Genomic DNA, 57,671 nt, shown 5'->3' on the forward strand with positions numbered 1-57,671 from the left:
CGCTGATGAACTGCATGACGAGGCGCTGGACTACGTGGCCGCCCACGGCTACCTCACCGCCCTGTCGATCTGTTCCGAAACCGTTCCTGACCGTGAGTGGATCGACGCACTGTTCGCCGAAGAGCCGCATTACAGTGGCGAAGCCCAGCGCGAAGAGATCGAAGCCACCCTGATCGGCCTCAAGGCCCACATCGCCCGCCAACTGGCTTCCGACGAGGAATTCGAGTTGCCGTGCGACCTGGACCTGGGCGACGACCCGGACGACTCCGAACTGCGCGGCTGGTGCATCGGTTTCATGGAAGGCGTGTTCCTGCGCGAAGAAGCCTGGTTCGAAACCGCCGAAGATGAAGTCAGCGAAATGCTGCTGCCGATCATGGTCGGTTCGGGCCTGTTCGACGAGCAACCGGAGTTCTCCGACATTGCCGCCGATGCCAACCTGATGGACGACATGATCGTGCAGATCCCGGAAGCCCTGACCGCGCTGTACCTGCTGTGCAACGCGCCAGACGAAAAACCGGCGATTCTCAAGCCACGTCACCACTAAGAACGGGCCTATGGACAACCCCATAGGCAACCGCCCCCTGATGTTGCGCTACGTGCTGCTGGCCATCGGCTGGCTGAGCGTAGCGCTGGGGGTGATCGGGATTTTCCTGCCGGTATTGCCCACCACCCCTTTCCTGCTGCTGGCGGCCGCCTGCTTCGCCCGCAGTTCGCCGCGCTTTTATCAATGGCTGGTGGAACATCCTCGGCTTGGCCCGTGGATTCGTGACTACCTGGATGGCAACGGTATCCCGCTCAAGGGCAAGGTCTACGCCATCGGCCTGATGTGGGCGAGCATCCTGTTCTCCTGCTATCTGGTGCCGCTGCCCTGGGCTCGGGGATTCATGCTGACCAGTGCGGTGCTGGTGACCCTGTACATCCTCAAGCAGAAAACCCTGCGCAAAAACTGAAATCTCCCGGGACCATTGTGGCGAGGGGGCTTGCCCCCGTTCGGCTGCGTAGCAGTCGTCAATCGAGTTAGCGCGATCAATCAGGAACACGCGCAATGCCGGACTTGGGGTTGCTTCGCAACCCAACGGGGGCAAGCCCCCTCGCCACAAAAAGCTCATTGAGCGCCCTTCGGCCGACGACCTGCCCTCCCCCGGTAAAAACTCCACCTAAACTCCACGAACCTACACTCGAGCAGCCAGACATGGCCCGCAGTCTGCGTAGTCCAGGATGGCCAGCGCTCCGACTTCGGCTCGGCGGATGGTTGCTGCTGGCTGGTTTGCTACTGGCCGTATTCAACGGGGTCCGGGCCGACTGGGACTTTTCGCAGATCCTGCAAACCGTTGAACAACGCTACGGCCCGCTGGGACCGGCACGAGGCCGAATCGAGGCGTGGAGTCAAATGCTCCAAGCTGCACGTGGCGCGCCCGAGCGTGAGCAGCTCAACACGGTGAACCGCTTCTTCAATCAGCAGTTGAATTTCCAGGACGACACGCGCATCTGGCAACAGACCGATTACTGGGCCACGCCCGTCGAAGCCCTGATCAAGGGCGCCGCCGATTGCGAGGACTACGCATTGGCGAAGTATTTCAGCCTGCGCCGGCTCGGCATTCCCAGCGAAAAACTGCGCATCACCTACGTCAAGGCCCTGAGCCAGAACCAGGCACACATGGTGCTGACGTTCTACAGCACCCCCACGGCTGACCCACTGGTACTGGACAACCTGATTGGCGAAATCCGCCCCGCGTCCCAACGCAAAGACTTGCTGCCGGTATACGCCTTCAACGCCGAAGGCTTGTACCTGCCAGGCAAGAACGGCGGCCAGCGCAGCAGCGACTCGAAAAAGCTCTCGCGCTGGCAGGACGTGTTGAAAAAGATGCAGGCCGAAGGGTTCGACATCGGCGACGGCTAACCGCCACGGCAAGGAGCGATGTATGACACTGCGTAAACAGTTGTTCCTGGCCATCTGCCTGTTCCTGCTGGTGGCGTTCAGCGGCAGTTTTTTTGCCAGCCTGGAGAGCTCCCGCGAGCAAACGCTCAGTCAGTTGCGCGCCCACGCCCAGGACGCGGCCACCGCGCTGGGGCTGTCGCTGACGGCACAGGTCGATGATGCGGCAATGATGGAGCTGATGGTCAGTTCGATTTTCGACAGCGGCTATTTCAGCAGTATCCGCGTCATCAGGCTCAAGGATCAGCAAACCCTGGTGGAGCGCAGTGCACCGACAAGAATCGACGGTGTACCGAACTGGTTCGTCAACCTGGTCAACCTGCGCCCGGAAGGTGGCGACGCCTTGATCATGCGCGGCTGGGAACAACTGGCACGAGTCGAAGTGCTGAGCAATCCGCAGTTCGCCCTGGCCAAGCTCTGGGACAGCACCCTCGGCAGCCTGATCTGGTTGCTGTTGTGCGGTCTGTTCAGTGCAGTCATTGGAGGATGGATGCTGCGCCGACAATTCCGCCCACTCGACAGCATGGTCCGACAGGCCGAGGCCATCAGTAAACGCGAGTTTCTCAGCCTGCCCAGCCTGCCACGAACACCGGAGCTGAAACGAGTGGTGCTGGCGATGAACCAGATGGTCGAAAAGCTCAAGGCGCTGTTCGTCGAAGAGGCTGAGCGCAGCGAAAAGCTGCGGGCCGAATCCTATCTGGACAGCCTTACCGGCTTGGCCAACCGGCGCCTGCTCGACGAGCAACTGGCCGACCACTTGAAAGTGTGCGAACAGAGCCGCGAAGGCCATTTGCTGATGTTGCGGATCAACGACCTGAATGGGCTCAACCAGCGACTGGGCGGCCAACGCACTGACGCACTGATCAGTGCCGTGGGCGAATTGCTTAAGCGCCTGACTCAATTGCCGGAGCGTCGCACCTGGTTGGCGGCGCGCAATCGTGGCGGCGAATTCAGCCTGCTGACACCGGGTCTGGACGCCGAAAGCGCCGCGCGCCTGGCCGCCGATGTCAGCATCAGCCTGGAGAACCTGCGCCTGACCGGCACCAGCGATTGCATGCCGGTCGCCCACCTGGGCGTTGTCGCCTACCGCCCCGGTGAGCCGGTCAGCCATGTACTTCTGCGCCTTGATCAGGCACTGACCGAATCACGGCCACATCTCGAGCGACCCTGGGTGTATTTGGGCCATCGTGACACGGCGCCCAATCATTCCCAGCACGACTGGCGCACCTGGATCGACGATGCCTTGACCGAAGGTAAAATGCAGTTGTACTTCCAGCCCGTCGTGCAATGCGCCGATACTCGCCAGGTGCTGCATCACAAAGTGCTCGCACGCCTGCTCGACCCACAGGGCGAAGCGATTGCCGCCGGGCATTTCCTGCCGTGGATCGAGCGTCTCGGCTGGTCGGCACGGTTCGACCTGGCCATGCTCGAAGCCACGCTGGACGACCTGGTAGTGAACCGCCGGCCCTTGGCACTGAGCCTGTCCGGCAGCACCCTGCGCGACCCGGTGCAATGGCAAACGGTCCTCGACCTGCTTGAGTCCCTTCCCGAACTTGCACCGCTGTTGACCCTGGAAATCGACGAACACCAGTTGCCATCCCCCGAAGTGCTGCAGAACCTGAGCAGCACATTGCTCAAAACCGGTTATCGCATCGGCCTGCAACACTTTGGCGGACGCTTCAGCCAGATCGGCAACCTCACCCAATTGGGCCTGGCGTACCTGAAAATCGATGGGGCCTATATCCGCAACATCGACGAACAACCTGACAAGCGACTGTTCATCGACGCGATCTTTCGCGCGACCCACAGCATTGATTTGCCGCTGATTGCCGAAATGGTCGAGACACCAGGGGAACTGGAAATCATCCGGGAGTTGGGCGTATTCGGGGCGATGGGGCGGTTGATCGGGGCGCCGAAGCCAACTTAGCCCGGCAGCCAACGCAACTTTTACCATTGACCGAAACCAACTTGTATCTGTTACTTATGACAGTAGGAAAGCTATCAGACGAGGTTTTAAATCACTCCGGCACCCTCACTTTTCAATGCACGGAGTCATCAACATGACCACTAAACCACCAAACACCTCAGCACTCACGCCAGACACACAGAGTGAAGTAATCGCTAGAGTAACCCTCGATGAAATCCTAGACAGCAGCGGTGCTCTCGTTGACAAAAACAGCGTTACTTTTGACCCAATCCTGGAATTAAGGGGTACCGCCGCCCCTGATAGGGAGCTCAATATTCGCGATCGCTCATCCTCTATCAGTAATGTGACCAGCGGTAGTACAGGAAACTGGAACAAAGAACTCGACTTTCAACAGGGATTCAAGCGTTACAGCCTTAGTGCTATTGAAACAAAGAGACCTTACGACTTCTCCACATCGTATACGTTCGTTCTGGCGACAGAGACACCGATCATCGACAAAGTCACTGGCAAGGATGGTCCGATTGAAAGTGGCGCGATCTACGACGGCGACTGGTTGGTGATCTCCGGCTACGCACCTCCCGATATGGAAGTTGTAGCTTTCAACAGCGACACATCCACGGGCAAGAAAGCCACTGTTGATCGTGACGGCCTGTTCAATCTCACCTTCGATGGGATTACCGCTGGCACCTACAGCATCAAGATCAAGGCAACCAATGGCAAAGCGTCCAGCGTGTTCGAATTCCGCGTCGTATCGGATGTAAAACTGATCCTTTGTCAGGTCTCCGATTCCCAGGGGGTGATCCCTGAAGGCGACACCACCTACGACGACAGGGTTATAGTCCGCGGTTATGGCCAGCCCGGCGAAGATGTGCAACTGCGCAATAACGGCAGCCTTATCGACGGAGCAACGGCGACCGCCCGGGATGACGACGGACTCTGGGAAATCGAGATTGATGTGACACCCGGCGCCTACAGCCTGACCGCCCAGGCGCTATATGGTGATGGCGAGATTTCCGAGCCGCCCCGCAACTTTACCGTGGAATCCATCCTCAAGCCGCACAATACCCGCGTGTACGATTCGGACGGCCTGATCGAGGACAACGGTAGTACGCCATACAACCATGTAATTGCCAGGGGTAATGCGGCCCCATTAGCGCAGATCTGGCTGAAGATAAACGGAGTCATCGACCCAAGGCCGGAACAAACCGACGATACGGGTAAATGGGCCAGGTTGGTCAATAACCTGAATGCCAAAACCACTTATACATTCTTCGCGGTGGCAAACTACGGTGACAATGCCGAGTCTGACTCATGGACGATTACTACCGGGTAACTTTGATCTGTAAATTGGTGTCTTGCGGTTAGTCGAAGTTGTTTACCTGATTGCTCCGCAGGCTTTTCATCAGCAGTTCCTGGCAATTATAAAAGGTTCTTCACGCATTCCCGGGAAACTGTAGGAGCCGGCTTGCCGGCGATGGACTCAAGTGCGCCGCGTTTATCCAGTTCACGCGCGTAATCGTTAACGACCATCGCTGGCAAGCCAGCTCCTACAGGGACCGTGTCCGAGTCGACAATGAGGGGGCCTCCAAACCAGTGAAAGTCCCAAAAAAGCCCTGCAAGCGTAAACCTGCAGGGCTTCTCGGTCAGGCTGACCATCCCACTAAACCCGCCATCCCTTACACAGGGATGACGGGTTTTTTCATTCAGGCTTTCAGATCACACGGTATCCACCTTCAACGAATGATCGTTAAGCATGCCGTTGATGATGGTCGCCGTATCATGCCCGCCAGCGATCACCCCACCCGCCCCTGGCGTTACACCGTAGTGGCTGGCGAGATCCACGCCGGCCAGGTCGATGGTCTGGTTCGGCGCAGCGCCGGCCATGGCGCTAACGTCGATGCTGGTCACCGTCGCTGGGCCGCTGCCGGTAACGGTGAAGTGCAGGTAGTCATCCAGCGAAGCCGTGGTGCCGCTCTCCCCTTGCAGCAGTTGCGACAGATCGAGCTTGTCGGTGCCGGGCGTGAAGTCGGTGATCACGTCGTGGCCACTGTTGCCCTTGAGCCACTGGAAGGTGTCGGCCCCTGCCCCGCCGCTGAGGGTGTTGTTGCCCAGGCCACCGATCAGCAAGTCATCGCCGCCTCCACCGTTGAGGATGTCGTTGCCCAAGCCGCCGTTGATCACGTTGTTATTGTTGTCACCGGTCAGGGTGTCGTTGAAGTTCGACCCGGTGAGGTTTTCGATGCCGGTCAGGGTGTCCGTGCCCGCGCCGAGAGTGTTTTGCCCACCGAGCAGGCTGAGGTTGACCGTCACCCCGGCGGTGGCGTGGGCGTAGCTGGCCGTGTCGATGCCCGTGCCGCCGTCGAGGAGGTCATTGCCCGGGCCGCTGTAGAGCAAATCATTGCCGGCGTCGCCGTGCAGCTCGTTGTTGCCCGAGCCTGCAGTGAGCACATCGTTGCCGCCGCCGGCATTGATGATGTTATTGCCCGTGCCCGCCACCAGGACATCATCCCCGCTGGTGCCGGTGAGGGTGTGGCCGTCCTGATAGCTGATGGTCAGGTTGGCCGAGTCGCTACCGCCGTGGTTGTCGTTGGCGGTGTAGGTGTCGTGGTAGTCCGGGGCAATGTCATGGGCCCCGGCGTAGTTGACGAGCATGGTCAGTTTGTAGGTTTCAGAACCGTTGCCGCCCCCGCCCGAGCCGTTGGGGATGTTGCTGATGTGAATCTGGTAGGTCCCACCTCCTGTCGCGGGGATGGTCCCGCCGTCCGGGATGGTCGTGTACACGCCGCCGTTGATCGAGTACTCCATGGCGATGCGCCCGCCCGCCAGGTCGTGGTTCAGGTTGAGGGTTTCGCCATCCTTGAGGTTGACGGTAATGAAGTCGTCAGCGGTACTGCCGCCGACCGAACCCAGCGCGCCGCTGACAATCAGCATGGCGGTCATGGCTACTGTGTCGGCGACGAAAGCACTGCGGGCAATATTCACGGCCGTCGCGTTGCCGGTGAAGTTGTAGTTCTGGGTGACCCCGACAAAGTCCGCGCCCCTCGCCACCCAGCCAGTATTGAAGGAAGTCGGTGTTGCCGAGAGTTGATCGCCATTGGGATCAGTGTCGTTGGCCAGCAACAGCTCGCCTGGCACCACGACGGTGCCCGAGAGCACGTTGGTGATGACGTTGTCATCGGCGGCCACGGGTGGCGCGTTCGGTATGACTTTGACCGTCAGGGTCGAACTGGACAGGTCGCCGTCGTTGTCGCTGACAGTGAAACCGATGTTTTCGGTGATCACCACCGAAGTGGATTTCTGCGAAATGTAGGTGTATTCGCCGCTATCCAGATTGACCAGCAAGGTACCGCTGTTGTTGGTAGCAATGCTCAACGTGTTGTTCACGGTGTTGAACGTGCCGTGGTTGAGCCCGCCGCTGAAGTTCAGCGAGCCCTGATTGGTGTTGCCGCTCGGATCGTAGGTGTACGTGGTGCCGTCCACCGTGATGGTCTTGATGAAGCCGCCGTCGGCACCGAAGGTTCCGCCCTCGCCCAGTAGCGAACCGGTCACCGGTGCGCCGATCACAGTGCCGGACAGCACCGAGTTGAGCTGGTTGAGGTCGGTCACCACCACCGCATTGGTGTCGGTGTGGCTGCTGCCGTCATAGGCCAGCGGATTGAGGTTGGCGTTGCTCACGCCACTGCCCAGGCCGATCGCGTAGTTCTTGATGTTGTTGGCATCGAGGAAGGCTTTCAGCGTGGTTTCGTCGGTGGTACCGATTTCCTGTCCGGAGGTGGGTTTGCCGTCGGAGAAGAAGTAGCCGACGTTTTGTGCACCGGTGAGCTTGCCCGAGGTGTTGAACGCCGTTTGCATGGTCGCCACGGCCGCGTCGTAGTTGGTGCCGCCGTTCGCGGTGAGGCCGGCCAGCAGTGTCTTGGCGGTCGCGACATCGACCCACACCGAGGTCCTGTCGGTGGCGCTGCTGCTGAAGGTGACAAGCTGCACTTTCACGTCGCCGAGGTCGTCGTATTTGTCCAGCAAGGCACTGATGGCCTGCTTGGCCAGGGCCAGCCGCGACAGGCTCGCGCCCGACGCGTCGTACACGCCGGAAGGATCGACCATACTGCCAGAGACGTCGAGCACGATCAGCAGGTTGGAATCGACCTCCACCGCCGCCACCGAGCGATCGGCGGCCACCGCCTTGGGCACGTCATCGACAATGTTGACCACGATGGTGCTGGTGCTGCTGTTGCCCGACGCATCGGTGGCCTTGTAGGTGAAGCTTTCACTCAGGCTGTTTGGCCCGTCGTTGGCATTCGGCGAAGTTTTCGGTGCCGAGGTCAGGGTGTAGGTGTAGCTGCCGTCGGCGTTGAGCAGCATCTGCCCGTAGGTGCCGGTGGCACTGCCGACCAGGGTGTACGTGAGCGCGCCGCTGGCACCCGAGACAGATCCGACCAGGGTCCCGGAGGCGGTTTCGCCGGTATTGCCCGGGTCGCTGCCGGTGACCGTACCGGCGGCCAGGTCCTGGCCGTCCTTGCTCAGGTCGAGGGCTTTTTCGTAGACCGTCACGTCGCTATCGGGGTTGGCCTTGATGTTGCTGTTGGCCACGTTGATGGTGACGGTGGTGGTGCTTTCATCACCATCGGAGTCGCGCACGGTGTAGGTGAATGTATCAGTGGCCCCGGCGGCGCCAACCGAATTCGGGTTGCTGTGATACACCGCGTTGCCGTTGGCATCGAGGGTCAGGTAGCCGTAGGCCCCAGTGATCTGGTTGCCCAGCCCGCCGACGGCCGACGTCGCGGTATTGCTGCCGGCGCGCACACCGACCACCGTCGCCGGACCATCGGCGCCGCTGATGTCATTGCCCAGCACACTGATATTGACCGTACCGCCCTCCGTCACCGACGACGAATCAGGTTTGGCGCTCGGCAGGTCATCGACGATGTTGACGTTGATCTGCCCGTTCGCGGTGTCGCCATCGGTGTCGGTAGCGACGACGTTGAAGTTCTCGGTGAGGCTGTTGGCGCCGTTGGCCGTTGCATGGGTTTCGTTATCGTTCAAGGTGTAGCTGTAGCTGATCACCCCGGTGGCGGCGTTGAATCCGGTGATGGTCAGGGTGCTGCCCAATGGCGTGACGGCGGTTTGCGGGAAGCCGGCGACCACACCACCCGTGACCACGGCAATGCCACCGACAGTCAGGGTCTGCAGGCCATCGAGGGCGGTCACCGTGAAGGTCCCGCTCTGGGTCAGGGCCGGTATGTTGGGGGTGGTGCCGTCGCCGAGATTTTTTTCGTAGACCGTCAGCTCGCCGCCATACACGTCGAGCCCGTTGAGGGTGACCAGGTCATCGTTGTTGTGGACGTTGAGCACCAGGTTGGCGGTGCTGATGTCGCCGTCCGCATCGGTGATGGTGTAGGTGAAGGTTTCGGTGCCGTTCCCGCCGCCGTGCAACGCCTTGAAGTCGGCATCGCTGGTGCTCAGCGTGTAGGTGTAGGTGCCGTTGGCATTGAGCACCAGGGTGCCATAGGTTCCAGTGAAAGTGCCGGGGGTCACCGGGCCGGCATTCAGGCCGATAGCAACTTTATCGGCGCCGATCACGTCGTTGTTGAACACATTGCCGCTGAGGCTCGTCACGGTCTCCGAGGCGGTGCTGAGATTGCTGTCGTTCATTGCCTTCGGCACGTCATCGACAATGTTCACCACGATGGTGCTGGTGACGATGTTGCCCAGCGAGTCGGTAGCCTGATAGGTGAAGGTCTCGTGCATCACGTTCGGGCCGTCGTTGGCGTGCGGCGTGGTGCTCGGCGGTGTCGTCAGGGTGTAGGTATAGGTGCCGTTGGCGTTGAGCTGAATCTGCCCGAACTCCCCGACATTGGTGCCGACCAGGGCGTAGGTGATCGCACCGACGGCGTGGGTGACCGAGCCCACCAGCGTGCCGGACGCGGTTTCGCCGGTGTTGGTCGGATCGCTGCCGATGACCGTACCGGCGACCAGGTCCTGGCCGTCCTTACCCAGGTCGATGGCTTTTTCGTAGACCGTTACATCGTTGTCGCTGACGGCTTTCAGGCAGCTGTTGTAGACGTCGATGGTGATGGTGGTGGTGCTTTCGTCACCATCGGAATCGCGCACGGTGTAGGTGAATACGTCCACAGCGCCAGGACCGCTCACCGCGTTAGGTGTGCTGTGATACACGGCGTTGCCGTTGGCATCGAGGGTCAGGTAACCGTAGGTGCCGTTGATGTGGGTGTTCAGCCCATCGAGGGCCGGGGTTGATGTGTCGCTACCCGCGCGCACGCCGACCACGGCGCCAGTGGCCGCCGGGCCATCGGCTCCAGCGATGTCGTTGTCCAGCACATTGCCGCTGACCGTGCCGCCCTCCTGCACCGAATCGGTATCGGGTTTGGCGGTTGGCAGATCGTCGATGATGTTGACGTCCAGTGAACCGGTCGCGGTGGTGCCGTTGTCGTCGACCGCGGTCACGGTGAACTGCTCAGGCAGGGTATTGGCACCGTTGGCGGTTGGGTGGCTTTCGTTGTCGTTGAGGGTGTAGCTGTAGCTGACCACGCCAGTGGCGGCGTTGAAGCCGGTGATGGTCAGGGTGCTGCCCAGCGGGGTGGTGATCGATTGCGGGAAGCCCGCCGCCACACCTCCGGTGACCACGGCGATGCCGCCGACGGTCAGGGTGGTTACACCGTCCAGCGCAGTGACGGTGAAGGTGCCGCTCTGGGTCAGGGCCGGTGTGTCGGGGTGGGTGCCGTCGCTGAGGTTTTTCTCGTAGACCGTCAGCTCGCCGCCATACACGTTGAGGCCTTGGAGGGTCACTGGGTCATCGTTGTTGTGGATCTGCAAGACCAGGTTCGCGGTGCTGCTGTCACCGTCCGAATCGGTGATGGTGTAGGTGAAGGTTTCGGTGCCGTTGCCGCCGCCGTGCAACGCCTTGAAGTCGGCATCGCTGGTGCTCAGCGTGTAGGTGTACGTGCCGTTGGCGTTGAGCACCAGAGTGCCGTAGGTACCGGTGAAGGTGCCGGGGGTGATCGGGCCGGCGCTTTCACCGATGGTTACCCGGTCGGCGCCTTGCACGTCGTTGGTCAGTACGTTGCCGTTGAGGGTCAGTTGGGTTTCCGAGGCAGTGCCATTGCTGTCGTTTACGCCTTTTGGCAGGTCGTCGACGATGTTGACGTCGAGGCTGCCCGTGGCAGTGGTGCCGTTGTCGTCGACCGCGGTCACGGTGAACTGCTCAGGCAGGGTGTTGGCACCGTTGGCGGTTGGGTGGCTTTCGTTATCGTTGAGGGTGTAGCTGTAGTTGACCACGCCAGTGGCGGCGTTGAAGCCGGTGATGGTCAGGGTGCTGCCCAGCGGGGTGGTGATCGATTGTGGGAACCCCGCCGCCACGCCTGCGGTGACCACGGCGATGCCGCCGACGGTCAGGGTGGTTACACCGTCCAGCGCAGTGACGGTGAAGGTGCCGCTCTGGGTCAGGGCCGATGTGTTGGGGTTGGAGCCGTCGCTGAGGTTTTTTTCGTAGACCGTCAGCTCGCCGCCATACACGTTGAGGCCTTGGAGGGTCACTGGATCATCGTTGTTATGGATCTGCAGGACCAGGTTCGCGGTGCTGCTGTCACCGTCCGAATCGGTGATGGTGTAGGTGAAGGTTTCGGTGCCGTTGCCGCCGCCGTGCAACGCCTTGAAGTCGGCATCGCTGGTGATCAGCGTGTAGGTGTACGTGCCGTTGGCGTTGAGTACCAGAGTGCCGTAGGTACCGGTGAAGGTGCCGGGGGTGATCGGGCCGGCGCTTTCACCGATGGTTACCCGGTCGGCGCCTTGCACGTCGTTGGTCAACACATTGCCGTTGAGCGTCAACAGGGTTTCCGAGGCAGTGCCATTGCTGTCGTTCACGCCTTTTGGCAGGTCGTCGACGATGTTGACGTCGAGGCTGCCCGTGGCAGTGGTGCCGTTATCGTCGACCGCGGTCACGGTGAACTGCTCAGGCAGGGTGTTGGCACCGTTAGCGGTTGGGTGGCTTTCGTTGTCGTTCAGCGTGTAGCTGTAGCTGACCACGCCAGTGGCGGCGTTGAAGCCGGTGATGCTCAGCGTACTGCCCAGCGGCGTAGTGATCGATTGCGGGAAGCCCGCCGCCACGCCTGCGGTGACCACGGCGATGCCGCCCACAGTCAGGCTCGTTACGCCATCCAGTGCGGTGACGGTAAACGTGCCGCTCTGGGTCAGCGCCGTGGCATCCGGTGCACTGCCGTCGCCAAGGTTTTTCTCGAACACGGTGAGTTCGCCACCGTTGACGTTCAAACCGCCAACCGTGATCGGGTCATCGTTGTTATGGATTTGCAGCACCAGGTTGGCCGTACTGCTGTCGCCGTCCGAATCGGTGATGGTGTAGGTGAAGGTTTCGGTGCCGTTGCCGCCGCCGTGCAACGCCTTGAAGTCGGCATCGCTGGTGCTCAGCGTGTAGGTGTACGTGCCGTTGGCGTTGAGTACCAAGGTGCCGTAGGTACCGGTGAAGGTGCCGGGGGTGATCGGGCCGGCGCTTTCACCGATGGTTACCCGGTCGGCGCCTTGCACGTCGTTGGTCAACACATTGCCGTTGAGCGTCAACAGGGTTTCCGAGGCAGTGCCATTGCTGTCGTTCACGCCTTTTGGCAGGTCGTCGACGATGTTGACGTCGAGGCTGCCCGTGGCAGTGGTGCCGTTATCGTCGACCGCGGTCACGGTGAACTGCTCAGGCAGGGTGTTGGCACCGTTAGCGGTTGGGTGGCTTTCGTTGTCGTTCAGCGTGTAGCTGTAGCTGACCACGCCAGTGGCGGCGTTGAAGCCGGTGATGCTCAGCGTACTGCCCAGCGGCGTAGTGATCGATTGCGGGAAGCCCGCCGCCACGCCTGCGGTGACCACGGCGATGCCGCCCACAGTCAGGCTCGTTACGCCATCCAGTGCGGTGACGGTAAACGTGCCGCTCTGGGTCAGCGCCGTGGCATCCGGTGCACTGCCGTCGCCAAGGTTTTTCTCGAACACGGTGAGTTCGCCACCGTTGACGTTCAAACCGCCAACCGTGATCGGGTCATCGTTGTTATGGATTTGCAGCACCAGGTTGGCCGTACTGCTGTCGCCGTCCGAATCGGTGATGGTGTAGGCAAAGGTTTCGGTGCCATTGCCGCCGCCGTGCAAGGCTTTGAAATCGGCATCACTGGTGTTCAGCGTGTAGGTGTAGGTGCCATTGGCATTCAACACCAGGGTGCCGTAGGTGCCGGTGAAGGTGCCGGGGGTTATAGGTCCAGTACCTTCACCAATCGTAATCCGGTCGGCGCCTTGCACGTCGTTGGTCAACACGTTGCCGTTGAGCGTCAACAGGGTTTCCGAAGCCGTCGAAGCGTTGCTGTCATTCACGCCTTTTGGCAGGTCGTCGACGATGTTGACGTCGAGGCTGCCCGTGGCAGTGGTGCCGTTGTCATCGACCACGGTCACGGCGAACTGCTCAGGCAAGGTGTTGGCGCCGTTAGCAGTCGGATGCGCTTCGTTGTCGTTCAGCGTGTAGCTGTAGCTCACCACGCCAGTCGCGGCATTGAAGCCGGTGATGGTCAGGGTGCTGCCCAATGGCGTGGTGATCGATTGCGGGAATCCGGCGGCTACGCCTGCGGTGACCACGGCGATGCCGCCGACGGTCAGAGTGGTGACGCCGTCCAGTGCAGTGACGGTGAAGGTGCCGCTCTGGGTCAGCGCGCTGGTATCCGGTGCGCTGCCGTCGCTGAGGTTTTTCTCGAAGACGGTGAGCTCGCCGCCCTCAACATTCAATCCGCCAATCGTCACCGGGTCATCGTTGTTGTGGATTTGCAGCACCAGGTTGGCGGTGCTGCTGTCACCGTCCGAATCGGTGATGGTGTAGGCAAAGGTTTCGGTACCGTTGCCACCGCCGTGCAGGGCTTTGAAATCAGCATCACTGGTGTTCAGGGTGTAGGTGTACGTGCCGTTGGCATTGAGCACCAGGGTGCCGTAGGTGCCGGTGAAGGTACCGGGGGTGATAGGTCCAGTACTTTCACCAATGGTTACCCGGTCGGCGCCTTGCACGTCGTTGGTCAACACATTGCCGTTGAGCGTCAACAGGGTTTCCGAAGCCGTCGAAGCGTTGCTGTCATTCACGCCTTGCGGCAGGTCGTCGACGATGTTCACGTCCAATGAACCGGTGGCAGTGGTGCCGTTGTCATCGACCACGGTCACGGCGAACTGCTCAGGCAGGGTGTTGGCGCCGTTGGCGGTTGGGTGCGCTTCGTTGTCGTTAAGGGTGTAGCTGTAGCTCACCACGCCAGTCGCGGCATTGAAGCCGGTGATGGTCAGGGTGCTGCCCAATGGCGTGGTGATCGATTGCGGGAATCCGGCGGCTACGCCTGCGGTGACCACGGCGATGCCGCCGACGGTCAGAGTGGTGACGCCGTCCAGTGCAGTGACGGTGAAGGTGCCGCTCTGGGTCAGCGCGCTGGTATCCGGTGCGCTGCCGTCGCTGAGGTTTTTCTCGAAGACGGTGAGCTCGCCGCCCTCAACATTCAATCCGCCAATCGTCACCGGGTCATCGTTGTTGTGGATTTGCAGCACCAGGTTGGCGGTGCTGCTGTCACCGTCCGAATCGGTGATGGTGTAGGCAAAGGTTTCGGTACCGTTGCCACCGCCGTGCAGGGCTTTGAAATCAGCATCACTGGTGTTCAGGGTGTAGGTGTACGTGCCGTTGGCATTGAGCACCAGGGTGCCGTAGGTGCCGGTGAAGGTGCCGGGGGTGATAGGTCCCGTGCCTTCACCAATCGTCACCCGGTCGGCGCCTTGCACGTCGTTGGTCAGTACATTGCCGTTCAGCGTCAACAGGGTTTCCGAAGCCGTCGAAGCATTGCTGTCGTTCACGCCTTGCGGCAGGTCGTCGACGATATTCACGTCCAGTGAACCAGTCGCGGTGGTGCCGTTGTCGTCGACCAAGGTGACAGCAAACTGCTCAGGCAAGGCGTTCGCGCCGTTGGCCGTCGCGTGCGCTTCGTTGTCGTTCAGCGTGTAGCTGTAGTTCACCACGCCGGTGGCTAGATTGAAGCTGGTAATGGTCAGGGTGTTGCCCAGTGGCGTGGTAATCGATTGCGGGAAACCCGCCGCCACGCCCCCAGTGACCACGGCAATGCCGCCCACAGTCAGGGTCGTTATGCCGTCCAGTGCAGTGAAGGTGAACGTGCCGTTCTGGGTCAGCGCAGTGGCATCCGGGGCGCTGCCGTCGCCGAGGTTTTTCTCGAAGACGGTCAACTCGGGTCCCCCAAGATTCAAACCGCCAATCGTGTCCGGGTCATCGTTGTTGTGGATCTGCAGCACCAGGTTCGCCGTGCTGCTGTCGCCATCGGCGTCCGTCAGCGTATAGGTGAAGGTTTCGGTGCCGTTGCCACCACCGTGCAACGCCTTGAAATCGGCATCGCTGGTGTTCAGGGTGTAGGTGTAAGTGCCGTTGGCATTGAGCACCAGGGTGCCGTAGGTGCCGATGAAGGTACCTGGAGTGATCGGCCCGCTGTTTTCACCGACCGGCACCCGATCGGCGCCTTGTACGTCGTTGGTCAGCACGTTGCCGTTGAGCGTCAGCAGAGTCTCCGAAGCAACACCATTGCTGTCGTCGACCGCTTGGGGCACGTCGTCGGTAATGTTGATATCCAGCGAACCGCTGGCGCTGTCGCCATTGCTGTCGCTGGCCACCACGGTGAAGTGTTCGCCGACAGAGTTGGCACCCTCACCGCTCGCATGGGTTTCGGCACCGTTGAGGGTGTAGCTGTAACTGACCACACCCGTGGCCGGGTTATAACCGGTGACGGTCAAGGTGCTACCCAGCGGGGTGGTGATCGACTGCGGAAAACCTGCGGCCACGCCGCCGCTGATCACGTTGATCCCGCCGATGCTGAGGCTGGTCAGCCCGTCGGGGGCATTGACCGTGAAGGTGCCGCTTTGGGTCAGCGCGCCCGGGTTCCTCGCCGAGCCGTCGGCCAGGTTGGCCTCATTGACGGTCAGCTCGCCACTGGCCACCGACAGGCCGTCGAGGCTGACCGGATTGTTCGGCACCTCCGGCGTCACTGGCGGCACCAAGGGGGTATCGGCCGCTACGGCGTTGTTGTCCGGAACAGCGTTCAGGCGTTCTTCGGGAAGTTCGGGAATGCCGTTGAAACCGGCTGTGGGGAAGCCAATGGTGGGGTCGACTCGCCCACCCACTTCTTCAAGCAGGACGAAACTATGACCACTGCCCTGGACGCCACCCGGTGCACCGGTCGTCGTGGCAGGCCCGGCCGCGGTGGCTTCAGCGGTCTGGGTCGGGTCGTCGCCCGCCGCAATGGCTTTTTGCAGCTTTTCGACATCCGTCAGTTGGGCCTCACTGGGAGTCACCGCCTCCGACGAGTCCACATGGGGAATGTGATTGGCCAGCAACTGCGGGGTCATCTGCATGCTGCTGCCGCGCCCGAGGGTCAGCTCCTGGCCATTTTGCAGATGCACCGCTACTGCGCCTTCGGCGCCGGTGCTCAGTTGGTCGCCGGCGAACAGCTTGTCCCCCTCGACCAAAGCACGCCGGGTGCCGTCGCTCGCAACCGCGAACACCTGACCAATGACCTTACTGACGATTCCGATGAGCGTAGCCATGTGCACTTCCTCCGCTGCCAACCGCTGTCGGCACCTTGTTTGTGCGAAGAACTGCTCATGGCTCAAGCGGGTTGTCTGGCGGATCGTGTTCCGGGTACCGGTTTACTCAAGTAAGCCGTGGCCCCGGCAACGATCTCGCCCAGCCAGTCGCTCACGGCGCGGTTAACGATTTCGGGAAAAACCCTCTGCAATCAATGGCATTGGATCCCTGTTCGCAACAGCGTTGCCTGTGAGCGATGCGTAACGATACTGAATCACTCAAGTGACAAAAAACCGTCACCTCCAGATCGTTCGCGTCCCTCCCCTCCAGCACTTCTCCGCTCTATGTCGATAAGTGGATTGGAACTTTTCCTCAAGCCCCGACGAGCGCCCTAGAGCTCATAAAACAAGGGCTTTCGCATTGAACAATGTGCTGGATTTCGCAGAGCGCATAAGTTTTTTTCGGCATAACCGTTATGAAAAAAATTTCTTAGCTACGCTCCAGAATGTTCTTAGCTCTTTTGTTAAAGACATGAAACAACTTTACCTATAAATGTCGTCAAATAATTGGCGACTGATAAGCACCATCAGGAATCAGGGAGATGTACATGCGCCTATTAACCCCCCTCTGCAGCGCGGTTCTTTTGGCCATGGCCTGCTCGTCCCAGGCTCAGGCCATGACGCTGACCGACGCGATCCAGAGCACCATCGCGACGCACCCGGAACTGGCATCTCGGGTGGACAGCCGCCTGTCGGCGGATGAAGACGTGAAGGTCGCCAAAGGGGGCTTTTATCCATCGGTCGATCTGAACGCTGCCTACGGGCGCGGCTACAGCGATAACACCAATACCCGGGCGCTCGGTAATCACCACACCGAAACCCTCAACTACACCCAGTCGGAATTGCGCCTGCGGCAAATGCTCTTTGACGGGTTCAACACCGCCAATGAAGTCGATCGCACCAAAGGCGTGGTCAACTCGCGTGCCTATTACGCTCAGGGTACGGCCCAGGATCTGGCCCTGCGCACCACTGAGGTTTACCTCGAAGTGCTCAAGCGCCGCGAACTGGTGACACTGGCCAAGAACAACCTGCAAGCGCACTTGCGGGTCAACGACCAGATCGGCCTGCGCACCCAGCGCGGCGTGGGCAGCAACGCCGATGCCGACCAGTCCACGGCTCGCCGGGCGCTGGCAGAAAACAACCTCGACACCGCCGAAGTCGATCTGGCTGATGCCGAGTCGAACTTCTACGCCGTTGTCGGGCGCCTGCCCGATGAACTCGAAGCCCCGCCGTCGATTCGCGGCGAAGTCCCGGCCTCCCTGCCCGAAGCCCAGCAGAGCATGGTGGAAAACAACCCTTACCTGAAATCCGCCCAGGCCGACGTGCAATCGGCCGAAAGCCAGTACGAAGTCGCCAAGTCGCCGTTCTACCCACGCCTCGACGCCGAGGCCGCCGTGGGTGCGAACAACAACGTGCAGGGTGACGAAGGCCACGACAACGAATGGCGCGTCGGTGTGGTGATGAACTACAACCTGTTCCGTGGCGGCAGCGACAAGGCCCGCCTGGCCTCCGACGCGCACAAGATCAACCAGGCCATGGACATCCGCAACAATGCCCTGCGTCAGTTGAACGAAAACATCCACCTGGCCTGGAACGCCATGGTCAATGCCAAGAAACAAACCCCGACCGCCCGTGAATACGCCGACACCAGCAAACGCGTACGCGTGGCCTATCAGGATCAGTTCGGCCTCGGCCAGCGGACCCTGCTGGACCTGCTCGACAGTGAAAACGAACTCTACAACGCCAACCGTCGCTACACCGAAGTGCGCTACACCGAAGAGTTTTCGATGTACCGTGTACTGGCGAACATGGGCCAGTTGCTGAGCAAGCAACGGGTCGTACTGCCCGCCGATGCCATCGCCCAGACAGAAGTGAAAAACGAAGCGCATCTGCCTGAATTGAAGTAGTGCACGGGAGCGTTCAATGACCAGCATGGAACCCGGCAACACCGGTGTCGATCCGCGCCTGAGCTTCGATGACCCGCTTCTGGACGGTCTGTTGATCCTCTGCAAACTCCACGGCGCGACGGTCAGTCGCGCCAGCCTGAGTGCCGGGCTGCCAATGGCACACCAACGCCTGAGCCTGGACCTGCTGCCCCGTGCAGCGGCCCGGGCGGGTTTGCAGGCGCGCTTGCTGCGTCGTGACCTCAAGGACATCTCCGCGCTCAACCTGCCCGTGCTGCTGCTGTTGAACAACGGCCGCACCGCCGTCCTGCGCCGTTATGGCGAAGACGGCAAGGTGCTGATCCTGCCCAGCGAAGCCGACGGCGGCGAGCAATGGCTCAGCCCCGAGGAACTGGCCGAACACTACAGTGGCCAGGCCTTGTTTGCCCGGCCACGCCACGAACTCGAAGACTTGCGCTCGCCGCTGGTGCCGCGGGTGCAGGCCTGGTTTCGCGATACGCTGAAGCTGTCGAAATGGCTCTACAGCGACGCGATCCTGGCGAGTTTCCTGATCAACCTGCTGGGCCTGATGGTGCCGCTGTTCGTGATGCAGACCTACGATCGCGTGGTGCCGAACCAGGCCACTTCGACCCTGTGGGTGCTGGCGATCGGTCTGCTGATCGGCACCGCCTTCGAACTGGTGCTGCGGGTCGTACGCGCGCACTTGCTCGATACCGCCGGCAAGAAAACCGACGTGATCCTGTCAGCCACCCTGTTCGAGCGCATCACCGGCATGTCGATGAAAGCGCGGCCGGCGACCATCGGCGGGTTTGCCCAGAGCATTCATGACTTCCAGGGCCTGCGGGAATTTCTCACCGCCGTGACCCTCACCAGCTTGATCGACCTGCCCTTCTGCCTGCTGATGCTGCTGGTGATCGGCCTGCTCGGCGGTTGGCTGGTGGTGATCCCGATCCTGGCGTTTCCGATCACCATCATCTTCGCCATGGTGATCCAGGTGCGCCTGCGCGACACCGTGCAAAAGAGCCTCAGCCTCGGCGCCGAACGCCAGGCACTGCTGATCGAAACCCTCAGCGGCCTGGAAACCCTCAAGGCCTGCAGCGCCGAAAGCGAACGCCAGCACAAATGGGAAAGCACCCACGGCGCCCTCACCCGCCTCGACAGCCATGCGCGCAACCTCTCGGCCCTGGCCACCAACGGCACGCTGTTCATCCAGCAACTGTCCGGCATGGCGACCATCGTCGCCGGGGTCTACAGCATCATCGCCGGCAACCTCAGCGTCGGTGCCCTGGTAGCCAGCTACATGCTCGGCAGTCGGGTGCTGGCGCCACTGGGGCAAATCGCCGGCCTGATCACCCGTTACCAGCAAGCGCAACTGACCATGAAAAGCACCGACGCGCTGATGGGCCTGCCCCAGGAGCGCGACGCCAAACAACGGCCATTGGAGCGCACCCAACTGCAAGGCGCGCTGGATGTTGTCGGCGTGACCTTCCACTACAACGGCCAGAGTGCTCCTGCCCTGGCCAATATCAGCTTCAGTGTGAAACCCGGCGAGCGCGTCGGCATCATCGGCCGCAGCGGCTCTGGCAAAAGCACCCTGGCGCGCCTGGTGATGGGCTTCTATGAACCGGATGAAGGCCAGTTGCTGCTCGACGGCCTGGACCTGCGGCAACTGGACGTCGCCGACCTGCGCCATCAAATCGGTTACGTCGCCCACGACCTGCCGCTGCTGGCCGGCAGCCTGCGCGACAACCTGACCCTCGGCGCACGCTACATCAGTGACTCACGCATGCTCGAAGTGGCGGAGCTCACCGGCGTCACCGAACTGGCCCGGCAACATCCGCAAGGCTTCGACCGGCCGGTGGGCGAACGCGGCCAACTGCTGTCCGGCGGCCAGCGCCAGGCGGTGTTGCTGGCCCGGGCGCTGTTGCTCGATCCGCCGATCATGCTGCTCGACGAACCCACCAGCGCCATGGACAACAGCAGCGAAGACGTCCTGCGGCAAAAACTTCATGGCTGGGTTCAGGGCAAAACCATCCTGCTGGTCACCCACCGCACCTCGATGCTGAGCCTGGTGGACCGGTTGGTGGTGCTGGACAACGGACGGATCGTCGCCGACGGTCCGAAAGAAGCGGTCATCGATGCACTGCGCAAGGGCCGTGTCGGCTCTGCCGCTGTCTAGGAGTCGTCCATGTCTGCCGATCAAGGATCCCGTGGCTACTTCGACAGTTTCAGCAAAAGCGCCGAAACCGAGTTCATGCCGGAAACCGCCGGTGCCTCGTTGCAGGACTCACCGCGCTGGTCGCGAATCACCGTGTGGCTGGCCGCCGCACTGCTGATCAGCGCACTGGTCTGGGCCAAATTCGCCGTATTGCAGGAAGTGACCATGGGCGAAGGCAAGGCGATTCCGTCGAGCAAAGTCCAGGTGATCCAGAACCTGGAGGGCGGCATCGTCACTGAAATTTTCGTCCGTGAAGGACAAATGGTGAACAAGGGTGACACCCTGCTGCGCCTGGATGACACGCGCTACCTGTCGAACAAGGGCGAAAGCGAAGCCGATCGTTATGCCTTGACCGCGCAGGTCGAACGGCTTTCGGCCGAAGCCGAGGGCCGGCCGTTCAAGCTGTCAGAAGAAGTGATCGCCAAGGCCCCGCAAGTGGCCGAAGACGAGCGTTCGCTGTACGAACAGCGGCAACGGCGACTGGCCAGCGAGCAGCGCACATTGTCGGAACAACTTCGGCAAAAAACCCAGGAACTTGCGGAGTTTCGCTCGAAACAAGGTCAATTCAGTTCGAGCCTGGCGCTATTGCAACAAGAGATGAACATGTCCACGCCGCTGGTGGGCACCGGTGCAGTGTCACCGGTGGAAATCCTGCGCCTCAAACGCAGCGCCGTGGAGATTCGCGGCTCGCTGAACGCCACCACCCTGGCGATTCCCCGGGCCGAGTCGGCGATCAACGAGATCAAGAGCAAGATCGACGAGTCGGAACAGACCTTCCGCTCGGAGGCCGCCAAGGAGCTGAACGAGAAACGCACCGACCTGTCGAAAATCACAGCCTCGAGCATTGCCATCGACGACCGCGTAACCCGTACCACCGTGGTCTCCCCGGTGCACGGCATCATCAAGGTGTTAAAGGTCAACACCATCGGTGGCGTGGTCCAGCCCGGCAGCGACATGGTGGAAATCGTGCCCTTGGAAGACAACCTGCTGATAGAAGCCAAGGTCCGCCCGCAAGACGTTGCATTCCTGCATCCGGGCCAGAAAGCCATGGTCAAGTTCAGTGCCTACGACTACACGATCTATGGCGGCCTGAGCGCCAAGCTTGAACTGATTGGTGCCGACACCATCACCGACGACAAGGGCAACAGCTTCTATCTGATTCAGGTGCGCACTGACAAAAACCACTTGGGCGGGGACGTCAAGCCGCTGCTGATCATCCCGGGGATGGTGGCGACGGTGGACATTATTACCGGGGAGAAAACGGTGCTGGATTACTTGCTTAAACCGGTGTTGAAAGCGCGGACCGAGGCGATGCGGGAAAGGTAGGCCTGACTCAATCTTTGTGGCGAGGGGGCTTGCCCCCGTTGGGTCGCGAAGCGGCCCCAAAACCATTCTCGCCGGCATATCAGTCAAACCGCATCAACCGCTTTTACGACGGCCGCCGAACGGGGGCAAGCCCCCTCGCCACAAATCATCATTGTTCGTGATTCTTGCGGTAAACCTCCTCCCCCATCGCCGTAATCTGCCCCTCGATCAACGCTTCAAACGGCTTCAGCAACGGCGCAAACGAAGTCGGTACCTCAAGGGTCTCAAGCCCCTGCACAATCGCCTCCACCGTCGACAACGCTCCCGGCCCCGGCGCCTTGCGCAGCCGATAACGAGACACACCGCCTTCGGCCAGCGTCACCCTCGGCAACGCCGCCAGCAGCGGATTGAGGTGCAGCATCTTGCGCGCCTTGCGCCAGGTGCCATCCGGGACGACCAGCAACAAGGGCTCGCCTGTCGCGGTATAGGCCTGCAGCGGCTGCGCATCGTCACCGGGGAACAACAAGCGCGCCTGATACCCCGGCCGGCTCAACAAGGTCGGCAAATCCTCGAACACTTCCCCCACGATCAACTCGGCATTGTTCAAACCCAACGCCGCCAACCGAGCCGTATTCAGCGCATGGTTCACTTCGCTCGGATGTTGCAGCAGCAAAACCCGGGTGCGGCTGTCGAGGCTCGGGATCAAGGGGCACAGGCAGTGGCTTTGCGGGCGCAGGCAGCGCGGACACTGGATTCTGGACATATTCTCAGGCCTGGTTCAGTTGGGCTTTAAGCAAGTCGCGGAACGTCTGGATCAGCGGCTCGCGGCTACGACCCCGACGCACGATCATCGAGAACGGCGCCTGATAACCAAAGGTCGCCGGCAGCAACACCCGCAAGTCGCCCTTGTCGGCCCAGGCCTGGGCGTAGTGCTCCGGCAGGTAGCCGATGTAGGCGCCGGACAGCACCAGAATCAACTGCGCCTCCATACTTTCCACCGTCGCGGCGCTGTGCTTGAAGCCGTGGCGCGCCAGTTCGGCCTGGCTCCAGTAACCACGACCGACCATGCGCTGCTGGGTGATGACCTGCTCGGGAATGCGCCGCTCGTTGAACAGCGGATGCCGCGTGCTGCAGTACAACCAGTGTTGCTCACGGTACAGCGGCATGTACACCAGACCGCTCATGCGCGTGGAAAACGCGCCGATGGCCAGGTCGAGACGGTTGTCCTGCACGCCGAGCTGCAATTCGTAAGGGCTCATCACCGACAGGTGCAAGTGCACGGCCGGGTGTTCCTGGCTGTAGGCGCCGATGGCTTCGGCGAACGGCAGGGCCTTGTCGCTGACCGTGGAGTCGATCACCCCCAGGTTCAAGGTACCGCGCAACTCGCCCTTGAGGGCAGCGGCATACTGCTCGAAGCCTTCGAGCTCGCCCAATAGGCGCAGGGTTTCCTGATGGAACAGCTCGCCCTTGCTGGTCAGGCTGAAACCGCCACGACCGCGATGGCACAGCACCAGGCCGAGAGCCGCTTCGAGCTGGCTCATGTAGGTGCTGATGGCCGACGTCGAGAGATTGAGCTCCTGCTGGGCGTTGGCGAAGCCCTGGTGACGCACCACGCTGACGAAGATGCGCAATAGTTTCAGGTCGGGTAAAGCGTTGGCCATGGGGGCTCTCTCCAAAGATCGACGCGTAACACTGTGGCGAGGGGGCTTGCCCCCGTTGGGTCGCGAAGCGGCCCCAAAAGCATTCGCCCTGGTTGCATCGGGTAGACCGTTTCGACAGGGTTTACGACTGCTTCGCAGCCGAACGGGGGCAAGCCCCCTCGCCACAGGGTCTTGCGCATGACATGAAGTCTATAGCTCCCTCCACCATTAGTTTAGAAAAATCTGAACTAAGTATTTGCCCGTAGCGATTCTTCCCGGCCACTACATTTCGCAGAATCGGCCCACAACGGTGCCCGTCCCTTCCGTGAACGGTGCAACCCAATAAATAAAACAACGACGATGAGGCCCTACCCGTGGACAAGATTCTTCACCAACCACTGGGCGGCAACGAAATGCCGCGCTTCGGCGGCATCGCCACCATGATGCGACTCCCCCACTTGAACACCGCTGCCGGCCTGGACGCTGCCTTCGTAGGCGTGCCGCTGGACATCGGCACTTCCCTGCGTCCCGGCACCCGTTTCGGGCCTCGCGAAATCCGTGCTGAATCGGTAATGATCCGCCCGTACAACATGGCGACCGGCGCTGCGCCGTTCGACTCGCTGTCGGTTGCCGACATCGGCGACATCGCGATCAACACCTTCAACCTGCTGGATGCCGTACGGATCATCGAAGAGTCCTACGACAACATCCTCGAACACGATGTGATCCCGCTGACCCTGGGCGGCGACCACACCATCACCCTGCCGATCCTGCGTGCCATCCATAAAAAGCACGGCAAGGTCGGCCTGGTGCACATCGACGCTCACGCCGATGTGAACGATCACATGTTCGGCGAGAAGATTGCCCACGGCACCACCTTCCGTCGCGCCGTTGAAGAAGGCCTGCTGGACCCGGACCGCGTGGTGCAGATTGGCCTGCGCGCCCAGGGCTACACCGCCGACGACTTCAACTGGAGCCGCAACCAGGGCTTTCGTGTGGTCCAGGCCGAAGAGTGCTGGCACAAATCGCTGGAGCCTTTGATGGCTGAAGTCCGCGAGAAAGTCGGCGGCGGTCCTGTCTACCTCAGCTTCGACATCGACGGCATCGATCCGGCCTGGGCACCAGGTACCGGCACCCCGGAAATCGGTGGTCTGACGACCATTCAGGCGATCGAGATCGTTCGTGGCTGCCAAGGTCTCGACCTGGTCGGTTGCGATCTGGTAGAAGTCTCGCCCGCTTACGACACCACCGGCAACACCTCGCTGCTGGCCGCCAACCTGCTGTACGAAATGCTCTGCGTACTGCCTGGCGTAGTCCACCGCTGAGGATTGGTCATGAATGAACGCGATCAGGTTCTGAAAGCCGCCGCCGACCTGGTGTCCGCTTTTGCCCGTAACGATCGCGAAGCCTACTTCGGCGCGTTCAGCTTTGAAGCCAGCTTCGTCTTCTACACCCTCGAACAGCCCCTGCTGTCGCGCGACGCCTATCAGGCGATGTGGGACAGCTGGCGCGCCGAGGATGGCTTCGAGGTGCTCTCGTGCACCTCGAGCAACGCTTTCGTCAGCCTGCAGGGTGACGTGGCGATTTTCATCCATGACGTGGCCACCGAGCTGCGCATGCAAGGGGAGCAGCACTTTAGCCAGGAGCGCGAGACGATTGTTTTCAAGAAACAAGCGTCTGGCCAAGAACAACAAGGCCTATGGCTGGCCTGCCACGAACATTTGTCCGCGATGCCGGAAGGGCTGCCAACCCCTTAGCCAACACAGGTGACGCTCACGCACGATGAGCGCGCCTTTATGATCGGAGCTGATCATGAATAACAACAACAACGACCAAAGCCTTACGCAAATTGAAACCCACGGGGTCGAACAGATCCCGGACAACGAACGCACCGCAGGCCCGACGGACTTGTTCCGGATGATCTTCGGTGGTTCCAACACCTTTGCAACCGCCGTCCTCGGCAGTTTCCCGGTACTGTTCGGCCTGTCTTTCCAGGCGGGCGTCTGGGCGATTGTGCTGGGCGTATTGCTGGGTTCGCTGATCCTCGCGCCAATGGGCCTGTTCGGCCCGATCAACGGCACCAACAACGCCGTGTCTTCCGGTGCGCACTTCGGCGTGCACGGGCGGATCGTCGGTTCGTTCCTGTCGCTGTTGACCGCCATCGCCTTCTTCTCGCTCTCGGTGTGGAGTTCAGGGGATGCGCTGATCGGTGGCGCCAAACGCCTGATCGGCCTGCCGGAAACCGACCTGACCCTGGGCCTGGCCTACGGTCTGTTCGCGATCCTGGTACTGACCGTGTGCATCTATGGCTTCCGCTTCCTGCTGTGGGTCAACAAGATCGCGGTGTGGAGCGCCAGCCTGTTGTTCCTGCTGGGCATCTTCGCCTTCGCCGGTCCTTTCGATGCGAACTACGCCGGTACCGTCAACATGGGCCAGCCCGGTTTCTGGGCAGCCTTCATCGGTGCTGCACTGGTGGCGATGAGCAACCCGATTTCTTTCGGTGCGTTCCTCGGCGACTGGTCGCGCTACATTCCGCGTGACACCTCCAAGCGCCGCATCATGGCGGCGGTGGTGACTTCGCAGATCGCAACGTTCATCCCGTTCCTGTTCGGCCTCGTCACCGCCACCATCGTAGCGGTCAAGGCGCCGGACTACATCGCGGCCAACAACTATGTCGGCGGCCTGCTGGCGGTATCGCCGAGCTGGTTCTTCCTGCCGGTGTGCCTGATCGCCGTGATCGGTGGCATGTCCACTGGCACTACCTCGCTCTACGGCACCGGCCTGGACATGTCCAGCGTGTTCCCTCGGGTGCTGTCGCGGGTCAAGGCGACGCTGCTGATCGGTGTGATGTCGATTGCCTTCATCTTCATCGGGCGCTTTGCGGCCAACCTGGTGCAGAGCGTGTCGACCTTCGCCGTGCTGATCATCACCTGCACCACCCCATGGATGGTGATCATGATCATCGGCCTGCTGGTGCGTCGCGGCTTCTACTGCCCGGATGACCTGCAAGTGTTCACCCGTGGCGAGAAAGGTGGCCGCTACTGGTTCACCCACGGCTGGAACTGGCGTGGCCTGGGCGCCTGGATCCCGAGTGCGGCCGTCGGCCTGTGCTTCGTCAACCTGCCGGGTCAGTTTGTCGGTCCACTGGGCGAAATGGCCGGTGGTATCGACATCAGCCTGCCGGTGACCCTGGGCCTGGCCTCGCTGGTGTACCTGGCGCTGCTGAGCCTGTTCCCGGAACCGCGCGAAGTGTTCGGCCCGAACGACCCTCGCAGCAAGAGCACGGATTCGCTCGCAAAACCGGCGATGCGTCAAGTTGCCTGATTAAACGCATTACCTGTGGTCAACACATTACCTGTGGGAGCGTGGCTTGCCCGCGATGAACGATAACGCGGTCTGCCTAGTGGACCGCGGCGCTCCCTTCGCGGGCAAGCCACGCTCCCACAGGAATTGATTTTCAGCCTCACATAAAAAAGACAATCGGAGACACGCCATAATGGCTTTGGATTTATTCGTCGTACTCATCTACGCCGCCGCGATGCTGATACTCGGCTACTACGGCATGCGCAAGGCCAAGACCAACGAAGACTTTTTGGTCGCCGGTCGTAACCTCGGCCCAAGCCTGTACATGGGCACCATGGCTGCCACCGTTCTGGGCGGCGCATCCACCGTGGGCACCGTGCGTCTGGGCTACGTGCATGGCATCTCCGGTTTCTGGCTGTGCGCGGCCCTCGGTTGCGGGATCGTCGCGCTGAACCTGTTCCTCGCCAAACCGCTGCTGAAACTGAAGATCTACACCGTTACCCAGGTGCTGGAAAAACGCTACAACCCGATGGCCCGCTCCGCGAGCGCGGTGATCATGCTGGCCTACGCGCTGATGATCGGCGTGACTTCGATCCTGGCGATCGGCACCGTTCTGCAAGTGCTGTTCGGCCTGCCGTTCTGGATCTCGGTGCTGCTCGGTGGCGGCGTCGTGGTGATTTACTCGGCCATCGGCGGCATGTGGTCGCTGACCCTGACCGACATCGTCCAGTTCGTCATCAAGACCGTTGGCCTGATGTTCATCCTGTTGCCGATCTGCCTGTACCGCGTTGGCGGCTGGGATGAGTTGGTGTTGAAACTGCCGGCGTCGAACTTCAGCTTCACGACCATCGGCTGGGACACCATCATCACCTACTTCATGATCTACTTCTTCGGCATCCTGATCGGTCAGGACATCTGGCAACGGGTGTTCACCGTCAAGACCGCCAAAGTAGCTCAGGTTGCCGGTACCGCTGCCGGTATCTACTGCATCCTCTACGGCCTGGCCTGCGCCCTGATCGGCATGGCTGCACACGTACTGATCCCGGATCTGGACAACGTCAACAACGCCTTCGCCGCCATCGTCAAACTGTCCCTGCCGGACGGTATCCGTGGCCTGGTGATCGCTGCCGCACTGGCCGCCATGATGTCCACCGCCAGCGCCGGACTGCTGGCCGCTGCCACCACCCTGACCGAAGACCTGCTGCCGAAACTGCGCGGCGGTAAACAGTCGAGCCTGGGCATGAACCGCCTGTTCACCCTGTTGACCGGCATCGTGGTGCTCGGCATCGCACTGGTAGTCAACGACGTGATCAGCGCCCTGACCCTGGCCTACAACCTGTTGGTGGGCGGCATGCTGATCCCGCTGATGGGCGCCATCTTCTGGAAACGCGCCACCACCGCCGGCGCCATCGCCAGCATGGGCATGGGCTTCGCCACCGCGCTGCTGTTCATGTTCAAGGATGGCCTGGACGCCAACACCCCGATCTACTACAGCCTCGGTGTGGGCCTGGTGAGCTTCGTACTGGTCAGCCTGCTGTCCCCTCGTCCAACGACTGTGGCCAGCGCTGCCTAAGCTTTGACATAACGACTTGATGCTTTCTTCGACGGGTGTGGCGTCGGTTGCCACACCCGTTTTTTTTCGCCTGAAGGAAACTGCTTATGAAGATCGTCAGCCGCGATCAGTGGTTCGAGGTAAAACATCTCAGCGACGGCATCCGCCTGATCCACGAGCCGTACATCCGCCCTTTCTACCGCTGCAATCTCTGGCACATCCAGGGCCGTGACAAGGACCTGCTGCTGGACAGTGGCTCGGGCCTGGTCAGTCTGCGCGAGCAACTGCCGTGGATCACCGAACGTCCGCTGGTGGCCGTCGCCAGCCACTGTCATTTCGATCACATCGCCGGTCATCACGAGTTCAATGAGCGCCTCGTGCATCCGGCCGAAGCGGACATTCTCGCGTCACCGGATGGCGACAACAACCTGAGCAAAGCCTTCGTCGGCGACGACATGTTCGAGGCGCACCCCGATTGCCCGCTGTGCTACGCCGAGTACCGGGTCAAGGCCGCACCGGCCACGGGGTTTGTCGAAGATGGGGATGTGCTGGACCTGGGCAATCGGGTGTTGCAGGTGGTGCACACACCGGGACACTCGCCGGGCGGCATCTGCCTGTACGAAGCCGCCACCGAGACCTTGTTCAGCGGCGATATCATCTACGACGGCCCACTGATCGAAGACGCCTACCATTCCAACCTCGATGACTACGCCCACAGCCTGCAACGCTTGCATGCGCTGCCGATCCGTACGGTGCATGGCGGACATTTCGGCAGTTTTTCCGGGGAGCATTTGCGCAGCATGATTGACGAATGGCAGCGCTCACACGGCTAAAGCCTGCTGTACTCAACGGCAGGACCTGCACCGGCAGGGAGACCTACACGCACCTCCTCGAAGAACGATCATGAAAGAAGCTGCCCTTCGTGCTGTGGTACATCGCTACATCAGCCGCCTGCTGGAAGGCAAGGATGACTTCGACGACAACGCCAGCCTGGCGCAGTTGGGATTGGATAAAAAAGATATCGAAGAGCTGATCTTCCATCTGGAAGATGAACTGGGTGTAACGGCGCTCACCGTGGAGGAAGACCGGATGCTCAAGACCGTCAGGACGGCGAATGATTTGAGCCGTTTTTTGCTGGAGATCGGGCGGTATTGAGGCGGTGAGTGGCGAGCGCGCTGTTCTGTGGCGAGGGGGCTTGCCCCCGCTGGGCTGCGCAGCAGCCCCAGAACATTCAATTGGGATACATCAGAAAGACCGCATTGACTGACTTTACGACTGCTTCGCAGCCGAACGGGGGCAAGCCCCCTCGCCACAAAAAGCCCTGCGCACCAGCCGCTTGCAGCTTTTGTTACCGGCGTCGCTGCTGACGCCGACGCTGTTCGTCGTCAGTACGAATAGGCACGGGTTGCAGAGGCGGTTCGATCAAACCGAGAGCCACGCCCAGGTCATGCAGCCAGTTTTGGATTTTCTCTTTCATGGTGCCCCCTTCAGGGTAGTGCCGAGCGGCCAAAATTCTGTAGCCCCTTCGCACTGATAATAGTCCGAAGTCATACGCAATGCTCGCGCAAAGTGGCAACGATCTGTTACTGAATCCATCACAATCAGCCTTTGTTCAGGCAATCTCCTGCGTCTGTACCGGTGCCAGCGGAAAAACCACCTGTTGCTGCTCGATCCAGGCATTCAGGTTGGCCCCGACCATGCCCTTGCGCCACATCAGCCAGGTGGTAGCGCTGGCAAACGGTTCGGCCAACGGATGCACCGCCACACTCTCACGACCCGGCAGGCTGGCGAGCATCGACTCCGACATCAACGCTACACCGGAACCGGCAATCACACACGCCAGCATTCCCGGGTAGGACTCGATCTCCATCGCCCGGCCCATGGCCGCGTGGTCATGGGCGAACCAGGCCTCCAGGCGCATGCGGTAAGAACAGCCCTGGCGAAAGGTGAACACCGCGCGCCCTTGCACATCCAGCGCGCTGCGCACCGGCGGATGATCGGCTTCGCTGATCAGCACCAGGCGCTCTTCACACAAGGGCACACCGTCTAGCCCGGCCAGCTCCAGAGGACCATCCACCAGTGCCGCATCGAGTCGACCGGTGAGCAGGCCTTCGAGCAATTCACCACTGGGGGCGGACTGCACCTGCAGGTTCACCGCCGGATACAAGCGGTGATAGCGCGCCAAAAGCCCCGGAAGGTGAATCGCCGCCGTGCTGTACATGGTGCCAAGCACGAAGTCGCCCGCCGGTTGCCCGCCCTGCACCGCGGCGCTGGCTTCGTCGTGCAAGGCAAACAGCTTGGCGGTGTAGTCCAGCAAGACTTTTCCCGCAGGTGATAGCTGCAAGCGCTGACGCTCTCGCAGGAAAAGTTCGACACCCAGTTGTTCTTCCAGCTGCTTGAGCCGGGTCGACAGGTTCGATGGCACTCGATGCAGCCGTTCGGCAGCACGGGTTATGGACCCTTCTTCCGCCACCGCCTGGAAGATGCGCAATTGGCTGAACTCCACGACATTCTCCAAAAAAGAACAAGTTACTCACTATTATTCATTTTTAAAGAAAGTCAATCAGTCCTAGCCTGACGGTCATTGATCCTCCAGACGGAATCCAGACCATGTCTCCCCTGATTCGCTTATCCGCCAGTTTCGTTGCCCTGATGATGGCCATGGGTATCGGTCGCTTTGCCCTGACACCGCAACTGCCACACCTGCTCAGCGAAGGCCAGATCGACCTGACCGCCGCCGGGCTGATTGCCGCCGCCAACTACCTCGGCTATTTCATCGGTGCGGTGGACGCCATGTTTTCCCGGCGGCCCGCGCAGGTGCGTCGGCGCCTGCTGGGTGGGTTGTGGCTCTGCGTGCTGCTGACCCTGGCGTCGTTCTGGGCCAATGGCTTCTGGTCGCACCTGCTGCTGCGCTTCGGTACCGGGGTGGCCAGCGCCTGGGTGCTGGTGATGATCACCGCATTGAGCCAACCGCTCGCGGCAGCGGCCGGGCGCCCCCGGCTTGGCGCCCTGGTCTTCGCCGGACCGGGTTTGGGGATTTTTCTGACCGGTTTGTTGGCCCTGGGCTCGAATCTGCTGGGCCAGACTTCCGCTATCTTGTGGCTGGTATACGCCGCCGTGGCGCTGGCGATGCTGTTGGCGATTCTGCCATTCCTGCCACAACCGGGCGCAACCGCGACCGCCGCGCCCAGCGCCAGTGCGTCGGGCGCCCAAGGCATCGGTCGCCTGGGCTGGATCTATGCCTTGTACGGTTTGGGCTACATCATCCCGGCGACCTTTCTGTCGCAAATGGCCAACGCGCAGTTCCATGGCCAATGGCAGGCTGACCTGTTCTGGCCGTGCTTTGGCCTGGCGGCGGCAATCGGCGTGGTGCTGGTGAGTCTGCGTCGGCAAAAACCCGGCGCTACGCATCACTGGCTGATGGCGACCTTATGGCTGCAAGCCGCTGGTGTATTCGCCTGCCTGCTGGGCAATGGGCCGGGCCTGGCGTTGGGTGTGGTCCTGTGCGGGACGCCGTTCCTGGCCTGCATGCAACTGGTGATGCAGCGTTCCCGGGAACTCGCGCCCCACGCCACCCAGCGCAATGCCGGACTGCTGACGGCCTGCTTCGCCGTGGGCCAGCTCAGCGGGCCATTGCTGGCGGCGTTGAGCAGTCATTTCAGTGGCGGTCTGCAGCCGGCACTGGTGGTCGCTGGCTGCGGCTTGCTGATCGCCGGCGCCCTGTTGTTCGCGCCGGTCAGTGCTGCCCGAGGGCTTTGCGCAAACGACGGCGCAACCACTGCTCGGCGCTGACAAAAGTGATGCCCGCCAACACCAGCACTGCGCCGATGACGAAGTTCAGGCTCAGTTCCTCGCCGAGCAGCACCACACCGAACGTGACGCCGAACAACGGCGTCATGAACGAAAACACCGCGAGGTTGGCCGCCAGGTAACGGCGCAGCAGCCAGAACCAGATCAGGTAACTGAAAAACGACACGACCACACCCTGAAACAGCACACTGGTCACCGCCACGGTGGTCAGGCTGACATGGCTGATCTGGCCGCTGAGCAGCGCGATCAACAATAAACCGAAGAAACCGACAATCAACTGATAGAACAACGTCAGGGTTACCGGCGCTTCCGACAGGCGCGAGGCGCGCACCACCACCGTGGTCGCGCCCCAAGCTGCGCCCGCCAGCACCCCCAGGGCATCGCCCAGCAACATGCGGTAATCAAGATTGTCCCAGGACACCCCACCGGCAAACGCGATGGCAATCCCGACAAAAGCCAGGGCAATGCCCAGCCATTGCAAGGGTCGCAAACGCTCACTGGGCAACAACCAGTGCACACCCAGTGCGGTGAAGATCGGCGCGGTGTAGAGGAACACCGACATGTGCGCCGCCGTAGTCAGTTGCAGGCCTTCGGAAATGAAGAAGAACTCCAGGCCGAACAAGGCACCGGCCAGCAGACCGCCGCGCCAGGTCGTCCCCACCTGATTCCAGCCACCCTTCCAGCAGATCAGCAGCCCGACCAGCAACGCCGACATACCGGAACGTCCGGCCGCCTGCATCACCGGCGCGATATCGGCGGCTGCCCACTTGATCATCACCTGCTGCACACCCCAGACCAGGCACAACCCGATCATCACTTGCAGGGCAAACCCGTCGGCACTGCGCCGGGTGGCGCTCACCGGAACACCTCGAAGACACAATCCATGGCAAAAGACTCGGCAGTAAAAGCAAAGCCCCGGCCTTCTCGTTGAAAAGAAAACGCCGGGGCGAAAAATCCTGTTGTCGATTATTAACCAGAAGGCCAGAAAATGCCGCCCGCCAGAGACCTCTACTTCTCTGCTAGCGCCATCCTGGCCCCCTGTACGGCCTGGGCATCAACTAAGTTCGATGCGATCGGCATGAATGACAATCTGGCCATTCTTGTACAACGCACCGATAGCCTTCTTGAAGTTGCCCTTGCTGACACCAAACAGGCTGCTGATCAGCGCCGGATCGCTCTTGTCGCTCACCGCCAGGCTGCCGTTGTTTTCACGCAACTTGGCGAGGATCTTCGAGTTCAGGCTGGTGGCCGCTTCCTGACCAACCGGTTGCAGGCTCAGGCTGATCTTGCCGTCGGCGCGAACTTCCTTGATGAAGCCCTTCTCCTCTTTACCGGCGCGCATGAACTTGAAGATTTCGTTCTTGTGGATCAGGCCCCAATGCTTGTTGTTGATGATGGCCTTGAAGCCCATGTCCGTGGCTTCGGCCACCAGCAAATCCACTTCCTGGCCCGCGGTGTAGTTGGCCGGGGTCTTGTCCAGATAGCGATCCAGACGCGCGGTCGCCGTGATGCGACGGGTGTGTTTGTCGAGATAGACGTGCACCACCACATACTCGCCCGCCGTCATCTGGCGCTTCTCTTCGGAGAACGGCAGCAACAGGTCTTTCGGCAAACCCCAGTCCAGGAATACGCCGATGCTGTTGACTTCAACAACTTTCAAACTGGCGAATTCACCGACTTGAACTTTCGGTTTTTCGGTAGTTGCGATGAGTTTGTCATCGCTGTCCAGATAAATAAAAACGTTGAGCCAGTCTTCATCTTCGCTAGGAATATCTTTTGGAATATAACGATTAGGCAGAAGGATTTCGCCATCCGCGCCACCGTCCAGATATAAACCGAAGTTAGTGTGTTTAACCACTTGCAAACTGTTGTAACGCCCGACTAAAGCCATGTCCAATACCCTCATTGCGTGGGCGGCATTCTACCCGGTTTTAAGCGCCGCGTTCGGCACCCGGCCCGGTGGCGCGCGAAAATCCTCTGAAGGCCTTACTTTTCCGGGGTTTTCAACGCCCGTCTGGCCGCTCGTCAGACCGATCCTGGCATTTACGCCATGCCCAGGCAAGCGTAACGCGGTATTTTTCCAGGCAATGTTCTTAGTTAAAACAGCGGCTTAGACGCCTATTTCGAATATTGGCATATGCCTGATTACCCCACCCTCAAGAATATGCCGAGGGGATATTTGCCAAGCAATTATCAGGTAATTCCTGTACGATGCCTGGCCAAGTTAATTTTCTACAGGTTAATGGCCGCCATGCGCGTAAAAGCATCCACCAGCAAAGCAAAGCCAGCTCCAGCCGTCGAAACCAGCGAATCTATCAACAGCCAGATCGCAGCGTTCCTCAAGTCCGGCGGTGAAATCCAGCAAATTGCCAAAGGCGTCAGCGGCCAGACGTTCGGCCCGTCCAAGCAGATCACCCTGGGCAAAAAGTAACCCCCTCGCGTCACCTGGTCCCAAAGCGCTTTGAGCTTCGAAGCGCTTGGACTGGAACCCTCGTATCTTCCCGCTACTCTTTCAAATCCTGTGAAAATCGACGAACGGCCTTCGCTGCCAATCATTCGCCGGTATCCTTGCACGCGTCTGGATCAAGCGTTCCAGCGGGCCTGCCAGCCTGCCCTCGCTGTTCATGGAGTGACGCATGTTCAAACCTTCCTGCTTATCGGCCTTGCTCGGCAGCCTGTTGGCCTGCTCTGTAGCACACGCCCAGATCTTCCAGCGCGAGCTGGGGGACTTCGACCTCAAGCTCGGCACCACCCCCACCCGCAGCATGGCCCAAGGCCTGGTCAAACCGTCAGCTGTCGGCTCGTTCCACGGTGGCCTGGACCTGAGCCACGACAGCGGTTTCTACGTGGGCCAATGGTCGCCCAGCATGGGTATCAGCCCGGGGAAAAACCTCGAAATCGATTCCTACATGGGTTTTAAACAGCCTTTCGACCAAAGCCTCGGCTACGAAGTGGGCCTGATCCGCTACAGCTACCCCGAAGTGACGACCCCCGACAGCCAGGAACTGTTCGGCGGCCTGACCTTGCTCGGCAGCCGTTTCGGCATCGCCTTCAGCAATGACCCGGACAAACAGAACAACACCCTGTTCGCCGATTTGAGCGGCAATCAACCGTTCGGTGTCGGCATCAGCCTGAAATACACCAGCCATCAATTCAACACACCGGTGGCGGTGGATGGCGGATATGTAGGCAGTTTTACCGATTGGTCGCTGAAATTGTCCCGTCCGTTCATGGGCATCGACCTCGACCTGATCTACAGTGACTCCAGCCTGAGCGGCAGCGGTTGCTCGGCCTATGCCGGGCACAACAGCCAATGCGACGGACTGGTGACGCTCAAGGCCGAACACGCGTTTTATTGATCGGCTGAACTGCCGGGCTCCTCCTGGGTTCACATGTAAATCAGACCCCGAAGACTGGTTTTCGCAAGGATTCGCCCATGTCCCGCTGGTTCAAACATATCGTCATTGTGCTGAGCGTTTCCCTCGCCCTCGCCCTCGGCGCGTGCAGCCGCATGGGCCTGGCTTATCGCAACCTCGACGTGATCATCCCGTGGACACTCAGCGACTACCTGGACATGAACGGCGAGCAAAAAAGCTGGCTGGACGAGCGCCTGAAGGAACACCTGAGTTGGCACTGCACCACCCAATTGCCCGGCTACCTCGAGTGGCTGGACCGTCTGCAAACCATGATCGCCACCAATCAGGTCAGCGATGCCGCCTTGCAGGCCCGCGCCCACGAAGCGGAACAGGCGATCGCCGAGACCGCGCGGGAAATCACCCCTTCAGCCATCGAATTGCTGCAAGGGCTGGATGACAAACAAGTCGCCGATATGAATGAAGCCTTTGCCAAGGACCAGCGCAAACGCCAGGAGGTATACCTCAAGCCCTCCCTCGACCAGCAGGTCAAGGAGCGTGGCGATCGCATGGAAAAGCGCCTGAACGACTGGCTCGGCCCCCTGAGCACCACCCAACGACAACGGGTAACCACATGGTCCGGCGCCTTGGGCGATCAGAACACCCAGTGGATTGCCAACCGTGCCCATTGGCAGAAGCAGTTCAGCGCAGCCGTTGCGCAACGCCAAAGTCCACAATTCCCACAACGAATCGAGACACTTCTGGTCAATCGCGAAAGCTTGTGGACGCCTGCCTATCGTCAAGCCTTCGCCAACACCGAAGCCCAGGCGCGTTCACTGTTCGTGGACCTGATGGCTGAAAGCACGCCGAACCAGCGCGAACGATTGCTGAAGAAAATCGAAGGTGTAAGGAAGGACTTCAGTGACTTGAAGTGCCTGAAAGCGGCAAAACAAGGCTAAGGACAACGCAGAACCAATGTGGGAGCGGGCTTGCTCGCGAAGAGGGCGTGTCAGTCAATGAAGAGGTTGTCTGACACACCGCATTCGCGAGCAAGCCCGCTCCCACAGGGTGAATCAATGCGTCAGGCAATCTGCGCCTTCGACGCCACATGATCGAACGTCTTCTCATCCAGCGCATCCTCCTGCTCGTCCAGTACCTGCCGCGGGTGATCATTACCGGGAATACTGCTGTCGATCAGGCTCAACAAACGCGAACCCCGCGCCGTCAAAATGTAATTGGCGCCCGTGCCACCTTCGTCCTCCGGTCTCGGCTCGATATAGCCACGCTGCAGCAATAACTTCTCGTACTCGCCAGCCAGCGTTTTCAGGTGATCAAGGTTTTCAATCGACTCGCCTTCCGCGGCCTTCTGCGCGGCATGCTGTTCGGCGTAAGGCCGCGGCGTGAAACTGTGGCCCGCGCTGTTTTGCGCCTCATGCAACAAGCGCTCAATCAAGTCCCAGTTGTAAGTCGTCATCCTGATTCAACCTCCGGTGCCCGTTTGATTGATGCCCGTGCAATTGAACGGGCCTTACAGGTTGTGACCGGCACTCCCGGCAGCCGTTCAGCCGGGCTTTTTGCTGACGACCGACCGGCGGCATGTCGAAATCCATGCAAGCCAAACGACTAGGCTCTGTAAGTCACCTCCCCGCCCCACGCAGGAGAAAACAACATGAACATTGAGAACCATCCCGTCGTATCGCGGGAAGAATGGCTCGCCGCCCGCAAACAGCACCTGGCCCGCGAGAAAGCCTTCACCAAGGAAAGAGACAAACTAAGCGCCGAACGCCGCGCCTTGCCCTGGGTGAAAATCGACAAGGACTACCACTTCCAGGGGGCCAACGGCGAACTGAAACTGGCGGACCTGTTTGGCGGGCGCAGCCAGTTGATCATCTACCATTTCATGTTCGCCGAGGGCTGGGACGAGGGCTGCCCCGGTTGCTCGTACCTCAGCGATCACATCGACGGCGCCAACCAGCACCTGGCCCACCACGACGTGGCCGTGGTAGCGGTTTCCCACGCACCGCTCGCCGAATTCCAGGCCTTCAAACGGCGCATGGGCTGGAAGTTCGACTGGGTGTCGTCAGCAGGGTGCGATTTCAACTACGACTTTGGCGTCACCGCCCGGGCCGAAGACGTCGCCGCCGGAAAGGCTACGTACAACTACGAAAAAACCGACGGCTCCGAGGAAGAGCTCCCCGGTCTCAGTGTGTTTTATCGCAATGACGCGGGAGAAATTTTCCATACCTACTCCACCTATGCCCGTGGCCTGGACATGCTGGTCGGCGCCTACAACTACCTCGACCTGACGCCCAAGGGCCGCAACGAAGACGAAATCATGGAGTGGGTGCGGCATCACGATCGTTATGAGGAACAGGCCAAGTCCAACTGCTGCCATGGAGGCCAGCCTTGAGACCGAGTCGCTGACTTCGCGGGCACGTTTGCTAAAAATGGATCTGAGCCGTTCAAAAATCCAGGCTGCCCGCGAAGAGGCTCAATCTGCCCGGAAGTCGCCAAGTCGCCAAAATCACAGGACCAGCCAAGGCAACTCCAGGCGACTGCTGCTATATATGTATACATCTGATACAGCGGCCTGGAATATGGCGACTACCCTGGTTAGAGAGTATTAGATGTAGGATTACTCCGAAAAAAATACTGGAATAATTGCTTTATATTTGTATAGCCGTATGTTACAGATACAACCGACTCAGGAAATAAAGTGATACTTTCCGCGCCAGTAAAAATTCTAATCATCAGAATTTAATTAACCACTTGGTGAATATGTGTCGCAACAACAGAGAAACAATAGTGTCACGGATGAAAGCTATTGGGATGGTGTGTGGTCACCTGCGCAATCCTCGCTTTCGCTCCTGAGTCATTCAGACTTTTATTACGGCAAAAATGGTCTTTTCACCAAACTGATACATGGCAGACTTGGGTCGATCGAGGGAACTCGCGTCCTGGAGATGGGTGGTGGAGGCGAAAACAAACGCCTCCTGGCCATGAACAAATGGTTGGGCGCAGACGTTACGGCACTCGATTTCTCGGATGAGGGCCTGAAGGTCGTCAAGGAGTTGTTTGAGGTCCATCAATGCTCAGGAAATTTCATCCATGGCGATATCTGTAACTGGGTTTCTGACCAGCAATATGACACGGTCGTGCACTGGGGCGTACTGGAGCACTTCATTGACCCAAAACCCATACTTGAAAAATCATTCTCTGCGTTGAAACATAATGGCACTTTGCTTTTCTCCATGCCCAACATGGAAGCTGTTGGTGCCCATCTGTGGAAAAGCTGGTGCCCTGACAACTGGTCAAAACACGTTTTACACTCCAAAGAGCTGATCGAACAGACATTGGGCGATATCGGGTTCTCAAAGATCGAAAGCTTTCACTATGGCGTTCCATTCTTGAAAGGCGCGGAGTGGGAGATCGCTTCCGTGGCGCAACGCCCCATCGATTTACTACAGAAAATCTGTAGTGGTTCAGCACGACTTATTCCGTTTTTTCATAAATACGGAAACAAACATATCTCGATGGAAAGAGGATTTATCGCGGTAAAATAGCCGACGCTTGAATAAACTCCAGCCATTTACCTATTGTTACTTTGCCCCTGCACAAAGATGGGGTCTGTCTGTTTTTGTGCAAGGGTTAATCATCTCGACAGCTCTACCTGCCGCCACCCGAGTGAACTTTTATCTGCCGTAACCCCTCAACCGGATAGCTTTCCTTACCGGAACAGAGGCCTCTTATGAATACGCTACTCAAGCTCACTGTCGCCGCCACCCTCATCTTTGCCCTGCCCGCCTGGGCCTGTACGCCCGAAGAGGCCACCGCCAAACGCGAACAACTGGCACAGCAAGTGGCCAGGCTCACCGAGCAGAACCCGACCAAGGCCAAGGAGATCAACGACGAATTGCAGAAGATGGATCTGGGCACCGCCGCCAAGGACCTGCCGGACAAGTGCCAGCTGATTGATCAGCGCTTGAAGGAGCTGCAGTCGGCCGAGAAAAAAACCGAAGGCTGATAAACGCCAGGCACAAAAAAACCTGACACTGTCCGGTTTTTTCGTGGGCCTTTTACAACGACTTACTCACCCGCTGGCGCTTCCGGCTTGCGGCGCTTGAGCGGGGCCATGCCGTCCTTGCTGACCAGCGAATCGCTCTTCGGCCGGTTGGCGCTCTTGCGCTTGGTCGGGGTCTTGGCGGCGGTTTTCTTCTTGTCGCCCTTGGTGTCGGTCTTTTTCTTTTTCACACCGACGGCTTTACCCGAGGCCTTGACCTTCTTCGGTCCGCCGTAAGTACCTTTGACTTCCTTGATGGTACGGCGCTCGAAGCTCTGCTTGAGGTAGCGCTCGATGCTCGACATCAGGTTCCAGTCGCCGTGGCAGATCAGCGAGATGGCCAGGCCATCGTTGCCGGCGCGGCCGGTACGACCGATGCGGTGCACGTATTCGTCGCCGCTGCGTGGCATATCGAAGTTGATCACCAGGTCCAGGCCGTCGACATCCAGGCCGCGAGCGGCGACGTCGGTGGCCACGAGGATTTTCACGCCGCCCTGCTTCAGGCGGTCGATCGCCAGTTTGCGATCCTTCTGGTCTTTCTCGCCGTGCAGCACGAACGCCTTGTATTCCTGCGCCACCAGGCGACCGTAGATACGGTCGGCCATGGCCCGGGTGTTGGTGAAGACGATGGCCTTCTGGTAGGTCTCGTTGGCCAGCAGCCAGTTGACGATCTGCTCTTTGTGCTGGTTGTGGTCAGCGGTGATGATTTGCTGGCGGGTAGTGTCGTTCAGCTGGCTGACCGCGTTGAGCTGCAAATGCTCAGGGTTGTTCAGGACCTTGGCGATCATCTCGCGCAGGCCAGAACCGCCGGTGGTGGCGGAGAACAGCATGGTCTGCTGACGGTTGGTGCACTCGTCCACCAGGCGCTGCACGTCTTCGGCAAAGCCCATGTCGAGCATGCGGTCGGCTTCGTCGAGCACCAGTACTTCGACTTCCTTGAGGTCGAGGTTGCCGGCGTTCAACTGCTCGATCATCCGGCCCGGCGTACCGATCAGGATGTCCGGCACCTTGCGCAGCATGGCAGCCTGGACCTTGAAGTCTTCACCGCCGGTGATCAGACCGGACTTGATGAACGTGAACTGCGCGAAGCGCTCGACTTCCTTGATGGTCTGCTGAGCCAGCTCGCGGGTCGGCAGCAGGATCAGGGTCTTGATGCTGACGCGGATTTTCGCCGGGCCGATCAGACGGTTAAGGATTGGCAAGACGAATGCAGCGGTTTTGCCGCTACCGGTTTGCGCCGTCACCCGCAGGTCACGCCCCTGGAGCGCCAGCGGGATGGCCGCGGCTTGCACAGGCGTTGGCTCGACAAATTTCAGCTCGGCCACGGCTTTGAGCAGGCGTTCGTGCAGGGCGAATTGGGAAAACACGGGTGCTACCTCGAAGAAATGCAAAAAAACAGCTGCATAGGGTAACGGTTTCGAGCGCTCAGGCCGAGTTTCTTTATGCAAATGGCGGTAAACAGTTGGTTTTTTGTTGCCTGTTTTTTCCATAAACGCAATACAAAGCGTCTTAAATGCTCTAATCGCCTCTCGCGCCCTACAGAAGAATCGTTTTTAACCATGGATATCAAACAGCTCTGGACCAACGTCCTCGATCTTTGGGGTGCCCTCGATCAGCATCCGCTCGTGCACTCCAGCCTGTCGCTGTTGCTGCTGTTGGCGATTGCGCTGTTCCTCGGACGGGTGGCGCGTTACCTCATATTGCATGCAACCAAAATGCTCGGCCGCCAACCGGCCTTGCACTGGGTCAATGATTTCCTGCAGAACAAAGTGTTCCACCGCCTGGCGCAGATCACGCCGTCGCTGGTGATCCAGTTTGGTCTCAATCTGGTACCGGACCTGAGCAAAACCAGCCTGAACTTCCTCGGCAACGTCGCGCTGTCCTTCACCTTCCTGTTTCTGCTGCTGGCGGTCAGCGCCCTGCTCAACGCCCTGCTGGACATCTACGCCCGCACCGAGCACGCCCGCACCCGCTCGATCAAAGGCTATGTGCAACTGGCGAAAATGGTCTTGTACGTGTTTGGCGCGATCATCATCGTCGCCACCCTGATTGACCGCTCGCCGCTGTTGCTGCTGTCGGGGCTGGGTGCCATGTCGGCGGTCATCCTGTTGGTCTACAAAGACACGCTGCTGTCGTTCGTCGCCAGCGTGCAATTGACCAGCAACGACATGCTGCGGGTCGGCGACTGGATCGAGATGCCCCAGGTGGGCGCCGACGGCGATGTGGTGGACATCACCTTGCACACGGTCAAGGTGCAGAACTTTGACAAGACCATCGTCTCGATCCCGACCTGGCGCCTGATGTCCGAGTCGTTCAAGAACTGGCGCGGCATGCAGGCTTCCGGTGGTCGCCGGATCAAGCGCAGCCTGTTCATCGACGCCAGCGGCGTACGCTTTCTGCGAGACGAAGAAGAACAGAAGCTGTCCCAGGTGCACCTGCTTACCGACTACATGAGCCGCAAACAGGCCGAACTCAAGGCCTGGAACGAAGCCCAGGGCAACGTCGCGGCCATGTCGGCCAACCGCCGCCGGATGACCAATATCGGCACGTTCCGCGCCTATGCGCTGGCCTACCTGAAGAGTCATCCGGGTATCCAGCCGAACATGACCTGCATGGTTCGCCAGATGCAGACCACGGCCCAGGGCATTCCTCTGGAGATCTACTGTTTTACCCGCACCACGGCGTGGGCCGATTACGAGCGGATCCAGGGGGATATTTTCGACTACCTGCTGGCGGTGCTGCCGGAGTTTGGGTTGAGTCTTTATCAGCAGCCGAGTGGTACGGATTTGCGTGCGGGGATATTGCCGGCGGTACTGGGCGCGAGCCATATTCCCGAAGTGGCAGAAAAACGCATGATGTAACCCCCCCAAACAAATGTGGGAGCGGGCTTGCTCGCGAATGCGGTGGGTCCTTCAACATTGATGTCGACTGACACTCCGCTTTCGCGAGCAAGCCCGCTCCCACAAGGATTACATCGTTTTCAGAATTTGCGGGTTACTTGACCTGCCGCTGCGGGGCCTTGTGCACCATGGTGTAGGCGTAATCCACGCCCATGCCGTACGCGCCACTGTGTTCCAGCACTAGCTCCATCACCGCCTCGTAAGTGTCCTTGTGCGCCCAGTCGCGCTGGTATTCGAGCAGCACTTGTTGCCAGGTCACCGGCACCGCACCGGCCTGAATCATCCGTTGTACCGACATGTCGTGGGCTTCCTTGCTGGTGCCGCCGGAAGCGTCGGTGACGATGTACACCTCGTAGCCCTCGGCCAGGGCTTCCAGCGCCGGGAACGTCAGGCAGACCTCGGTCCACAGTGCGGCAATGACCAGCTTTTTGCGGCCGGTGGCTTTGACGGCATCGACCAGCGCCTTGTCTTCCCAGGAGTTCATCGAGGTGCGCTCGATCGGCTTTTGCTCCGGGTGTACTGCCAGCAACTCAGGCCAGATGTAGCCGCTGAAACTTTCGCTTTCGACCGAGGTGTAGATGGTCGGCACGTTGAAGATCTTGGCAGCCTTGGCCAAGCCCACGGTGTTGTTTTTCAGGGTCTGGCGATCGATCGACTGCACGCCGAAAGCCATTTGCGGCTGGTGGTCGATCAGGATCAGGGCGGAGTTGGTTGGGTTGAGCAGTTCACGAATAGACATGGCGCGTTCCTTTTGATGTCGATACTTCGAATGGGTCAGGGGTTAGTCGACGATGCCTTCAGCGGCGTTGTTGTCGGCTTGGATGTCACTTTAGGGGCTAGCGATAAAAGGGACAATTACCTAAAATCGAGAATCATTGATTCTATAAAAGGGACAATCATGGACCGCATTGAATGCATGCGCGCCTTCGTCGTCACGGTCGGCGAAAACGGCTTTGCGGCGGCTGCCCGGGCCATGGACGTGCCGCGCTCGAAAGTCAGCAAACAGATTCAGGCGCTGGAAGACGCCATCGGCGTGCAATTGCTGCAACGCACCACCCGCAGCCTGCACCTGACTGAAGCCGGGGCCGAGTATTTCGAGGCGGCGCGTGAAGTGTTGGCAACCCTCGATGAGGCCGAACAACGCGCCCGAGACGGCATCGGCGAGTTGCGCGGGGTGTTGCGGGTCAATGCGCCGATGTCGTTCGGGCTACGGCGCCTGGGACCGTTGATTCCGCTGTTTTACGAGCAGCACCCGAACATCGAGTTGCAACTGGTGCTCAGCGACCAGCAGGTCGACCCGGTGCGGGGCGGCTTTGACGTGACCATTCGCATCGCCAGCCTGCCGGACTCGACCATGGTCGCCCGGCAACTGGCACCCGCGCCGCGCATCATGGTGGCGTCCCCTGCCTATCTCGAACGCGCGGGTGTTCCGCAGACGCCGCAGGATCTGCGCGCCCATCAATGCCTGAACTACGGGTATCTGCAGAGCGGTGTCAGCCTGCAACTGTGCAATGGCCAGGAAACCCAGCGAGTGAACGTCACCGGCCCACTGCACGCCAACAACGGCGACCTGCTCGCCCAGGCCGCCGAAGCCGGCATGGGTATCGCCTTGCTGCCCGACTTCATCGTCGAGGATGCGCTGGCGGCCGGGCGACTGGTGCCGGTGCTGTGCGAATGGCAGGCCCCGGCGATCACCATCAACGCGGTGTATTCATCAGCACGGCGGGTGCCGCAGAAGACTCGCGTGTTTATCGAGTTTCTGGTGGGGCAACTGGCGCCGAAGTGATTTTCGGAGATCACGCAATCGCTTGTGCACGGGGAATGGCGTTGATCTGATCACAACTGATCAAGAACCCACTTTTGAACTGCCGCTGTATCATTTATATCGCCATTAAAAACAAATTGCGGATCATAACTTTTATTATTTCCTCGCGTTCGGCCTCTCCATACCTTTAACGGCAACCAGAACTCGGCGCCACTCGGCAGTGTTTGAGCGCCTATATCAATATAAAGCGTATCGGCGCTCGTTGGTAAACCCAAATGGACAACCCCTGGAACAGCAAGAACGACGTCCGCAAAGTCGAGACAGGCACTCGCGCAAAATGAATCAGTAACCAGCGCAAGCTTACCTTTAAAACCTTGGGCATTGACTCCTCTCGAGCCCTCTTGCTCGACCGAGGAAGTATTGGGCTGACGCAACCAGTCTTTCTTTTCGTGAAGTGCGAGTTCCATCGACCTGGTCAAACTAAAAACAAATTTATAAGCCTCACTATTTCTCCCATAGTCGCCTTCCATGGTAGCGACAGCTTTATTGAGCGTTGAGAGTGCAAAAGGAGAAACTCGCCACATCGCATACGCACGAGATGGCACATCCAGGCTTTTTACCAATTTCGAGCCTAACAGAGCAGAAAGTATTTCAGCCCCCACTAAACTGTTACCACCGCGATTGCCTCGTGTATCAAGCACAACCCACTTGGCGTCATTGATACTCTTGATGGACTCGAGCATTACATCGAGGGCCGCATTCTCGGCTGCTGATGGCATGAAGTCTGATACATGTATCCAATATCGACCGTCCCCCAAATCGTGGAGAGCCTGGACCGGTTGAGGCTGGCGCAGGAAAGCTTCCAATTGCCCGCGATCTTCTTGCCATAATAAAGTAAAGCTTTGTCTTGCTCCATTTGGGAGTTCAACCAAACAGCTTTTTGACAAGACTCTCGCCAGCACAGGATAGTTGGCATCATCGACAGTTAACTGCTTAGCCAAATGCAACCAGGTCGACTTCAGATTAAGCCTACGATCAATATAAGGGGATATTTCGCTCTCTAGTATCTCGCGGACTGACTTGCTATCACACGACAGAACCTTGGAATCAATCGGCGGCAATGGTATAGGCCAACTTTTAGCGACCTGTTTTACAATGAAACTCTGACCTCGCATATCCAAAATGAAACCTGCCCAGGAAGATTTGCCTTTATCAGGTTGATTCATCCCTACGTGTCCATCCTTGAAGCCCGCAATGTAAAAATTAAGCACGGCTTGCGAGTCTTTCCTTGAGCTGACGCGTTTGGACAACTGACTGGCTTGCAAATAACCCCGCTCAACCCACTCTATAAAAGACTCATTATCACTCTCTATAGCGCCTGGATGAGAAGTAATTATCAGTTGCCGGATGACAGAAAGGTCATTGACAGTTAGATCCCTCCAATGTTTTGTATTCGCCTCATCAGCCAACACCAAAGGCGGTAAAAAAACAAGCATAAAAAGTGTTAAGCATAAACGTCTCAAGAGAAACACATCAGCATTACAAGTCATTTAAACACCAAAAAACCAGACAGATGATGGTCACATAGATGTCATCTGATTATTGCGCACCAATACGCCAACGCTCGCTGCTAGCCAATACCAGCCAAGCAACCCCACAGGCAGAGCATCTGCTTGTCAGGCCATCCGCTGTAGCTGCGATCTTTTGACTTTTAAAATCAAAAGATCGCAGTCTGCGCCAGCTCCTACACAGATCTCGTGACGGGACTGATGCCCAACCGACTGATCCACACTGCCAGCAAAATCACCGAACCGCCGAGCAACAAGCGCCCCAGTTCCTCATGCTGGTTCCAGATCAGCAAATTGATCAGCAACCCCACCGGCACATGCAGGTTATTCATCGCCGCCAGGGTCCCGCCGCTGACCATGCACGCACCTTTGTTCCACCAGTAGAGCCCCAATGCGGTCGAGACCAGGCCGAGGAATAGCAATACGCCCCATTGCAGCGGTGCTTCGGGCAGGAAGTTCTGTTTGCCGAACAGCAGGAACGCCGGCAATACCACGGCCAGGGCGCCGAGGTAGAAGTAGCCGAAACGTCGGAAATGCGGCAGGTCGCTCGGGTGGCGGGCGACCAGGTGTTTATAGAGCACCTGCCCGGCGGCGAAGGTGAAGTTGGCCAGTTGTAGCAACAGGAAACCCATGAAGAAGTCCGGGTTGATCCGGTCAAAACGAATCACCGCAGCGCCCGCCACCGCCACCAGCGCCGCCACCAGGGCCCAGGGATTGAAGCGACGATTGAGCGCGTCTTCGATCAGGGTCACGTGCAACGGCGTGAGGATGGTGAATAGCAGCACTTCCGGCACCGTCAGTACGCGGAAGCTCAGGTACAGGCAGACGTAAGTCACGCCGAACTGCAACGCGCCGATCAGCAGCATGCCGCGCATGAACACCGGTTCCACCGAGCGCCAGCGGGTCAGTGGAATGAACACCAGCCCGGCCAACACCACACGCACCAGCACCGCGAAATAACTGTCGACGTGACCGGCCAGGTATTCGCCGATCAAACTGAAGGAAAACGCCTGGATCAGCGTGACAAAAAGTAGATAGCCCATGCTCGCCTCATTTCGAATGGCGGCGACGATAGCGGGTTTTGCCTTGTACCGCGATCCCTGAAAGCTGTCGGAAAGGGCGCTATAACCTGTGGGAGCGGGCTTGCTCGCGAAGAGGGAGTGTCAGTCGACATAAATGTTGGATGACATACCGCTTTCGCGAGCAAGCCCGCTCCCACAGGGTTCTTGGGTGATGGCAGAATCGCAGGCAAAAAAAAGCCCGATCTCGCTAAAGCGTTCAATCGGGCCAGAGCACTCAGGAGCAACAAGTGCGAAGGGAGGTTCGATGCGCGTACAGGCTTGAAGGGTGTGCGCCAGGTCACTAGACCATCCAGCGATTATCTGGCGATTAACGGCTCAGGCCACTTGCGAAAGCTTGGCGTTCGCCTGGTTCAGGCCTTTCTCCTGGAAATCACCGCCCAGGTTCATGCCTTCGGCGTGGATGAACGTCACGTCGTGGATACCGATGAAGCCCATGACCTGACGCAGGTACGGTTCCTGGTGATCGGCGGTGCTGCCGGCATAGATGCCGCCGCGGGCCGTCAGCACATAGGCGCGCTTGCCGCTGAGCAGGCCTTGCGGACCGGTTTCGGTGTACTTGAAGGTGACGCCGGCACGCAGCACATGGTCGAGCCAGGCTTTCAGGGTGCTGGGGATCGCAAAGTTGTACATCGGCGCGGCCATGACCAGTACATCGGCGGCGAGCAATTCGTCGGTCAACTGGTTGGAGCGTTCCAGCGACGCCTGTTCGATGTCGCTGCGCTGCTCGGCGGGTTTCATCCAGCCACCCAGCAGGTTGATGTCCAGGTGCGGCACCGGTTTGACAGCCAGGTCCCGAACGGTGATCTGGTCATTCGGGTGAGCGGCTTTCCACTGACTGATAAACGTCTGGGTCAGTTGACGGGAAACCGAGTCTTGCTGGCGGGCACTGCTTTCGATGATCAGAACGCGGGACATGGGATGTAGCCTCCATCTGAGAATGCTGTAAGTCGATGGAGTGAAGGTTAAACAGAGTCATATCGATGAAAAAGCGCAAATAACTGCTATAACCCATCAATAAATTCGTTTATAAGCAAACCATGCCCCTGTGGGAGCGGGACCTGTGGCGAGGGGGCTTGCCCCCGTTTGAGTGCGCAGCACTCACAAGATCTTCGGTGCACCAGAGGTTTTGGGGCTGCTTCGCAGCCCAACGGGAGGCAAGCCCCCTCACCACAAGCCCGCTCCCACAGGGGATCGAGGTTATTTCGGGGTGCAGGTCAGCTCGATGCGCAATTTGATGATGTTGCGGCTGAATTTGGCGGTGGCGTTTTTGTGTTTTCCGGCCGGCACATCGATCTTGCGGGTGCGGGGTGCTTCCGGGCCATTGCTGAAAACCGCCTTGCAGCTCGCATCGACGTCGCCGTAGTTGGCGACCCTGATGGAGCCGATATCGCTATCGGTGTCGAAGGTTTCGTAGTCGATCTTCATTCCGTTGAGGTTCTTCTGCACATCAATCGGATAAGCAAAAGCCGTCAGCGGCAGCAGCGCCAGCAGCACACAACAGATTTTTTTCATTCAGCAGCCTCCAGTAAGGGCTGCCAGCTTAGGACAAGAGGAGCTCAACATGAAAGCGCCCCGCGTGACCCTTGATCAATGGCGAACGCTGCAAGCGGTGGTCGATCACGGTGGTTTCGCCCAGGCCGCCGAGGCGCTGCATCGCTCGCAATCGTCGGTCAGCTACACCGTGGCACGCATGCAGGATCAACTCGGTGTGCCATTACTGCGCATCGACGGACGCAAAGCCGTGCTGACCGAAGCCGGCGGCGTGCTGTTGCGCCGTTCCCGGCAACTGGTCAAACAGGCCAGTCAACTCGAAGACCTGGCCCATCACATGGAACAGGGCTGGGAAGCCGAAGTGCGCCTGGTGGTCGATGCCGCTTACCCAAGCGCCCGCCTCGTGCGCGCCTTGACCGCGTTCATGCCGCAAAGCCGTGGCTGCCGGGTGCGCCTGCGCGAGGAAGTACTCTCGGGAGTAGAGGAAGTCCTGCTCGAAGGCGTGGCCGACCTGGCCATCACCGGGTTCAGTATTCCCGGTTACCTGGGCGCGGAATTGAGCGACGTCGAGTTCGTCGCGGTCGCCCATCCAGAGCATCCCCTGCACCGCCTCAACCGCGAACTGAGCTTCCAGGACCTGGAAAGCCAGATGCAAGTGGTGATCCGCGACTCGGGGCGCCAGCAACCACGGGACGTCGGCTGGCTCGGTGCGGAACAGCGCTGGACCGTCGGCAGCCTGGCCACCGCCGCAACCTTTGTCAGCAGCGGCCTGGGATTTGCGTGGCTGCCTCGGCACCTGATCGAACGGGAACTCAAGGAAGGTACGCTCAAGCTGCTACCGTTGGACCAGGGCGGTAGCCGCAACCCGAGCTTTTACCTGTATTCGAACAAGGACAAACCGCTCGGGCCGGCCACGCAGATTCTCATCGAACTGCTGCGAACGTTCGACACCGCACCACTGGACGCACCGTTCGCCGCCCCCGAACAAGCCTGACACGGAGTGTATGCATGGCCTATTTCGAACACGAAGGTTGTAACCTGCACTATGAGGAATATGGCCACGGCACGCCGCTGCTGCTGGTCCACGGTCTCGGTTCCAGTACGCTGGACTGGGAAAAACAGATCCCGGCCCTGGCCACCCGCTATCGGGTGATCGTCCCGGATGTCCGCGGCCACGGCCGTTCGGACAAGCCCCGGGAGCGCTACAGCATTGCCGGATTCAGCGCTGACCTGATTGCACTGATCGAGCACCTCAATCTCGGCCCGGCACACTATGTCGGCCTGTCCATGGGCGGCATGATCGGCTTTCAACTGGGCGTTGATCAGCCGCAACTGCTCAAGAGCCTGTGCATCGTCAATAGCGCGCCCGAGGTCAAACTGCGCAGCCGCGACGATTACTGGCAGTGGTTCAAGCGCTGGAGCCTGATGCACGCACTCAGCCTGCGCACCATCGGCAAAGCCTTGGGTGGCAAATTGTTTCCAAAACCCGAGCAGGCCGACTTGCGACAAAAAATGACCGATCGCTGGGCAAAAAACGACAAACATGCTTATCTCGCCAGCTTCAATGCCATTGTAGGCTGGGGGGTCCAGGAACGACTTTCGAAGGTTACCTGTCCAACCCTCATCGTCAGCGCCGACCGTGACTACACACCGGTGGCGCTGAAGGAAAACTACGTAAAACTGCTGCCCGATGCGCGGCTGGTAGTGATCGCCGATTCACGCCATGCCACGCCGCTGGACCAGCCTGAACACTTCAACCAAACACTGCTAGAGTTTCTGACCGCAGTCGACACCACCACTCAGGATCACTGACCCATGCTGAAAAAAATCGCCCTCGCCGCAGGCTCCGTCCTGTTTGCCGCCAACCTGATGGCCGCGACGCCGGAAAAGGCCCCGCATGTGCTGCTGGACACCACCAACGGCCAGATCGAAATCGAACTGGACCCGGTCAAGGCGCCGATCAGTACCAAGAACTTTCTTGAATACGTCGACAAAGGCTTCTACAACAACACGATTTTCCACCGGGTGATCCCGGGTTTCATGGTCCAGGGCGGCGGATTCACCCAGGCCATGCAGCAAAAAGACACCAACGCACCGATCAAGAACGAGCACAACAACGGTCTGGTCAACGTGCGTGGCACCTTGTCCATGGCCCGTACCTCGGTGCCTGACTCGGCCACCAGCCAGTTCTTCATCAACGTCAAGGACAACGACTTCCTCGACCAGGGTGACGGCTACGCGGTGTTCGGCAAAGTGGTCAAAGGCATGGACGTGGTCGATATCATCGTCAATTCGCCGACTACCACTCGTGGCGGCATGAAGGACGTGCCGGCCGACCCGGTCTTCATCAAGTCGGCCAAGCGCATCGACTGAGACTAAGCTGGACAAGGATGTCCGAGCCGTTGCCGGCTTTGCCGGCAACGCTCAAACCGTTTAAAGGAGAGCCCGTTCGCGGGCGAAAACAACATGCTTTATCGCCGTTTTGAAAAACTGATCGATGTTTTCCGTGAAGCACCGACGGCGTCTCCGCCGGACCGGGTTTTCCCTTTTTATACCTATTACCTCAAGCAGGTCTGGCCGAGCTTTGCCGCCCTGCTGTTCGTCGGCCTGATTGGTGCCTTGATCGAGGTGGCGTTGTTCAGCTACCTGAGCCGCATCATCGACCTGGCCCAGGGCACGCCGAACGTCAATCTGTTCAAGGACCATGCCCTCGAACTGACCTGGATGGTGGTGGTTGCACTGGTGTTGCGCCCGATATTCGTGGGCTTGCATGACCTGCTGGTGCACCAGACCCTGAGCCCCAGCATGACCAGCATGATCCGCTGGCAGAACCACAGCTACGTGCTCAAGCAGAGCCTGAATTTCTTCCAGAACGACTTCGCCGGGCGCATCGCCCAGCGCATCATGCAAACCGGTAACTCGCTGCGCGATTCCGCCGTGCAGGCCGTGGATGCGTTGTGGCATGTGCTGATCTATGCCATCAGTTCCCTGGTGCTGTTCGCCGAAGCCGACTGGCGCCTGATGATCCCGCTGCTGACGTGGATCTTCTCCTTCATCGGCGCCCTTTGCTATTTCGTGCCACGGGTCAAGGATCGCTCGGTGGTGGCGTCCGATGCGCGCTCCAAACTCATGGGGCGGATTGTCGACGGCTACACCAACATCACCACCCTGAAGCTGTTCGCCCATACCAACTTCGAGCAGCAGTACGCCCGCGAAGCGATCAAGGAACAGACCGAAAAAGCCCAACTGGCCGGCCGTGTGGTCACCAGCATGGACGTGGTCATCACCAGCATGAACGGCCTGCTGATCGTCTGCACCACCGGCCTGGCCCTGTGGTTGTGGACGCAGTCGCTGATCAGCGTAGGGGCGATTGCCCTGGCCACCGGCCTGGTAATCCGCATCGTCAACATGTCCGGCTGGATCATGTGGGTGGTGACCGGCATCTTCGAAAACATCGGCATGGTCCAGGACGGCCTGCAGACCATCTCGCAACCGGTCAGCGTCACCGACCGCGACCAGGCCAAACCCCTGGCGGTGGCCCGTGGCGAAGTGCGCTTCGAACAAGTGGATTTCCACTACGGCAAGCAGAGCGGGATCATTGGCGACCTCAACCTGACCATCAAGGCTGGCGAGAAAATCGGCCTGATCGGCCCGTCCGGTGCCGGCAAATCGACCCTGGTCAACCTGCTGCTGCGCCTGTACGACGTCGAAGGCGGACGCATCCTGGTTGATGGCCAGAACATCGCGGACGTCAGCCAGGAAAGCCTGCGCGAACGCATCGGCATGATCACCCAGGACACCTCGCTGCTGCACCGCTCGATCCGTGACAACCTGCTGTATGGCAAGCCCGATGCCACCGACGCGCAACTCTGGGAAGCGGTGCACAAGGCCCGGGCTGACGGTTTCATCCCTTCACTGTCGGACGCTGAAGGTCGCACCGGTTTCGATGCCCACGTTGGCGAACGCGGGGTGAAACTTTCCGGCGGCCAGCGCCAGCGCATCGCCATTGCCCGCGTGTTGCTCAAGGACGCACCGATCCTGATCATGGACGAGGCCACCTCGGCACTGGATTCGGAAGTCGAAGCGGCGATCCAGGAAAGCCTGGAAACCCTGATGCAGGGCAAAACCGTGATCGCCATCGCTCACCGGCTCTCGACCATCGCCCGGATGGACCGGCTGGTGGTGCTGGAAGACGGAAAGATCGCCGAAACCGGAACCCACGCCGAACTGCTCGCCCATGGCGGTCTGTATGCACGGTTGTGGCAACACCAGACCGGTGGGTTTGTCGGGATCGATTGAGCATTGCGGAGGCCACAAAACCTGTGGGAGCGGGCTTGCTCGCGAATAGGCCGTGTCAGTCGACATCAATGTTGAATGACCCGCCGCCTTCGCGGGCAAGCCCGCTCCCACACGAGGTCAAGTGACGCAGGAAGATCATAAAAAACCGCCAGAGCCTGTCAAACACGGGTCCTGGCGGTTTTTTTTGCTCACTGGAATTCTGAAAAAACCGTGCTGTACTCACTTCAACGTTCTGGAGGTGGTTCTGCAGTCCATCGGCTGGATGCACAAGGCAGCATAATCTCGAAAGGGCACTCTCTATGTCTCTGTTAAAACGTTCGGCTACAGAGTTGGTAGGTACGTTCTGGCTGGTGTTGGGTGGTTGCGGCAGTGCGGTGCTGGCAGCGGCTTTTCCGGATGTGGGGATCGGTCTTCTCGGGGTGTCATTCGCGTTTGGCCTGACAGTGCTGACCATGGCTTTCGCCATCGGCCATATTTCCGGTTGTCATCTCAACCCTGCGGTGTCCCTCGGCCTGGTGGTGGGTGGGCGGTTTCCGGCCAGTGAATTGCCGGCCTACGTCGTTGCCCAGGTCATTGGCGGCGTGATTGCAGCCGCCCTGCTGTATTTCATTGCCAGCGGCAAACCCGGGTTCGAACTGGCCGGCGGCCTGGCGTCCAACGGCTATGGCGAACACTCACCCGGTGGTTATTCGATGGCATCAGGGTTTGTCACTGAACTGGTGATGACCGCAATGTTCATCCTGATCATCCTCGGCGCCACCGATAAACGTGCACCGGCTGGCCTGGCACCGATTGCCATCGGCCTGGGGCTGACGCTCATCCACCTGATCTCTATCCCGGTCACCAACACCTCGGTCAACCCGGCGCGCAGCACCGGCCCGGCGCTGATCGTCGGCGGCTGGGCGATTCAACAACTGTGGATGTTCTGGGTCGCACCGCTACTCGGTGCAGTGGTCGGCGGCGTGCTGTATCGCTGGCTGGGCAAGGAAGAAAGCTGAAACGCTGAAGATCAGCCTTGTCGATAAGGCAAGGCTGACTTCGCCTCCTCTGCATACGCCAGCACTCCCAACCGCTCCTGCTCCAGAAAGTCTTTCACCGCCGCCTTCAATCCCGGATGCCGCAAGTAGTGCCAGGAATGGGTAATGACTGGCTCGAATCCGCGAATCAATTTGTGCTCACCCTGGGCCCCGGCATCGAAACGCCGGAAACCGTTGGCGATGGCGTAGTCCATGCCCTGATAGAAACAGGTCTCGAAATGCAGGCGATCGAACTCCGCCAGGCATCCCCAGTAACGGCCATAAAAGCTGTCGCCCCCCACCAGGCTGAACGCCATCGCCACCGGCCGTGAACCCTGTTTGGCCAGCACCACGCGAATCGATTCCGGCATGCGTTCGGCCAATAGGCTGAAAAACTCCCGTGTCAGGTACGGCGCTTGCCGGCGCACCGCATAGGTATTGGCGTAGCAGGCGTAGACGAAGTCCCATTGCGCCTGGCTCAGTTCCCGCCCCTCCAGCCATTCGAACTCGAAGCCCTGCCCGGCCACCTGCTCGCGCTCCTTGCGCATCTGTTTGCGCTTGCGCGAACTGAGCACGTCGAGGAAGTCCTGGAAATCCCGGTAGCCACGATTCTGCCAGTGATACTGACAGCCCACGCGCTGCAGCCAGCCCGGCTGCTCGCTCAAGGCCGCGTCGGTGAACGGATCGGTGAAGTTGATGTGCGCGCTGGACAGCCCTTCAAGCTCAAGGTAGCCCGGCAGGCTTTTCAACAACTCGAAACCGTCTTCGACCGTGGCCGCCAACAGTCGCGGCCCGGTGACCGGACTGAACGGCACGGCACTCAACAGTTTGGGGTAGTAATCGATGCCGGCGCGTTCGCAGGCATCGGCCCAGGCGTGATCAAACACGTACTCGCCGTAGGAATGCCACTTGCGATAACCCGGCAGCGCGGCGATCAGGCGGTCACCTTCAACGTGCAGCAAATGCTCGGGCTGCCAGCCGGTATGAGGGCCGACGCTGCCGCTGTCTTCCAGTGCGCTCAAAAAAGCGTGACGCAGAAAAGGCTGAGTCTCGGGCACCAGTGCGTCCCACGTCTGCGGGGCGATTTCTGACAGTTTTTGCAGGCGTTGCAACGGCATCACCATCCTCACTCTTCATGGCGTGAAAGCCCCGCGAGTATCGCCGATCGCACTCCTTTGCACACGGTCAATTCGACGACAGTGCTCTAACTCAATAGTTCAGGGCGACTTTGTATCGTCATCGACATGACATCACATTGCCACTGCTCTGTAATAAACCATCGCGATACTGGCGCCTGTTTTTAGAGCGCCGGGTTATACCCGGCCACAGTTTTCCGCCCCTTATGGTCGGTTGTGTCCCGGATGGCTCTGTCATCCCCTCTCATCTTCGGAGATTGATATGCGTCTTGCTTCCACGAAAACTGCGGCGGCCTTGTGCGGTGGCCTGTTGCTGGCCATGAGTGTTCCGGCCAGTGCCGCAGTCGACGCCAAACTGCTCGACATGCTCAAGGCTAACGGCTCGATCACCAACGCGCAGTACAGCGAACTGCAAGCCGAGCTGGCCAGGGATCAGAAAGACCAGCAGATCGCCCGTCAGGCTCAGCAAGAGACCAACGAGCAAATCGCGGCCACCGCGAAGAAAACCGACACACTGAGCGCTTTCGACCAGAAGCTTGCCTGGGCGGCAAAGACCCAATTCAAGGGCGACGTGCGCTTCCGTCAGGAAAACGTCCACAACGATGGCGTGCCGAACAACAAGGACCAGGACCGCCAGCGCATTCGTGCCCGCCTGGGTGCCTACAGCGAAATCAACCCGCAGGTCGACACCGGTATCCGTATCGCCACCGGCAGCAACGACGACGCTCGCTCGACCAACCAGGACCTGAACAACTACTTCGACAAGAAGCAGATCTGGCTGGACCAGGGTTACATCGACTACCACCCGGACGCGATCAAGAACCTGCACCTGGTTGGCGGCAAGATGCCGCAACAATGGGTGAGCATGGGCGACATCATCTGGGATAGCGACATCAACCCGGAAGGTCTGGCCGTTACTTACAAGTACCCGCTGAGCGGCAGCACCGAGTTGTTCGGTAGCGCCGGTCACTACACCCTCAAGGACAACGTCGACGGCGAAGGCGTGCAGTTCAAGCACGACCTGCGCCTGTACGCCGGCCAGTTGGGTGCGCGCTTCGCCATCACCGACAGCATGAAAATGACCTTGGGCGGCAGTCTCTACGCCTACGACAACGACGACAGCAGCGCCTGCCCTACCAGCGGCACAGTCACCGCGCCATGCGCACTGGCCGTCAACGGCAACAGCCCGGGCGAACAGTTCAAACTGTACGAAGGCTTTGGCCAGCTGGACTTCAGCAACCTGCCAGTTCCGCTGTCGATCTACGGTCAGTACGTCAACAACACCGATGCCAGCAACGACCAGGACACTGGCTGGCTGGCCGGTGTGAAGTCGAAGATCTATGGCTTCAACCTGGACTACAACTACCGCGACGTGCAGCGTAACGCTGTGGTTGGCGCCTTCACCGACTCCGACTTCGCCAACGGCTTCACCGGTTCACGCGGCAGCAAGCTGAAAGTGAGCTACGACCTGGACAAGAACTTTGCCCTGGGCGCGACCTACTTCATGGCGACTTCGGACCAGACCAACGCCAACATCAACAAGAAGGATTCGGACATCAACACCCTGCAACTGGATGCCGAAGCCAAGTTCTGACTCACCCGCTATACGACTCTGGCAAGGATGCCTGAGCCCCTTTTACAGCCTGGCGTTGGTGTGTCGGTCCCCATCATCCTCCGATGCATCAACGCGAGTCTGTTTTCACATCCCCGCCTGAAAATGTTCATTTGTGGCGAGGGGGCTTGTCGGAACGCCGCACCGCCCCGTTGGATCGCGCAGCGATCCCAAAACCAGCCACTGCTATTTTCCTGGAGCACCGCGTCAACCTGACCTGCGACTACTGCGTAGTCGAACGGGGGCAAGCCCCCTCGCCACAAAAGCCCACCGCAAAAAAAATCGCAGCCTTGGGCTGCGATTTTTTCATCTGCTGCGACAGTCTATTCAAGCTCAGCGCTTGCGCAGCAACACGCTACCAATCGAATAACCGGCACCGAACGAACTGAGCACAGCCAGCGAACCGGCCGGCAGATCGTCCTGGTTCTTGTGGAAGGCAATCACGGAACCGGCGGAGCTGGTGTTGGCGTAGGTGTCGAGAATCACCGGCGCTTCCTGTTCGGTGGCGTCGCGGCCCAACAGCTTCTTGACGATCAGGTGGTTCATGCTGAGGTTGGCCTGGTGCAGCCAGAAGCGCTTCACGTCGCTGACGTTGAGCTGATTCTCCTGCAGATGCTCAGCGATCAGCTCGGCCACCATCGGGCAGACTTCCTTGAACACCTTGCGGCCTTCCTGCACGAACAGTTTGTCCTTGGCGCCGATGCCCTCTTGCGCCGCGCGGTTGAGGAAGCCGAAGTTGTTGCGGATGTTGTTGGAGAACTTGGTCAGCAGCTTGGTGCTGACGATATCGAACTGGAACTTGGACGTCGCCAGGTCAGCACGCTCGATGATCACCGCCGTGGCAGCGTCACCGAAGATGAAGTGGCTGTCACGGTCACGGAAGTTCAGGTGGCCAGTGCAGACTTCCGGGTTGACCATCAGGATCGCCCGGGCCTGGCCCAGTTTCACGCTGTTGGCGGCGGTCTGGATACCGAAAGTCGCCGAAGAACAGGCCACGTTCATGTCGAAACCGAAACCCTGGATACCCAGCGCTTCCTGCACTTCAATGGCAATGGCCGGGTAGGCACGTTGCAGGTTGGAGCAGGCGACGATCACGCCATCGATGTCGGCAGCGGTCTTGCCCGCGCGTTG

45 protein-coding genes (2 of these 45 only partly in view) are annotated in these 57,671 nt (G+C 59.7%); 29 read left to right on the plus strand and 16 right to left on the minus strand.

The features are described 5' to 3' along the window. From KGA88_RS12400 to KGA88_RS12420, 5 genes are all read left to right on the plus strand, one after another. On the plus strand, window positions 1-544 hold the 3' portion of the coding sequence (locus KGA88_RS12400; protein ID WP_046816855.1) for a YecA family protein. 44 nt of this gene lie to the left of the window's left edge; 544 of the gene's 588 nt are visible here — the last part of the coding sequence; its start codon lies beyond the left edge, outside the window; it ends in the stop codon at window positions 542-544. Between the two features lie 10 nt (window positions 545-554). Next, a complete protein-coding gene (locus KGA88_RS12405; RefSeq protein WP_110659680.1) occupies window positions 555-950 on the plus strand; it encodes a YbaN family protein in 396 nt (131 codons plus the stop codon). A 242-nt stretch (window positions 951-1,192) separates the two neighbouring features. Further along, window positions 1,193-1,900, plus strand: a complete 708-nt coding sequence (gene lapG / locus KGA88_RS12410) for a cysteine protease LapG (protein ID WP_223591307.1) — start codon at window positions 1,193-1,195, stop codon at window positions 1,898-1,900. A gap of 22 nt (window positions 1,901-1,922) precedes the next feature. After that, window positions 1,923-3,863: a cyclic di-GMP receptor LapD gene (lapD, locus tag KGA88_RS12415; protein ID WP_110659678.1), complete on the plus strand. Its 1,941-nt coding sequence runs from the start codon at window positions 1,923-1,925 to the stop codon at window positions 3,861-3,863. A 133-nt stretch (window positions 3,864-3,996) separates the two neighbouring features. Then, window positions 3,997-5,196, plus strand: a complete 1,200-nt coding sequence (locus KGA88_RS12420) for a carboxypeptidase-like regulatory domain-containing protein (RefSeq protein WP_223591309.1) — start codon at window positions 3,997-3,999, stop codon at window positions 5,194-5,196. A 383-nt stretch (window positions 5,197-5,579) separates the two neighbouring features. Here the strand turns inward: KGA88_RS12420 and KGA88_RS12425 are convergent, their stop codons facing one another. Beyond that, window positions 5,580-16,487, minus strand: coding sequence for a retention module-containing protein (locus KGA88_RS12425; protein ID WP_223591319.1), 10,908 nt, complete (start codon window positions 16,485-16,487; stop codon window positions 5,580-5,582). A gap of 587 nt (window positions 16,488-17,074) precedes the next feature. On the opposite strand from KGA88_RS12425, the gene KGA88_RS12430 reads away from it, so the two are divergent. The 3 genes from KGA88_RS12430 to KGA88_RS12440 are packed head-to-tail and all read left to right on the plus strand — an operon-like array spanning window position 17,075 to window position 21,974. Next, window positions 17,075-18,433, plus strand: coding sequence for a TolC family outer membrane protein (locus KGA88_RS12430; RefSeq protein ID WP_110662065.1), 1,359 nt, complete (start codon window positions 17,075-17,077; stop codon window positions 18,431-18,433). 16 nt (window positions 18,434-18,449) lie between these two features. Next, complete coding sequence (locus KGA88_RS12435; protein WP_110662063.1) at window positions 18,450-20,609, plus strand: type I secretion system permease/ATPase; 2,160 nt, start codon at window positions 18,450-18,452, stop codon at window positions 20,607-20,609. Between the two features lie 9 nt (window positions 20,610-20,618). Beyond that, a complete protein-coding gene (locus tag KGA88_RS12440) occupies window positions 20,619-21,974 on the plus strand; it encodes an HlyD family type I secretion periplasmic adaptor subunit (protein ID WP_110662064.1) in 1,356 nt (451 codons plus the stop codon). A gap of 148 nt (window positions 21,975-22,122) precedes the next feature. Here the strand turns inward: KGA88_RS12440 and KGA88_RS12445 are convergent, their stop codons facing one another. Continuing rightward, window positions 22,123-22,716 carry a tRNA-uridine aminocarboxypropyltransferase gene (locus KGA88_RS12445; RefSeq protein WP_223591329.1) on the minus strand — a complete coding sequence of 198 codons (594 nt, stop codon included), beginning with the start codon at window positions 22,714-22,716 and terminating at the stop codon, window positions 22,123-22,125. A 4-nt stretch (window positions 22,717-22,720) separates the two neighbouring features. After that, window positions 22,721-23,614 (minus strand): LysR family transcriptional regulator, encoded by an 894-nt coding sequence (locus KGA88_RS12450; RefSeq protein ID WP_007972518.1) that lies wholly within the window; start codon window positions 23,612-23,614, stop codon window positions 22,721-22,723. Window positions 23,615-23,967: 353 nt separating this feature from the next. Here KGA88_RS12450 and speB point away from each other — a divergent pair, with 353 nt between their 5' ends. The 6 genes from speB to KGA88_RS12480 all read left to right on the plus strand — a co-directional run bounded on the left by speB (window position 23,968) and on the right by KGA88_RS12480 (window position 29,603). After that, window positions 23,968-24,918 (plus strand): agmatinase, encoded by a 951-nt coding sequence (gene speB / locus KGA88_RS12455; RefSeq protein ID WP_007984912.1) that lies wholly within the window; start codon window positions 23,968-23,970, stop codon window positions 24,916-24,918. A gap of 9 nt (window positions 24,919-24,927) precedes the next feature. After that, window positions 24,928-25,350, plus strand: a complete 423-nt coding sequence (locus tag KGA88_RS12460; RefSeq protein WP_223591332.1) for a YybH family protein — start codon at window positions 24,928-24,930, stop codon at window positions 25,348-25,350. Between the two features lie 55 nt (window positions 25,351-25,405). Further along, on the plus strand, window positions 25,406-26,917 hold the full coding sequence (locus KGA88_RS12465; protein WP_110662473.1) for a purine-cytosine permease family protein: 1,512 nt from the start codon (window positions 25,406-25,408) through the stop codon (window positions 26,915-26,917). Between the two features lie 172 nt (window positions 26,918-27,089). Beyond that, window positions 27,090-28,469 carry a sodium:solute symporter gene (locus tag KGA88_RS12470; protein ID WP_110662588.1) on the plus strand — a complete coding sequence of 460 codons (1,380 nt, stop codon included), beginning with the start codon at window positions 27,090-27,092 and terminating at the stop codon, window positions 28,467-28,469. Between the two features lie 86 nt (window positions 28,470-28,555). After that, a complete protein-coding gene (locus KGA88_RS12475; protein ID WP_223591334.1) occupies window positions 28,556-29,281 on the plus strand; it encodes an MBL fold metallo-hydrolase in 726 nt (241 codons plus the stop codon). A 70-nt stretch (window positions 29,282-29,351) separates the two neighbouring features. Continuing rightward, window positions 29,352-29,603 (plus strand): acyl carrier protein, encoded by a 252-nt coding sequence (locus KGA88_RS12480; RefSeq protein ID WP_110662590.1) that lies wholly within the window; start codon window positions 29,352-29,354, stop codon window positions 29,601-29,603. A 193-nt stretch (window positions 29,604-29,796) separates the two neighbouring features. Here KGA88_RS12480 and KGA88_RS31415 read toward each other — a convergent pair whose 3' ends face one another. Next, entirely contained in the window at window positions 29,797-29,925 is a 129-nt protein-coding gene (locus KGA88_RS31415; RefSeq protein WP_007914492.1) for a PA1414 family protein, read from the minus strand. Window positions 29,926-30,060: 135 nt separating this feature from the next. Then, the gene (gene ptrR, locus KGA88_RS12485; RefSeq protein ID WP_110661259.1) at window positions 30,061-30,954 is read right to left on the minus strand and encodes a putrescine utilization regulator PtrR; all 894 of its coding nucleotides are present in this window, start codon (window positions 30,952-30,954) and stop codon (window positions 30,061-30,063) included. Between the two features lie 104 nt (window positions 30,955-31,058). On the opposite strand from ptrR, the gene KGA88_RS12490 reads away from it, so the two are divergent. Then, window positions 31,059-32,240: an MFS transporter gene (locus KGA88_RS12490; RefSeq protein WP_223591337.1), complete on the plus strand. Its 1,182-nt coding sequence runs from the start codon at window positions 31,059-31,061 to the stop codon at window positions 32,238-32,240. Here KGA88_RS12490 and KGA88_RS12495 read toward each other — a convergent pair. Both KGA88_RS12495 and KGA88_RS12500 read right to left on the minus strand, forming a co-directional pair. After that, on the minus strand, window positions 32,185-33,117 hold the full coding sequence (locus KGA88_RS12495; protein WP_110661257.1) for a DMT family transporter: 933 nt from the start codon (window positions 33,115-33,117) through the stop codon (window positions 32,185-32,187). The genes KGA88_RS12490 and KGA88_RS12495 overlap by 56 nt on opposite strands. A gap of 195 nt (window positions 33,118-33,312) precedes the next feature. Beyond that, entirely contained in the window at window positions 33,313-34,149 is an 837-nt protein-coding gene (locus KGA88_RS12500; protein ID WP_095944601.1) for a S1 RNA-binding domain-containing protein, read from the minus strand. A 351-nt stretch (window positions 34,150-34,500) separates the two neighbouring features. On the opposite strand from KGA88_RS12500, the gene KGA88_RS12505 reads away from it, so the two are divergent. The 3 genes from KGA88_RS12505 (at window position 34,501) to KGA88_RS12515 (ending at window position 36,570) form a co-directional block, all read left to right on the plus strand. Then, complete coding sequence (locus tag KGA88_RS12505; protein ID WP_015096330.1) at window positions 34,501-34,689, plus strand: hypothetical protein; 189 nt, start codon at window positions 34,501-34,503, stop codon at window positions 34,687-34,689. Window positions 34,690-34,894: 205 nt separating this feature from the next. Next, on the plus strand, window positions 34,895-35,617 hold the full coding sequence (locus KGA88_RS12510) for a TorF family putative porin (protein ID WP_110661255.1): 723 nt from the start codon (window positions 34,895-34,897) through the stop codon (window positions 35,615-35,617). Between the two features lie 77 nt (window positions 35,618-35,694). Continuing rightward, on the plus strand, window positions 35,695-36,570 hold the full coding sequence (locus tag KGA88_RS12515; RefSeq protein WP_223591339.1) for a DUF6279 family lipoprotein: 876 nt from the start codon (window positions 35,695-35,697) through the stop codon (window positions 36,568-36,570). A 122-nt stretch (window positions 36,571-36,692) separates the two neighbouring features. Here KGA88_RS12515 and KGA88_RS12520 read toward each other — a convergent pair whose 3' ends face one another. Further along, window positions 36,693-37,085, minus strand: a complete 393-nt coding sequence (locus tag KGA88_RS12520; RefSeq protein ID WP_110663267.1) for a transcriptional regulator — start codon at window positions 37,083-37,085, stop codon at window positions 36,693-36,695. Between the two features lie 195 nt (window positions 37,086-37,280). On the opposite strand from KGA88_RS12520, the gene KGA88_RS12525 reads away from it, so the two are divergent. The 3 genes from KGA88_RS12525 (at window position 37,281) to KGA88_RS12535 (ending at window position 39,635) form a co-directional block, all read left to right on the plus strand. After that, window positions 37,281-38,021 (plus strand): DUF899 domain-containing protein, encoded by a 741-nt coding sequence (locus KGA88_RS12525; protein WP_223591341.1) that lies wholly within the window; start codon window positions 37,281-37,283, stop codon window positions 38,019-38,021. A 370-nt stretch (window positions 38,022-38,391) separates the two neighbouring features. Next, entirely contained in the window at window positions 38,392-39,174 is a 783-nt protein-coding gene (locus KGA88_RS12530) for a class I SAM-dependent methyltransferase (protein WP_223591343.1), read from the plus strand. Window positions 39,175-39,359: 185 nt separating this feature from the next. Beyond that, window positions 39,360-39,635 carry a hypothetical protein gene (locus KGA88_RS12535; RefSeq protein ID WP_110660316.1) on the plus strand — a complete coding sequence of 92 codons (276 nt, stop codon included), beginning with the start codon at window positions 39,360-39,362 and terminating at the stop codon, window positions 39,633-39,635. 62 nt (window positions 39,636-39,697) lie between these two features. Here KGA88_RS12535 and KGA88_RS12540 read toward each other — a convergent pair whose 3' ends face one another. Beyond that, on the minus strand, window positions 39,698-41,038 hold the full coding sequence (locus KGA88_RS12540) for a DEAD/DEAH box helicase (RefSeq protein ID WP_223591353.1): 1,341 nt from the start codon (window positions 41,036-41,038) through the stop codon (window positions 39,698-39,700). Window positions 41,039-41,230: 192 nt separating this feature from the next. On the opposite strand from KGA88_RS12540, the gene KGA88_RS12545 reads away from it, so the two are divergent. Further along, entirely contained in the window at window positions 41,231-42,532 is a 1,302-nt protein-coding gene (locus KGA88_RS12545; RefSeq protein WP_223591356.1) for a mechanosensitive ion channel family protein, read from the plus strand. A gap of 133 nt (window positions 42,533-42,665) precedes the next feature. Here KGA88_RS12545 and KGA88_RS12555 read toward each other — a convergent pair whose 3' ends face one another. Further along, the gene (locus KGA88_RS12555; RefSeq protein ID WP_223591366.1) at window positions 42,666-43,310 is read right to left on the minus strand and encodes a hydrolase; all 645 of its coding nucleotides are present in this window, start codon (window positions 43,308-43,310) and stop codon (window positions 42,666-42,668) included. Between the two features lie 159 nt (window positions 43,311-43,469). Here KGA88_RS12555 and KGA88_RS12560 point away from each other — a divergent pair, with 159 nt between their 5' ends. Next, on the plus strand, window positions 43,470-44,357 hold the full coding sequence (locus tag KGA88_RS12560) for a LysR family transcriptional regulator (protein WP_110660319.1): 888 nt from the start codon (window positions 43,470-43,472) through the stop codon (window positions 44,355-44,357). 50 nt (window positions 44,358-44,407) lie between these two features. Here KGA88_RS12560 and KGA88_RS12565 read toward each other — a convergent pair whose 3' ends face one another. From KGA88_RS12565 to KGA88_RS12580, 4 genes are all read right to left on the minus strand, one after another. Next, on the minus strand, window positions 44,408-45,886 hold the full coding sequence (locus tag KGA88_RS12565) for a S41 family peptidase (protein WP_223591368.1): 1,479 nt from the start codon (window positions 45,884-45,886) through the stop codon (window positions 44,408-44,410). A gap of 194 nt (window positions 45,887-46,080) precedes the next feature. Then, on the minus strand, window positions 46,081-46,947 hold the full coding sequence (locus KGA88_RS12570; protein WP_223591370.1) for a carboxylate/amino acid/amine transporter: 867 nt from the start codon (window positions 46,945-46,947) through the stop codon (window positions 46,081-46,083). A gap of 354 nt (window positions 46,948-47,301) precedes the next feature. Beyond that, complete coding sequence (locus KGA88_RS12575; protein WP_046043697.1) at window positions 47,302-47,901, minus strand: FMN-dependent NADH-azoreductase; 600 nt, start codon at window positions 47,899-47,901, stop codon at window positions 47,302-47,304. A 282-nt stretch (window positions 47,902-48,183) separates the two neighbouring features. Beyond that, window positions 48,184-48,498, minus strand: coding sequence for a 3-phosphoglycerate kinase (locus tag KGA88_RS12580; RefSeq protein WP_223591372.1), 315 nt, complete (start codon window positions 48,496-48,498; stop codon window positions 48,184-48,186). 49 nt (window positions 48,499-48,547) lie between these two features. Here KGA88_RS12580 and KGA88_RS12585 point away from each other — a divergent pair, with 49 nt between their 5' ends. The 5 genes from KGA88_RS12585 to aqpZ all read left to right on the plus strand — a co-directional run bounded on the left by KGA88_RS12585 (window position 48,548) and on the right by aqpZ (window position 53,774). After that, on the plus strand, window positions 48,548-49,471 hold the full coding sequence (locus KGA88_RS12585; RefSeq protein WP_007972479.1) for a LysR family transcriptional regulator: 924 nt from the start codon (window positions 48,548-48,550) through the stop codon (window positions 49,469-49,471). A 14-nt stretch (window positions 49,472-49,485) separates the two neighbouring features. Next, a complete protein-coding gene (locus KGA88_RS12590) occupies window positions 49,486-50,289 on the plus strand; it encodes an alpha/beta fold hydrolase (protein ID WP_110660040.1) in 804 nt (267 codons plus the stop codon). 3 nt (window positions 50,290-50,292) lie between these two features. Continuing rightward, window positions 50,293-50,850 carry a peptidylprolyl isomerase gene (locus KGA88_RS12595; RefSeq protein WP_223591374.1) on the plus strand — a complete coding sequence of 186 codons (558 nt, stop codon included), beginning with the start codon at window positions 50,293-50,295 and terminating at the stop codon, window positions 50,848-50,850. A gap of 93 nt (window positions 50,851-50,943) precedes the next feature. Then, window positions 50,944-52,776 carry an ABC transporter ATP-binding protein gene (locus KGA88_RS12600; protein WP_110660042.1) on the plus strand — a complete coding sequence of 611 codons (1,833 nt, stop codon included), beginning with the start codon at window positions 50,944-50,946 and terminating at the stop codon, window positions 52,774-52,776. Between the two features lie 299 nt (window positions 52,777-53,075). Continuing rightward, window positions 53,076-53,774, plus strand: coding sequence for an aquaporin Z (aqpZ, locus tag KGA88_RS12605; protein WP_110660043.1), 699 nt, complete (start codon window positions 53,076-53,078; stop codon window positions 53,772-53,774). 11 nt (window positions 53,775-53,785) lie between these two features. Here the strand turns inward: aqpZ and KGA88_RS12610 are convergent, their stop codons facing one another. Next, window positions 53,786-54,910, minus strand: a complete 1,125-nt coding sequence (locus tag KGA88_RS12610; RefSeq protein ID WP_110660047.1) for a GNAT family N-acetyltransferase — start codon at window positions 54,908-54,910, stop codon at window positions 53,786-53,788. A 280-nt stretch (window positions 54,911-55,190) separates the two neighbouring features. Between KGA88_RS12610 and KGA88_RS12615 the strand changes: the two genes are divergently transcribed. Then, on the plus strand, window positions 55,191-56,522 hold the full coding sequence (locus tag KGA88_RS12615) for a putative porin (protein WP_110660044.1): 1,332 nt from the start codon (window positions 55,191-55,193) through the stop codon (window positions 56,520-56,522). A 351-nt stretch (window positions 56,523-56,873) separates the two neighbouring features. On the opposite strand, the gene KGA88_RS12620 is transcribed toward KGA88_RS12615, so the two are convergent. Further along, on the minus strand, window positions 56,874-57,671 hold the 3' portion of the coding sequence (locus KGA88_RS12620; RefSeq protein WP_110660045.1) for a beta-ketoacyl-ACP synthase III. 324 nt of this gene lie beyond the right edge of the window; only the last 798 of its 1,122 coding nucleotides appear in the window; its start codon lies off the right edge, out of view; it ends in the stop codon at window positions 56,874-56,876.

Source organism: Pseudomonas sp. A-R-19 (assembly GCF_019956575.1).
Classification (GTDB): domain Bacteria; phylum Pseudomonadota; class Gammaproteobacteria; order Pseudomonadales; family Pseudomonadaceae; genus Aquipseudomonas.

Excerpts from the sequence above, each read along its gene's own strand:
- KGA88_RS12435 (WP_110662063.1), top strand. The coding sequence starts at position 18,450 with ATGACCAGCATGGAACCCGGCAACACCGGTGTCGATCCGCGCCTGAGC.
- KGA88_RS12505 (WP_015096330.1), top strand. The coding sequence starts at position 34,501 with ATGGCCGCCATGCGCGTAAAAGCATCCACCAGCAAAGCAAAGCCAGCT.
- KGA88_RS12510 (WP_110661255.1), top strand. The coding sequence starts at position 34,895 with ATGTTCAAACCTTCCTGCTTATCGGCCTTGCTCGGCAGCCTGTTGGCC.
- KGA88_RS12515 (WP_223591339.1), top strand. The coding sequence starts at position 35,695 with ATGTCCCGCTGGTTCAAACATATCGTCATTGTGCTGAGCGTTTCCCTC.
- KGA88_RS12475 (WP_223591334.1), top strand. The coding sequence starts at position 28,556 with ATGAAGATCGTCAGCCGCGATCAGTGGTTCGAGGTAAAACATCTCAGC.
- KGA88_RS12580 (WP_223591372.1), bottom strand. The coding sequence starts at position 48,498 with ATGAAAAAAATCTGTTGTGTGCTGCTGGCGCTGCTGCCGCTGACGGCT.
- lapD (WP_110659678.1), top strand. The coding sequence starts at position 1,923 with ATGACACTGCGTAAACAGTTGTTCCTGGCCATCTGCCTGTTCCTGCTG.
- KGA88_RS12440 (WP_110662064.1), top strand. The coding sequence starts at position 20,619 with ATGTCTGCCGATCAAGGATCCCGTGGCTACTTCGACAGTTTCAGCAAA.
- KGA88_RS12500 (WP_095944601.1), bottom strand. The coding sequence starts at position 34,149 with ATGGCTTTAGTCGGGCGTTACAACAGTTTGCAAGTGGTTAAACACACT.
- KGA88_RS12585 (WP_007972479.1), top strand. The coding sequence starts at position 48,548 with ATGAAAGCGCCCCGCGTGACCCTTGATCAATGGCGAACGCTGCAAGCG.
- KGA88_RS12570 (WP_223591370.1), bottom strand. The coding sequence starts at position 46,947 with ATGGGCTATCTACTTTTTGTCACGCTGATCCAGGCGTTTTCCTTCAGT.
- KGA88_RS12565 (WP_223591368.1), bottom strand. The coding sequence starts at position 45,886 with ATGACTTGTAATGCTGATGTGTTTCTCTTGAGACGTTTATGCTTAACA.
- KGA88_RS12535 (WP_110660316.1), top strand. The coding sequence starts at position 39,360 with ATGAATACGCTACTCAAGCTCACTGTCGCCGCCACCCTCATCTTTGCC.
- KGA88_RS12460 (WP_223591332.1), top strand. The coding sequence starts at position 24,928 with ATGAATGAACGCGATCAGGTTCTGAAAGCCGCCGCCGACCTGGTGTCC.
- KGA88_RS12425 (WP_223591319.1), bottom strand. The coding sequence starts at position 16,487 with ATGGCTACGCTCATCGGAATCGTCAGTAAGGTCATTGGTCAGGTGTTC.
- lapG (WP_223591307.1), top strand. The coding sequence starts at position 1,193 with ATGGCCCGCAGTCTGCGTAGTCCAGGATGGCCAGCGCTCCGACTTCGG.
- KGA88_RS12545 (WP_223591356.1), top strand. The coding sequence starts at position 41,231 with ATGGATATCAAACAGCTCTGGACCAACGTCCTCGATCTTTGGGGTGCC.
- KGA88_RS12465 (WP_110662473.1), top strand. The coding sequence starts at position 25,406 with ATGAATAACAACAACAACGACCAAAGCCTTACGCAAATTGAAACCCAC.
- KGA88_RS12490 (WP_223591337.1), top strand. The coding sequence starts at position 31,059 with ATGTCTCCCCTGATTCGCTTATCCGCCAGTTTCGTTGCCCTGATGATG.
- KGA88_RS12470 (WP_110662588.1), top strand. The coding sequence starts at position 27,090 with ATGGCTTTGGATTTATTCGTCGTACTCATCTACGCCGCCGCGATGCTG.
- KGA88_RS12480 (WP_110662590.1), top strand. The coding sequence starts at position 29,352 with ATGAAAGAAGCTGCCCTTCGTGCTGTGGTACATCGCTACATCAGCCGC.
- KGA88_RS12615 (WP_110660044.1), top strand. The coding sequence starts at position 55,191 with ATGCGTCTTGCTTCCACGAAAACTGCGGCGGCCTTGTGCGGTGGCCTG.
- KGA88_RS12520 (WP_110663267.1), bottom strand. The coding sequence starts at position 37,085 with ATGACGACTTACAACTGGGACTTGATTGAGCGCTTGTTGCATGAGGCG.
- KGA88_RS12560 (WP_110660319.1), top strand. The coding sequence starts at position 43,470 with ATGGACCGCATTGAATGCATGCGCGCCTTCGTCGTCACGGTCGGCGAA.
- KGA88_RS12405 (WP_110659680.1), top strand. The coding sequence starts at position 555 with ATGGACAACCCCATAGGCAACCGCCCCCTGATGTTGCGCTACGTGCTG.
- KGA88_RS31415 (WP_007914492.1), bottom strand. The coding sequence starts at position 29,925 with ATGAAAGAGAAAATCCAAAACTGGCTGCATGACCTGGGCGTGGCTCTC.
- KGA88_RS12555 (WP_223591366.1), bottom strand. The coding sequence starts at position 43,310 with ATGTCTATTCGTGAACTGCTCAACCCAACCAACTCCGCCCTGATCCTG.
- KGA88_RS12450 (WP_007972518.1), bottom strand. The coding sequence starts at position 23,614 with ATGGCCAACGCTTTACCCGACCTGAAACTATTGCGCATCTTCGTCAGC.
- aqpZ (WP_110660043.1), top strand. The coding sequence starts at position 53,076 with ATGTCTCTGTTAAAACGTTCGGCTACAGAGTTGGTAGGTACGTTCTGG.
- KGA88_RS12575 (WP_046043697.1), bottom strand. The coding sequence starts at position 47,901 with ATGTCCCGCGTTCTGATCATCGAAAGCAGTGCCCGCCAGCAAGACTCG.
- KGA88_RS12445 (WP_223591329.1), bottom strand. The coding sequence starts at position 22,716 with ATGTCCAGAATCCAGTGTCCGCGCTGCCTGCGCCCGCAAAGCCACTGC.
- KGA88_RS12525 (WP_223591341.1), top strand. The coding sequence starts at position 37,281 with ATGAACATTGAGAACCATCCCGTCGTATCGCGGGAAGAATGGCTCGCC.
- KGA88_RS12420 (WP_223591309.1), top strand. The coding sequence starts at position 3,997 with ATGACCACTAAACCACCAAACACCTCAGCACTCACGCCAGACACACAG.
- KGA88_RS12595 (WP_223591374.1), top strand. The coding sequence starts at position 50,293 with ATGCTGAAAAAAATCGCCCTCGCCGCAGGCTCCGTCCTGTTTGCCGCC.
- KGA88_RS12600 (WP_110660042.1), top strand. The coding sequence starts at position 50,944 with ATGCTTTATCGCCGTTTTGAAAAACTGATCGATGTTTTCCGTGAAGCA.
- KGA88_RS12610 (WP_110660047.1), bottom strand. The coding sequence starts at position 54,910 with ATGCCGTTGCAACGCCTGCAAAAACTGTCAGAAATCGCCCCGCAGACG.
- KGA88_RS12430 (WP_110662065.1), top strand. The coding sequence starts at position 17,075 with ATGCGCCTATTAACCCCCCTCTGCAGCGCGGTTCTTTTGGCCATGGCC.
- KGA88_RS12590 (WP_110660040.1), top strand. The coding sequence starts at position 49,486 with ATGGCCTATTTCGAACACGAAGGTTGTAACCTGCACTATGAGGAATAT.